General features: G+C 45.2%; 52 protein-coding genes and 1 pseudogene. 15 read left to right on the plus strand and 38 right to left on the minus strand.

Translation table 11 applies throughout. The features are described 5' to 3' along the window. Positions 1-353 precede the first annotated feature (353 nt). Entirely contained in the window at positions 354-1,040 is a 687-nt protein-coding gene (locus ACRRS1_RS06485) for a hypothetical protein (RefSeq protein WP_432468133.1), read from the plus strand. A 258-nt stretch (positions 1,041-1,298) separates the two neighbouring features. Here ACRRS1_RS06485 and ACRRS1_RS06490 read toward each other — a convergent pair whose 3' ends face one another. The 4 genes from ACRRS1_RS06490 to ACRRS1_RS06505 form a co-directional block, all read right to left on the minus strand. Further along, on the minus strand, positions 1,299-1,616 hold the full coding sequence (locus ACRRS1_RS06490; RefSeq protein ID WP_432468131.1) for a hypothetical protein: 318 nt from the start codon (positions 1,614-1,616) through the stop codon (positions 1,299-1,301). Positions 1,617-1,754: 138 nt separating this feature from the next. Then, a complete protein-coding gene (locus tag ACRRS1_RS06495; protein ID WP_432468130.1) occupies positions 1,755-2,312 on the minus strand; it encodes a hypothetical protein in 558 nt (185 codons plus the stop codon). Positions 2,313-2,422: 110 nt separating this feature from the next. Next, the gene (locus ACRRS1_RS06500) at positions 2,423-2,926 is read right to left on the minus strand and encodes a hypothetical protein (RefSeq protein ID WP_432468129.1); all 504 of its coding nucleotides are present in this window, start codon (positions 2,924-2,926) and stop codon (positions 2,423-2,425) included. 979 nt (positions 2,927-3,905) lie between these two features. Then, positions 3,906-4,394 carry a hypothetical protein gene (locus tag ACRRS1_RS06505; RefSeq protein WP_432468128.1) on the minus strand — a complete coding sequence of 163 codons (489 nt, stop codon included), beginning with the start codon at positions 4,392-4,394 and terminating at the stop codon, positions 3,906-3,908. 149 nt (positions 4,395-4,543) lie between these two features. Between ACRRS1_RS06505 and ACRRS1_RS06510 the strand changes: the two are divergent. The 3 genes and pseudogenes from ACRRS1_RS06510 to ACRRS1_RS06520 form a co-directional block, all read left to right on the plus strand. Beyond that, positions 4,544-4,780, plus strand: a pseudogene (locus ACRRS1_RS06510) (IS4 family transposase); the annotation flags it as partial. A gap of 407 nt (positions 4,781-5,187) precedes the next feature. Further along, positions 5,188-6,288: an ISAs1 family transposase gene (locus ACRRS1_RS06515; protein WP_432468127.1), complete on the plus strand. Its 1,101-nt coding sequence runs from the start codon at positions 5,188-5,190 to the stop codon at positions 6,286-6,288. Between the two features lie 442 nt (positions 6,289-6,730). Then, positions 6,731-7,815, plus strand: a protein-coding gene (locus ACRRS1_RS06520; protein WP_432462919.1) for an IS3 family transposase whose coding sequence is annotated in 2 segments (ribosomal slippage) — positions 6,731-6,980 and positions 6,980-7,815 — 1,086 coding nt in all. Because the reading frame shifts where the segments join, the coding sequence is not laid out codon by codon here. A gap of 224 nt (positions 7,816-8,039) precedes the next feature. On the opposite strand, the gene ACRRS1_RS06525 is transcribed toward ACRRS1_RS06520, so the two are convergent. From ACRRS1_RS06525 to ACRRS1_RS06570, 10 genes are all read right to left on the minus strand, one after another. After that, positions 8,040-9,743, minus strand: a complete 1,704-nt coding sequence (locus tag ACRRS1_RS06525) for a flotillin family protein (protein WP_432468985.1) — start codon at positions 9,741-9,743, stop codon at positions 8,040-8,042. Positions 9,744-9,779: 36 nt separating this feature from the next. Next, the gene (locus ACRRS1_RS06530) at positions 9,780-10,436 is read right to left on the minus strand and encodes an OB-fold-containig protein (RefSeq protein ID WP_432468126.1); all 657 of its coding nucleotides are present in this window, start codon (positions 10,434-10,436) and stop codon (positions 9,780-9,782) included. Between the two features lie 522 nt (positions 10,437-10,958). Continuing rightward, complete coding sequence (locus ACRRS1_RS06535) at positions 10,959-11,393, minus strand: DUF2809 domain-containing protein (RefSeq protein WP_432468125.1); 435 nt, start codon at positions 11,391-11,393, stop codon at positions 10,959-10,961. Next, positions 11,374-12,723: a cell envelope integrity protein CreD gene (gene creD, locus ACRRS1_RS06540; protein WP_432468124.1), complete on the minus strand. Its 1,350-nt coding sequence runs from the start codon at positions 12,721-12,723 to the stop codon at positions 11,374-11,376. Before creD ends, ACRRS1_RS06535 begins: the two co-directional genes overlap by 20 nt. Before the next feature lie 74 nt (positions 12,724-12,797). Continuing rightward, positions 12,798-14,162: a two-component system sensor histidine kinase CreC gene (gene creC / locus ACRRS1_RS06545; RefSeq protein ID WP_439036006.1), complete on the minus strand. Its 1,365-nt coding sequence runs from the start codon at positions 14,160-14,162 to the stop codon at positions 12,798-12,800. Positions 14,163-14,236: 74 nt separating this feature from the next. Beyond that, a complete protein-coding gene (locus ACRRS1_RS06550; RefSeq protein WP_432468122.1) occupies positions 14,237-14,932 on the minus strand; it encodes a response regulator in 696 nt (231 codons plus the stop codon). Positions 14,933-15,183: 251 nt separating this feature from the next. Beyond that, positions 15,184-15,570: a nuclear transport factor 2 family protein gene (locus ACRRS1_RS06555; protein ID WP_432468121.1), complete on the minus strand. Its 387-nt coding sequence runs from the start codon at positions 15,568-15,570 to the stop codon at positions 15,184-15,186. Positions 15,571-15,900: 330 nt separating this feature from the next. Beyond that, positions 15,901-16,494 carry a malonic semialdehyde reductase gene (locus ACRRS1_RS06560; protein ID WP_432468120.1) on the minus strand — a complete coding sequence of 198 codons (594 nt, stop codon included), beginning with the start codon at positions 16,492-16,494 and terminating at the stop codon, positions 15,901-15,903. A gap of 738 nt (positions 16,495-17,232) precedes the next feature. Next, on the minus strand, positions 17,233-17,499 hold the full coding sequence (locus ACRRS1_RS06565) for a hypothetical protein (protein WP_432453958.1): 267 nt from the start codon (positions 17,497-17,499) through the stop codon (positions 17,233-17,235). A 185-nt stretch (positions 17,500-17,684) separates the two neighbouring features. Beyond that, entirely contained in the window at positions 17,685-18,011 is a 327-nt protein-coding gene (locus ACRRS1_RS06570) for a GFA family protein (RefSeq protein ID WP_432453957.1), read from the minus strand. Between the two features lie 807 nt (positions 18,012-18,818). Here ACRRS1_RS06570 and rhaB point away from each other — a divergent pair. From rhaB to ACRRS1_RS06605, 7 genes are all read left to right on the plus strand, one after another. Continuing rightward, complete coding sequence (gene rhaB / locus ACRRS1_RS06575) at positions 18,819-20,261, plus strand: rhamnulokinase (protein WP_432468119.1); 1,443 nt, start codon at positions 18,819-18,821, stop codon at positions 20,259-20,261. Positions 20,262-20,269: 8 nt separating this feature from the next. Continuing rightward, positions 20,270-21,529, plus strand: coding sequence for an L-rhamnose isomerase (locus ACRRS1_RS06580; protein ID WP_432468117.1), 1,260 nt, complete (start codon positions 20,270-20,272; stop codon positions 21,527-21,529). 88 nt (positions 21,530-21,617) lie between these two features. Continuing rightward, positions 21,618-22,646 carry an L-rhamnose/proton symporter RhaT gene (locus ACRRS1_RS06585; RefSeq protein WP_432453954.1) on the plus strand — a complete coding sequence of 343 codons (1,029 nt, stop codon included), beginning with the start codon at positions 21,618-21,620 and terminating at the stop codon, positions 22,644-22,646. Positions 22,647-22,657: 11 nt separating this feature from the next. After that, positions 22,658-22,972: an L-rhamnose mutarotase gene (gene rhaM / locus ACRRS1_RS06590; RefSeq protein ID WP_432458959.1), complete on the plus strand. Its 315-nt coding sequence runs from the start codon at positions 22,658-22,660 to the stop codon at positions 22,970-22,972. Further along, positions 22,969-23,766 carry a rhamnulose-1-phosphate aldolase gene (gene rhaD / locus ACRRS1_RS06595; RefSeq protein WP_432453952.1) on the plus strand — a complete coding sequence of 266 codons (798 nt, stop codon included), beginning with the start codon at positions 22,969-22,971 and terminating at the stop codon, positions 23,764-23,766. The genes rhaM and rhaD overlap by 4 nt, the downstream gene beginning before the upstream one ends. 4 nt (positions 23,767-23,770) lie before the next feature. Next, positions 23,771-24,916: an iron-containing alcohol dehydrogenase gene (locus tag ACRRS1_RS06600; protein ID WP_432453951.1), complete on the plus strand. Its 1,146-nt coding sequence runs from the start codon at positions 23,771-23,773 to the stop codon at positions 24,914-24,916. Positions 24,917-24,993: 77 nt separating this feature from the next. Then, positions 24,994-25,797, plus strand: coding sequence for a helix-turn-helix domain-containing protein (locus tag ACRRS1_RS06605; RefSeq protein ID WP_432453950.1), 804 nt, complete (start codon positions 24,994-24,996; stop codon positions 25,795-25,797). A 43-nt stretch (positions 25,798-25,840) separates the two neighbouring features. Here ACRRS1_RS06605 and ACRRS1_RS06610 read toward each other — a convergent pair whose 3' ends face one another. The 18 genes from ACRRS1_RS06610 to ACRRS1_RS06695 all read right to left on the minus strand — a co-directional run bounded on the left by ACRRS1_RS06610 (position 25,841) and on the right by ACRRS1_RS06695 (position 41,789). Continuing rightward, positions 25,841-26,593, minus strand: a complete 753-nt coding sequence (locus ACRRS1_RS06610) for a helix-turn-helix domain-containing protein (protein WP_432453949.1) — start codon at positions 26,591-26,593, stop codon at positions 25,841-25,843. A 40-nt stretch (positions 26,594-26,633) separates the two neighbouring features. After that, positions 26,634-27,095, minus strand: coding sequence for a carboxymuconolactone decarboxylase family protein (locus tag ACRRS1_RS06615; protein WP_432468116.1), 462 nt, complete (start codon positions 27,093-27,095; stop codon positions 26,634-26,636). Between the two features lie 330 nt (positions 27,096-27,425). Next, positions 27,426-28,181 (minus strand): phosphonate metabolism protein PhnP, encoded by a 756-nt coding sequence (gene phnP, locus ACRRS1_RS06620; protein WP_432468115.1) that lies wholly within the window; start codon positions 28,179-28,181, stop codon positions 27,426-27,428. Further along, positions 28,178-28,789 carry a ribose 1,5-bisphosphokinase gene (gene phnN, locus ACRRS1_RS06625; RefSeq protein WP_432453946.1) on the minus strand — a complete coding sequence of 204 codons (612 nt, stop codon included), beginning with the start codon at positions 28,787-28,789 and terminating at the stop codon, positions 28,178-28,180. Before phnN ends, phnP begins: the two co-directional genes overlap by 4 nt. Then, complete coding sequence (gene phnM, locus ACRRS1_RS06630; protein WP_432458962.1) at positions 28,786-29,922, minus strand: alpha-D-ribose 1-methylphosphonate 5-triphosphate diphosphatase; 1,137 nt, start codon at positions 29,920-29,922, stop codon at positions 28,786-28,788. Before phnM ends, phnN begins: the two co-directional genes overlap by 4 nt. Positions 29,923-29,926: 4 nt before the next feature. Then, positions 29,927-30,628, minus strand: a complete 702-nt coding sequence (gene phnL / locus ACRRS1_RS06635; RefSeq protein WP_432458963.1) for a phosphonate C-P lyase system protein PhnL — start codon at positions 30,626-30,628, stop codon at positions 29,927-29,929. A gap of 22 nt (positions 30,629-30,650) precedes the next feature. Continuing rightward, on the minus strand, positions 30,651-31,505 hold the full coding sequence (phnK, locus tag ACRRS1_RS06640) for a phosphonate C-P lyase system protein PhnK (protein ID WP_432468114.1): 855 nt from the start codon (positions 31,503-31,505) through the stop codon (positions 30,651-30,653). Continuing rightward, positions 31,498-32,388 carry an alpha-D-ribose 1-methylphosphonate 5-phosphate C-P-lyase PhnJ gene (locus ACRRS1_RS06645; RefSeq protein ID WP_432453942.1) on the minus strand — a complete coding sequence of 297 codons (891 nt, stop codon included), beginning with the start codon at positions 32,386-32,388 and terminating at the stop codon, positions 31,498-31,500. The genes phnK and ACRRS1_RS06645 overlap by 8 nt, the downstream gene beginning before the upstream one ends. Then, positions 32,375-33,511, minus strand: a complete 1,137-nt coding sequence (locus tag ACRRS1_RS06650) for a carbon-phosphorus lyase complex subunit PhnI (RefSeq protein WP_432458965.1) — start codon at positions 33,509-33,511, stop codon at positions 32,375-32,377. The genes ACRRS1_RS06645 and ACRRS1_RS06650 overlap by 14 nt, the downstream gene beginning before the upstream one ends. Beyond that, complete coding sequence (phnH, locus tag ACRRS1_RS06655) at positions 33,511-34,104, minus strand: phosphonate C-P lyase system protein PhnH (RefSeq protein ID WP_432453940.1); 594 nt, start codon at positions 34,102-34,104, stop codon at positions 33,511-33,513. The genes ACRRS1_RS06650 and phnH overlap by 1 nt, the downstream gene beginning before the upstream one ends. Beyond that, positions 34,104-34,568, minus strand: a complete 465-nt coding sequence (gene phnG / locus ACRRS1_RS06660; protein WP_432453939.1) for a phosphonate C-P lyase system protein PhnG — start codon at positions 34,566-34,568, stop codon at positions 34,104-34,106. The genes phnH and phnG overlap by 1 nt, the downstream gene beginning before the upstream one ends. Continuing rightward, on the minus strand, positions 34,565-35,263 hold the full coding sequence (gene phnF / locus ACRRS1_RS06665; RefSeq protein WP_432458968.1) for a phosphonate metabolism transcriptional regulator PhnF: 699 nt from the start codon (positions 35,261-35,263) through the stop codon (positions 34,565-34,567). The genes phnG and phnF overlap by 4 nt, the downstream gene beginning before the upstream one ends. Positions 35,264-35,275: 12 nt before the next feature. Continuing rightward, the gene (gene phnE, locus ACRRS1_RS06670; protein WP_432453937.1) at positions 35,276-36,064 is read right to left on the minus strand and encodes a phosphonate ABC transporter, permease protein PhnE; all 789 of its coding nucleotides are present in this window, start codon (positions 36,062-36,064) and stop codon (positions 35,276-35,278) included. A 68-nt stretch (positions 36,065-36,132) separates the two neighbouring features. Beyond that, complete coding sequence (gene phnD / locus ACRRS1_RS06675; protein ID WP_432468113.1) at positions 36,133-37,140, minus strand: phosphonate ABC transporter substrate-binding protein; 1,008 nt, start codon at positions 37,138-37,140, stop codon at positions 36,133-36,135. 25 nt (positions 37,141-37,165) lie between these two features. Beyond that, positions 37,166-37,990: a phosphonate ABC transporter ATP-binding protein gene (gene phnC / locus ACRRS1_RS06680; RefSeq protein WP_432458971.1), complete on the minus strand. Its 825-nt coding sequence runs from the start codon at positions 37,988-37,990 to the stop codon at positions 37,166-37,168. A gap of 523 nt (positions 37,991-38,513) precedes the next feature. Next, positions 38,514-39,380: a PhzF family phenazine biosynthesis protein gene (locus ACRRS1_RS06685; protein WP_432458972.1), complete on the minus strand. Its 867-nt coding sequence runs from the start codon at positions 39,378-39,380 to the stop codon at positions 38,514-38,516. A 720-nt stretch (positions 39,381-40,100) separates the two neighbouring features. Continuing rightward, positions 40,101-40,925 (minus strand): sugar-phosphatase, encoded by an 825-nt coding sequence (gene yidA, locus ACRRS1_RS06690; protein ID WP_432453933.1) that lies wholly within the window; start codon positions 40,923-40,925, stop codon positions 40,101-40,103. 252 nt (positions 40,926-41,177) lie between these two features. Further along, positions 41,178-41,789 carry a cysteine hydrolase family protein gene (locus ACRRS1_RS06695; protein WP_432464655.1) on the minus strand — a complete coding sequence of 204 codons (612 nt, stop codon included), beginning with the start codon at positions 41,787-41,789 and terminating at the stop codon, positions 41,178-41,180. A gap of 354 nt (positions 41,790-42,143) precedes the next feature. Here ACRRS1_RS06695 and ACRRS1_RS06700 point away from each other — a divergent pair, with 354 nt between their 5' ends. The 3 genes from ACRRS1_RS06700 to elbB all read left to right on the plus strand — a co-directional run bounded on the left by ACRRS1_RS06700 (position 42,144) and on the right by elbB (position 44,579). Further along, positions 42,144-43,001: a LysR family transcriptional regulator gene (locus ACRRS1_RS06700; protein WP_432468112.1), complete on the plus strand. Its 858-nt coding sequence runs from the start codon at positions 42,144-42,146 to the stop codon at positions 42,999-43,001. 82 nt (positions 43,002-43,083) lie between these two features. Further along, on the plus strand, positions 43,084-43,719 hold the full coding sequence (gene leuE, locus ACRRS1_RS06705; RefSeq protein ID WP_432453930.1) for a leucine efflux protein LeuE: 636 nt from the start codon (positions 43,084-43,086) through the stop codon (positions 43,717-43,719). Positions 43,720-43,928: 209 nt separating this feature from the next. Continuing rightward, the gene (gene elbB / locus ACRRS1_RS06710; protein ID WP_432464657.1) at positions 43,929-44,579 is read left to right on the plus strand and encodes an isoprenoid biosynthesis glyoxalase ElbB; all 651 of its coding nucleotides are present in this window, start codon (positions 43,929-43,931) and stop codon (positions 44,577-44,579) included. Positions 44,580-44,834: 255 nt separating this feature from the next. On the opposite strand, the gene amt is transcribed toward elbB, so the two are convergent. The 6 genes from amt to ACRRS1_RS06740 form a co-directional block, all read right to left on the minus strand. Continuing rightward, a complete protein-coding gene (gene amt / locus ACRRS1_RS06715; protein ID WP_432468111.1) occupies positions 44,835-47,918 on the minus strand; it encodes an ammonium transporter in 3,084 nt (1,027 codons plus the stop codon). 490 nt (positions 47,919-48,408) lie between these two features. Further along, positions 48,409-49,431 (minus strand): YcjF family protein, encoded by a 1,023-nt coding sequence (locus tag ACRRS1_RS06720; RefSeq protein WP_432468110.1) that lies wholly within the window; start codon positions 49,429-49,431, stop codon positions 48,409-48,411. Continuing rightward, positions 49,428-50,843: a YcjX family protein gene (locus ACRRS1_RS06725; protein ID WP_432453926.1), complete on the minus strand. Its 1,416-nt coding sequence runs from the start codon at positions 50,841-50,843 to the stop codon at positions 49,428-49,430. The genes ACRRS1_RS06720 and ACRRS1_RS06725 overlap by 4 nt, the downstream gene beginning before the upstream one ends. Positions 50,844-51,193: 350 nt before the next feature. Continuing rightward, positions 51,194-52,354 carry a 3-phenylpropionate MFS transporter gene (locus ACRRS1_RS06730; RefSeq protein WP_432468109.1) on the minus strand — a complete coding sequence of 387 codons (1,161 nt, stop codon included), beginning with the start codon at positions 52,352-52,354 and terminating at the stop codon, positions 51,194-51,196. Between the two features lie 547 nt (positions 52,355-52,901). Next, complete coding sequence (locus tag ACRRS1_RS06735; protein ID WP_432468108.1) at positions 52,902-54,098, minus strand: NnrS family protein; 1,197 nt, start codon at positions 54,096-54,098, stop codon at positions 52,902-52,904. Positions 54,099-54,147: 49 nt separating this feature from the next. Continuing rightward, positions 54,148-54,597: an RrF2 family transcriptional regulator gene (locus tag ACRRS1_RS06740; RefSeq protein WP_432453923.1), complete on the minus strand. Its 450-nt coding sequence runs from the start codon at positions 54,595-54,597 to the stop codon at positions 54,148-54,150. A gap of 250 nt (positions 54,598-54,847) precedes the next feature. Here ACRRS1_RS06740 and ACRRS1_RS06745 point away from each other — a divergent pair, with 250 nt between their 5' ends. After that, positions 54,848-56,917 (plus strand): bifunctional 2',3'-cyclic-nucleotide 2'-phosphodiesterase/3'-nucleotidase, encoded by a 2,070-nt coding sequence (locus tag ACRRS1_RS06745; RefSeq protein ID WP_432468107.1) that lies wholly within the window; start codon positions 54,848-54,850, stop codon positions 56,915-56,917. Positions 56,918-57,671 lie beyond the last annotated feature (754 nt).

Raw genomic sequence — 57,671 nt, forward strand, 5'->3', positions numbered from 1 at the left:
TAAATGATAAAAACGAGACTAACAGCTCCCCAAAAAAATAAGCTAACTCATTTTGGGGCAAAATATTGTTAGCCTATCGATTGGTGTAACACGCCTCTGGACAAAAACGTGCCAGTAATTTTGCTAATTTAGAATAACATTAATTATCTCAAGTATGGCAATCCACTATTTTGCTGACCAAACTCATATTTTCACTACACTTTCATCCTTACAGTTAATGGCTTAGGGTGCTCATCTTTTTCTATCGGTTGCATAATTTGATAATCTGAAAGTTAAATTCACAACAGATCGGCAAAGCGGTACGCGTACATACAGCAACCCCCATTGACGATAAAATCTTATGAGGTTATGGAATGGTTGGCATAATCAAGTTCTTTAGAGATAAAGATAAACTCGATCAGTTGGTTGATGGGTTATTTTATTGCAATACCCCTGAGTTCTATCGCTTGTCAGACGCTTCTGGAGTATCTGATCACCATGAGTCGTGTGCTAATTCATTTAGAAAAGGTCGAGATAGTGAAAGCATTAAGCTTTATATTAATGGTTTCGAATTGCCTCATATTGAGAAAGTAACATTGCATACAAATGAGCACAAAGATCGATGGATGCATTGCTGGTTTGCATTAACAATACCTCAAACTGATATAGAGCTTAGAGCATTGACAGATGATATAAATCGAATGCGTGACGAATTCGGCTGCAACTATGTGTTTGTCGAAGAGAAGAATATTCCAATTTTAGTGGGGCGTTTATATACCACTACGAGTTTAAAAATCGCTCATGGTCTTGTCAAATACTCGCCAAATCAGTTTGATTGGAGCGCTATTTGTAAGTCTGACCAGTACACATACCAACGGGAGTATCGCTTTCTTGTAGGTGAGTGCAGTCATAGTCACGTAGAACCAATTAAACCCAAATATGATTCAGGGTTTTCAGATTTAATGTACGTAAATAAGAAATTAGAGTTAAGCTCTGAAAATCAGTGTTTATTCTATATGGATCCTAATGGGTGCTATATTACCCCACATCAATACGGGTAAAAGTGATTTTCTGTGTTCGCATGGAATTGGAACATAACACCTGAACTATCCACCACAAAAAAGGTATGTGATTGGCAGACCTTTTGTTGCGCTTCGCCCAAGGTTATGTAAAAAATAGGTGACTGTCAGATCAGGTCTGAGCTACTACAACTAATCGATATTACCAGACTCTGAATGAGCTTGAGCACTAATAGATAATGGTTTTTTCTGAGGTAGAAGCGCGAGCCGTTAGTGCTAATGAGTCATGTCTAATAAGAGTTACTTAACTATGATTTTTCTTGGCATGACGTCTGGTTCTATTTCACCTCTACAACGATAAATAGCCATAGTAATGCCCCAACCATTTGTTATGGTGGAATCATTTTCATAACCTTTTCCATATGCAGCGCAGTGAGAAGCTACTTGTGCGAGCATGTGAGGGTAGTTGACCACCGATGAATCATAGTTTACTTGAACTAGATCTTTATCAGCAAAGTCAATGTTATAAGACCCCCCCAAACTGCCACACAACCTGTTATTAGCGAACTTAACGCTATTGTCGAGAATATTGCTAATTTCTTCATACTTCGAACCCATGTAAATTAGTAATCCATCCTACATAATAACTGCGATTTTACACAACCTCTTTTTATTGATTTCATTAAAAAAACAATACTGTAGTGGTCAACTCTAAGTGGCTTTGGGTAAGAATAACTAAGAGAATCTCAATCATACTTACAAGTGGTATAACTCCCGACGATAGCGCTCTAGAAGTTCATCATCAATATAGGTGATGAATGGGTCAACTGACCCCTGCACCTTGTACATACAGATCATTTTATAGATCGTTCTTCCGACTAGTTTTATGAAACTATTATCGAAAACATCTCTAGCCGTTCTCTCGTATAGATATCGATCATTAAAGAAAACGTCCCGATAAGTTTCGATTATTTCTGTGTCTCGCTCACTAAATAGATGTGCTTTGATGTTTAGTGGCACATTATCTAACAATGACACTAAATCGTGGTTTTCTATGGGCTTATTGCTTCGCTTATATGCATACTTGGTAATGTACTCACTTTGAACTTCGGTTTCTACTGAGTTGAAGCTCTTGAGTATGATTTCTAAAGCTAGACCAGATACTACCGAATGAACGCAATACAAATGATTTCTGCGTGAATCTGTGCACATAGTATGAAAGTCGAATGCAATCTCTAGCATTTGTTCTCTTGGCTCAAGTTTTTCTAATTCTGCCTGCGCACTATGTGAATTGTTTAGGTCAGTAACTGCCATTTTAGATACCTCTAGCTGTTGTCATAGAGAGAGTCAAATCTTATGCAACGTGGTGAATTGTTCTGGTTAAATGCCTTCGGATAACTTTTAATATAAGGCACGTTCAGTTTCTAGCTGCCTATGTACATTTTCCTCATATTCTCTGGCCATTTACTTGTGTCTTTACCAAAGATAGATACCAATTCACCATACTCTTTACTTTTCTCGTTTTTTTCTCCAATGGCAAGAAGCCTCTCATATTCGTCATAATGAAAGGTGCTTAATGAATGGAAGGAAAGCTTATCTTGCTCATTTTTCTCCCGTTTAGCACATAGCTCAAGCTTGGAGTAAAGCCTGTGTAATCCTAAGTTCTCAAATGCTTGTTGGATTTCTTGGCACTTATGAGCAAAGCAAGTCTTGTTATAGAAGGAGATTTTAGGGATCAGCATTTCTGTACAATACTCATTTAGCTCATCGTATCGTCCAGCTTTCTGAAAGTAGGGGACAGCCTTTAGCAGCGCCGCTTCATCAGGCTCGCATTGTGTGTATACCTCATTCAATACCTCAATAGCTTTGTTAAAATCCTTGTCCCTTGCAAATGCGCTTGATCTTTTAACTAATGTGTATGTATCCATACAGTCCTCTAGTACGAAGTTGGTCTGAACCCTATTTTTAGATCGCCGAATAGTTTGAAAATTAATCAACTAAACACATAATGAAACATTAGCTAAATTGGGTCAAACAGGGATAACTCAAGATGTTGCGAGCAACAACTCTAAGAAGAAAAGGGGCAATATATTGTTAGCCTATTTATTGGTGTAACACGCCTCAGGACAAAAATGAGTTACGCTGATTGTTTGTTCAAAGGTATGCTGGATTAGATTAAGTATGGCTGAGACAGAGATAACGCCGAAAACAGCGGCGCGCGTTAGCGCATCCAGCCCGTAGGGCGATGCTGCCTATGTTTGTGTACGGCCAAACTAATGAGGTGAAAGTCCTCTGTAGGAAGGTCACCGTTTAATAACATTCTGATGATTAAACGCTAAGGACTAGCGAATGGCAAGGGCATTACCGCGAGGGAATGTCTGAAGGAAGCCGGACGCCTTTTTATCTAAAGAGAGGGCGAGCTGATGAACAAGAACATCATATGAGGCGTAGGCTGGAGGCGAGTTGGCACAAGACAACGAAGCCATGTGATCTAACGGCCACCGCAAATGATGCAGCAGTGCAGAGAAAAGAGAAAGTGCATGTTCTACTTCTTATAAACAAAAAGTGGGGGAGCTCTGCTTAGCAAGCGATCGTTTAACTCACGCTATGGCGATTTAAGCAGACGGCTTTTTTTAGATAAAAAGTCCCAATGCCGTTCTATTGTGTAATGGTTGGGACATGGTGAAGGCCTGAACCTGAAAATCAATGAGGAGCCTGTGCAGCTCATTGTCTCCGTATCCGACCGGACTGAGGAGTCATGGCGCAAAAACAGAAGCCATCATTGGAATGCAAAGGAGCGAATCGGCCGTTGTATTTTAACCGTTTTCAGGAAACGCCCTGTGCGGAGCCGCATGCAGGGTGTTGTGGGGGCTGGAGGTTAGATACCTCCGGCTACCCGATTATATTTTATTCTTCCCACACTTGAAGGTTACCAGTACGCCAAGATTCACCATCAAACGATAAGACGTCGTCTAACTCTTTACACATAGAGTGTTGTCTGTAACGTGGAGTCGAATCTTTCTTAAACCATTTACTTATTAAAGTGATCGGCTTTGGTGTTGATATTTTCTTTTTTTCATTAAGCTCTGGTTGCCAAAAATATATGATTATAGATTCAGCCATTTCAAGGAAATGTCTTGATGCATCATTCGGGTAATTAATTTCACCGATCCAAAATTCTTGTTCGCGATTAATCTCATGCACTTTATGATGGTTTTTAAATCTTCCATGAAAACTGCCCTCGGTGATACCACAATATTGAATTGTTGCTTCTCTTTCATATTTTAACTTACCAGTGGCAAGATATAAGCCATTACCCCAATCAGAGTTTTCTTCTATTTCTTGATATGAAAATGGACCTCGCCAGTCAACAATCACAGTTGTGTGAGAACTCAATGCGTACTCCTTTAAAATATAACGCCGCATTTTAGCGAATCCCCTCATAATCTCTTGAGAATTCATATAAGTAGACGCGCACCCCGTTGTTTGAGCTAATTAATTTCGCCAAAAACCTTTCCTATCAAACCTGCACGGAGGCAGTCGGGATACGCGAAACTCAAATTCTACACCAAATGCTTATTGATCGGCGCCTCAATATTCACAATAAACGCCTTAACTCTCTGATGGTTGCAACAACATCGCTATTAGATGGCGATAAATTGTCTCTCACCGAGCTAGGGCGTAATATCACCAGCCGTACCTCACCTAAACACTGCATTAAACGCATGGACCGTTTGCTCGGCAATCACCATTTAAATAGTGAACGTTTAGCCATATACCAATAAAATAAACTAGACACCCATTCTAAAAACAAAATAAAATAAACTAGACACCCATTCTAAAAACAAAAAACTTTCACACTCTCGATAGCCAAGATTACGCTTTTAAATCCCATCATCTTCGCCGAGTAGCGCAAATGAACAAGGGAGCAAAGTTGAAGTCTGTTTGAGCGTAGTGTTTACTTCAACGCCCTTGAGAATGAGCAACACAGGGTTTAAGAAGATGCAGGGCGAGCTTTCTTTTTGCTTCGCTAAGCTTTGCTCGTTGAAGCTTAATGACGTCGACGTAGGCGAAAGCTTTTCCCCCGTTGCTAACACAGAATGACAGAATGGGGCAAAACTCAGGGCGGGATCGCACTTTGTTAACAGATATGATCTAATACCTCTAAACCCTAAGCTACATAGTTATTTTGAACATAATTGAACATTTATCAGTCGTCGAGGATACTCGATCTGACATCAATCAAAAGCATGACCTTATTGACGTGATTTTCCTTGTTATCAGTGCTATCGCATCAGGATGTGAAGGCTGGCAAGACATTGAATATTATGGAGAAGAGAAGTTGGGCTGGCTGAGGAAATATAGACCATTTGAACACGGGATCCCAAGACGACACACGATTGCACGCATTTTGCGTTCTGTTGTCGCGGAGTCTTTGCTTGAGGCATTAGCTCTGTGGATTAACGAGCAGCGAACGAGTCAAAACAGAGCCATCATCGCATTTGACGGAAAAGTACTGCGTGGCTCGTACCGAAATAACAAGAAAACAGCATTACAATTGGTTACAGCCTATGATACTGAACGAGGTCTCGTTCTGAGTCAGAAACCGACAGCGAACAAGAACGGCGAGATTAGCGTTGTGCGCCAAATGCTTGATGTTATTAACGTAAAAGGCAGTGTTGTCACCGTTGATGCTCTACATTGTCAGCGCGATACACTAGAGAAAATCGCAGAAAAGAAGGCTCATGTTGTCGTTCAAGTAAAAAACAACCAACCAAAGTTGAGAGCGGCTGTTGTTGAGCAGTTTCAAGCCGTCTTTGATGCTGGTAAAGAGAAGGTCGTCACTGAAATTAAAGAAAAACACCATGGTCGTAGCGAAGAGCGATACGTCTTTCAACTAAAGGCCAAGTTGCCCGAAGAGTTAGCAAAGAAATGGCCAACGGTAAGAAGCATCATAGCAGTGGAACGCCACCGCGTGATAAATGGGAAAGGCACTGTAGATACCTCGTATTACATAAGCTCAATGTCACCGAATCACAAATTGTTAGGCCACTATATTCGTCAGCATTGGCGAATTGAAAACAGCCAGCATTACGTATTAGATGTTGTTTTTAAAGAGGATAACTCTCGCATTACTTTAGACGGAGCGGTGGAAAACATAGCTCTATTTAGACGTTTTGTGATGAACATGCTCAAACAATGCGATTGTGGAGCGCCAAGTCACAAAGTGAAGTTGAAGAAAGCGGGATGGAACGACGATTATCGGGCACGAGTCTTCTTTGGGTTATAAATCCATCAAAGTATGCTCCCGCCCTGGGGCAAAACTGAGTTAGAAAGGATTTTGTATGAGCTATTTTTGATCGTAAAAAATGACGCTCAAAAAAATAAACTAGAATAAACTAAATAAACTAGACACCCATTCTAAAAACAAAAACCTTTCACACTCTCGATAGCCAAGATTACGCTTTTAAATCCCATCATCTTCGCCGAGTAGCGCAAATGAACAAGGGAGCAAAGTTGAAGTCTGTTTGAGCGTAGTGTTTACTTCAACGCCCTTGTGAGTGAGCAACGGAGGATCTAAGAAGATGCAGGGTGGCCTTTCTTTTGTATACTTTTCTTTGGCCAGCAAAGAAAAATGATGTCGCCGTAGGCGAAAGCTTTGGTAATCCCCCCGAAAATTAATCCCATGCAAAAGTAGAATTTTCTCGTATAGTAAATACAGGAGATTCAACATGAAAAAGTCACGTTACACGGACAGTCAGATCTTATCTATTCTCAAGCAGGCTGAGGCTGGTACACCTGTTCCTGAGCTCTGTCGTGAGCATGGAATGAGCAACGCAACCTTTTACAAGTGGCGTTCGAAATACGGTGGTATGGACGCATCCCTTATGGCGCGGATGAAAGAACTCGAAGATGAAAATCGACGGCTTAAAAAGATGTATGCGGAAGAACGCCTTAAAGCAGAGGTGATCTCAGAGGCGATGGCAAAAAAGTGGTGAAGCCCTGTGAGCGTCGATTGATGGCTCAGCGTTCGGTGGCGAACTATCACATCAGCATTAAAAGTGCATGCTATTGGTTTGGGATCAGCGAGACCTGCTATCGCTATAAATCGAAGCTTCAACCTGAGAATGAGTTGATAGCTCAAGAGTTAGTAACGCTGTGCAACAGTGAAGACTGCTCTGACTGGGGCTTTGGCCTGTGTTTTCACCATTTGCGGAACGTTAAAGGGTATACATGGAACCATAAGCGGGTTTATCGGATCTACTGCGAATTGGCTCTAAACTTACGTATTAGGCCAAAACGACGCCTGAATCGCCATACGCCAGAGCCTCTTAAAGAGCCGATTAAAACAAACCAAGTTTGGTCCGTGGACTTTATGCATGATCAGCTATCTGATGGCCGGAAGTACCGTTTATTCAATGTGATAGATGATTACAAACGTGAAGGTCTGGCGTCAGAACCTGATTTTTCAATGCCCACAGTACGAGTCACTCGGATCTTAGAGCAGCTCATCGAACAACGAACCAAACCTGTTGCGATCCGCTGCGACAATGGTCCTGAGTTCATTAGCCATGCGTTTATTAAATGGGCCAACAACCACGACATTCGAATCGATTATATTCAGCCAGGGAACCCACAACAAAACGCGTATATAGAAAGGTTCAACCGTACTATGAGGTTTGGCTTAGTGAGTAAGTATTTGTTTGACACACTTGAAGAGGTTCAAGATCGGGCGACCCAATGGTTATGGTTCTACAATCATCAACGACCACACCTTGCAAATGGAGGGTTCCCACCACTAAAAACGGCAGCATGAATTCTACGAATAAATGCGGTTAATAATGGGAGGATTACCCTTTTACCCCGTTGCTAACAAAGAACGGGGCAAAAGCGCGTTAGATACGCACACTCTCAACTGTCAGCTTAGATTGCGAGCTGTATTAAGATGTGTCTGGTCCCATATGAACGATACAGCTAAGTCAAACTAAAGGGGCTGCTTAAGCCCCTTTCTAAGATTTTCTAGTTGGTTGGTTCAACTTGTTATGAGTTAGCTGCAGATTCAGCTTGCTTGGTAACTGCTAAAGCATCTTCAATGAGACTTGACTGGCCGGTGAGCAAATCTTCCAAACAGCCATTGTTTTTATCCACCAAGCCAACCTCTTTTAACATGGCATCAACTAAGGGGGCATTTGCGCGATATCCTAGGGCCGCTTCTGTGACTTGTTCCGCAAGACCGCCTTGATGACTGTTGGATTCTCCATTTAGCGAGCTGCCATGACCCGCGCCATAGCCTTGGAGAATTTTGATGCCTTCAATGTTCTCTAAAGGCTTCACGGCGCTGGCAACCAACTCAGGTAATATTTTTAGGATCGCCAATGATTTTTGCAGCTCGACCTGTTCATCGCGCAAGGTGTTTTCAGCTTCGTACATTGCTTGTTTACCGGCGGCTTCTACGGCATATACCTTCTCATCGGCTTCGGCTTGGAGTTTTTTGGCATCGGCTTCGGCTTTCGCTTCAATCAAAATGGCAGATGCTTTATCTTGCGCCACTTTCTTTTCGGCATCGGCTTGCACGGTGATACCAACCGCATCACGTTCGGCTTCTTTTAGCGCATCAATCACCTCAATCTCTTTACGACGATTCGCTTCGGCAATTTGGCGCGCGGTAATCACCGCTTCACTTTTCTCAACTTTGACTTTTTCTGCTTCAGCGGCTTTTGCTTGAGCCGCCGATTCTTCTTCTGATTTTTGGGCAATCGCGATTTGTTTATCTTGTCCGGCAACTTCTAAATCACGTTGGCGTTGAATACTGGCTTGTTCTAAGGTTTTACTTTTTTCAATTTCACGAGTTTCAATATCACGAGATTTTTCTATTTCAGCCGCTTCTAAGGCGCGCTCTTTGGCAATTTCGGCTTCCCGCTCTTCTTGCTCTTTCATTTCACGGTTTTTTGAAATTTCGGCTTTTTGTTCGGCTCGTTTAAACGCCAGCACTTGTTCTTGGGTGAGTTTGGCTTCTTGTTCTTGCTTACTCACTTCAAGCGATTGTTTTTCTGCTTCTAGGTTGCGCTGTTCGATTTTAATACGGTTTTCTTGCTGAATGTCGTTGGTTTCTTTACGTTTTTCTTCAATGATTTTAGTTAATCGAGCACGACCTTCGGCATCAAATGCATTGTTTTCATTAAAAAATTGTAAGTCAGTTTGGTCAAAGCCAGTTAACGAAACAGACTCGAGTTCTAAGCCGTTTTTCTCTAAATCGTTCATCACGTTTTGTTGCACTTTTTGTACAAAGTCTGAACGTTGTTCGTGCATTTCGGTCATCGACATTTCTGCGGCCACCGAACGTAGCACATCGACAAATTTGGACTCCATCAGCTTTTTCAACTCTTCGACACGCATGGTGCGAGTTCCCAAGGTTTGGGCGGCCATCGAAATACCTTCGCTATTCGGTGCCACTCGCAAGTAAAAGTCGGCCTTAACATCAACCCGCATCCGGTCTTTGGTAATCAATGCGTCTTTTTGGGTTTTCTCGACTTCGATACGCAGGGTATTCATATTTACCGGAATGGTTTCATGCACCACTGGCAAGACCATCGCACCGCCATCTTTTACCACCTTCTCTCCGCCTAAACCGGTTCTGACAAAGGCTGTTTCTTTGGTGGCTCGGATATACAGCTTGGCTAAAATTAAACCAATGGTGAATAGGGCAATAAACCCAATACCGACCCAAATTAAGTAAAAAGCAATGCTGTTACTGTTAACTAATAAATCCACTATTTATCCTTAATGTTCGTTTAATAATTGGTCGAGTTTGCTGGCAGTCCAGTATTTCCGGTGCCGTTCAAGCAATACAATAATTGTTCCCGTTGGGAACGAGTCTTGGTTTTCTAAAGGTTGCACCATTAAGTAATGTTTTTGCCCGTATTGGTCGGTGCATACCGCTTCCGCTGGGCTGCCTACGGTTGCGGTGCCTACCGTTATTCTGGCCTGTAAACCCTTAAATTCATGCTTAGAAATGGCGCTCGATTGGCTTTTGGGAAATACTCTGGCGATCGTTCTTCCTAAAAAGCGTGCGCTTAAAATGGCAAACAATAATGCTCCCAAGTGAGTCATAGCCGAGGGGAGTAAACCATTGCCACTGGAAAGGCTTAAGTAATTGAGGCTGAGCCCAGCAAGACCAAAGCTGCTTAAAAATAGAATGATCCAAACCAGCAACGGTAATTGATTTAAATATAACCAACCGAGCAGCCCAGAAAGCGCGCCACTATCTACATTGGCGTCCATATCCACGTTAAGATCTATGGGGAGAATGTCATCGAGCATGTTGAGTAGACTCACACCCACTAATAAGCCTAATATTTCTATAAGAGCCAGCCCAAGCACAAAGGCTAAGGCCAAGCTAAAGCTGGTATTCACATCTGCGAGTAAAAATTGGTACATTCAGCATCCTTTTTACAATAAAAAATTGAAACGAGTCTTCGCTTCATTTCAACAGCATACCTTAAACATTAATCGCTAGTTTGGCGCAAGTTTTCGTTAAAGCCATAACCAATATGGAGCATTCTCGCGACAATTACATTGCCATCATCAAAGTGTTGAGCTTTCTCTGCCTTACTCGCTTGTCGGCATAAACTAGCCCGCACACTTATCAAAGCTATTATTTAAATAAACATTAATCTAAGTGGTTGATATTACGCTTTGATTTTTCCACTCTCAAGTGGAAACACTCCGTTTTGCGAATTGTTTTAAGGGAGAATGACTGGATGTCAAATAACAGGATGTATTTTGTGAACTTACAGGGTTTTATGAAGAGACTGCCAATCATGTGAATTCATGGTGTTGATTTAGATATTTATGAGTCAACTCAATATTGCAAGGTACGCGAAAGGCATCGCTTGATAAGCAACCATGATTTGCTCTACATATCGATCCTGTCGCGATTTTTACGGAAGCGCAGATCTTTTAACTTTGCTCGATGTCGATCAATAAGCACAACATACCGCCGATAAGATAAGCCAGCAAATCCATTCCGTCGAAGGTCGATCCTAAAATAATATGTAATACCGATGAAGGGGCAATGTTCAGCCATTGGTTGACTTGCAGGTACTGTCCCATCTCTATTAAATATGCGATAAGGACTGCTGCCGCAGCCGTTATTTTAGAAGAAACATTCACAATACTGGCAAGCAAATAGTGCAGCCACACCACCACTAATACATCTCCCAAGGTCGGTCGAATAAAATCATCTCGCACATAGCAAGCAATCACTATCAACACGACTAGCCACAATAGGCTCTTTAATGCATGGGTCAACGAAAAGCGCAGCCGTGACCTTGAACCAAAGCCGCCATCACGGCTGTTGCTTTTATTTGCTTGTTTAAGCTTCTGCGGGGTCACGATTAATCTCGGTTGTGAGCTCAGGTACTGGCTTGCTGCGTTGGTACCAATCTACCTTGCGGGTTAATAACATCACGAAACTCAAAACGACGAAGCACAACAAGGTCCCCATGAGTAATGCGTAATTTTCTGCCTGAAGTAAGCCAAATAGAATGCCATAGAGAATTAATAGGCTCATCCCAAACACCATGCCATGTTTGGTGCTATTTAAGATGCCGCCAACATAGATACTCAATAAACTGGTTGATGCAACCGCAGACAATATATACGCCCAGTTAAAGCCCATATGTTCGCTCATTGAAATTAATAGTAGATAAAATATTGCAAGTGCCAAACCAACAAAGCCATATTGCACGGGATGGATAGGTCGCGCTTGAAACAGTTCCAATAAAAAGAAGCTGACAAATACCAGGGTAATAACCAAAAGCGAATAGTTTACCGCGCGATGTGATTTCAGATAGTGGTCTACAGGATCAATAAGGCTTACTCCCATTTGCCGTTGTTCTAAGTCGGCGCAGGAGTCCACGCTCGACAAACAACTTTCAAACCATTGAGCGATATTGGTTGAGAAGTTATTGCTGGACCACTGGGCTTTAAAGCCGGATTCGGAGATGCTGGACGAGACTGGTAAATAGTCACCAATAAAGCTCGGATGTGGCCACGCAGAAGAGAGTTCGACAGTGGTGCGGGCGCCGATTGGTGCAACTTGTAATGTGCCTGTGCCTTGCAGCAGAAAATTTAGGTCGAAAGCCAAAGGTTTAGTTAAATCGATTTGTTGGAGTTCTAAATTGCTATGAAACCCTTGGGGAAACTGGCTTAGTCCTGTCCCGGGAAAAACTTCAAAGGTCTTTCCCGCTAGGGCCATCTCATCAAGTCTGATTAAGCCCCGGCTATCTCGAACCCCTACAACCATACTTATTTGGGTTATCTCGTATTGACGTAGTGCATCTAACGCTGCAAGTTCAAAAGTTCCTCTTAATGTGGTCTGTGCTTTGTATAGTCGAGCACGATAAATACCCCGATATTTTTCAAAGCTGTCCAGTTGAGCGCTCATGTCAAAAGTTTTGGGTAAGATAAATTTTCGGTTCGCCAATCGGTAAGTTTTGCCATTGCGAAGGTCTGGAACCGTGTAGTTCACCATGATAAAAGGACCGATAATATGTTGCTCGCTGCTACTGCTGCGAGCGATGTCGTTGATGACTTGTTCCTGGTTAACTGAACGCTCAGAGATTAGTCCACTGAGCATAGAAACGGGAATTTGAAGCAATATAAGTAAAAACAGCACGAATCCGAATTTCATGCCGAGTTGATGATTGAGGATTTGTTTCATTTTTCATTCTCCTTAACTGATGTTTTCAATTTAAAACAATAGTTTGGAGAATCGATGGAGCTTGTGTAGAGTTTTTATGTAGTTGCTAGGTTTAACGTTACTTTTACGCCCAAGCTTACATTTTTAATCTGAAGGCTACCTTTGTGCAGTTTCATGACCTGGTCTACAAAGTTGAGTCCCAGCCCGCTACTTTTCACTCCGTTTTCGCGTGGCAGAGAATAAAATCGCTCGGTCAATCGCGGCATCGCATAGTCGGGGATATGCGGACCTGAATTATAAATAGATAGATTGACCGCTTCCTTAGAGACAGCAAGCTGCCATTCAATCAAGCCATCTTGCTCTACAAAATCTAAAGCATTATCCATCAAATTATACAGTGCTTGTTTGAGTAAGAAAGACTCGCCAAGCACCACGCTATTTCGGTCGCATTTTATATTGCAAGTCGCTGCTTTGGCACTTAAGCGAGCATCTGCCGCCAGCACAACATCATCCAGTGCTGCTGCGATTGATATTTTCTCTAAGGTTTCTAACTGAGGTCGTTGTTCAAGGCGCGTTAGTTCGAGTAGATTATTTATCAGGGACAGCATTCGGTCACTTTCTCGTTCGATGTTATTTGCGAAACGAGCTATTTTTTCTTCAGGCAAAGGCATTTGTAAAATTTCGCTGGCACCTTTGATGGCTGAAAGTGGGCTTTTTAACTCATGGGTGAGAGTCTGCACATACTTTTCCACGTATTGCTTGCCATCAAGTTTATTGCGCATTTTCTGCAAGGCATCTCCGAGGGCTTGGTACTCATAGGAAATGCGAAAAACTGGTTTGGTGACTTTCTCTCCTTGCCCCAATTTTTTTGCGTAATCTTCGAGTCTGTTGAGTGCCGAATGAATACGCCAGGCGAACAACGCCCCAGCAATAAGCACCAAGCCACTCATCCAAATCATCCAAAACAAAACATTGCGTTTGGAGCGGTCAATAAAGGGTTGAACGGAGCGATTGGATTTGGCAACCGTTAAGCTGCCGATGATTTCTCCGTGGTGGTAAATTGGCGCAGCAATATGCATGACCGTTGATAGTGGATCGTTGGGATCCTCGGTGGAACTGCGCGCACCGTATTGGCCGCGTAGTGTGAGGAATACATCATTCCATTGTGAGTAATCTTTGCCTACATCTTGTTGCCAGGAATCGGCAATGACGATGCCTTGTTGATCGGTAATATAGATGCGGTGATTACTTGCTTTTTCGCCGACGCCCCAGATGTGAGATAGTGGATCTCGCTGGCCATAAGCGCTTAATAATTTCGCAAATCGACTCTCTGACATGTTGCCATTGGCGACATCTTGCTCCGCCAATACGGCAAGCAAGTTTGCCATATCGACCAGTGTTTCTTCCGTGGTTTGGCGTACGGTAGGCTTGAGCTCCAAAATTACGGTTTTGCTTACCATGTAGGCAGTTATTCCAAGCAGGATAAAATAGAGCAAGAACAGTCTAAATCCTAAGGGTATCTTCGGCCAGCGACTCATGACTGCCCCTTTAGATTATAAAAATAACCAAAACCTCGTTTGGTACGAATGCGTTGATGCATGGCAAACGGCTTCAGCTTGTTACGGATAGCTTTAATGTGGGTATCAACATTACGCTCGTAAGCAGCTTCTGGCGCCATATCGGCAGCTATCATCAATTGTTCGCGGCTCAATACATTGGAGGATACCGAAATCAGTTTGTTGAGGATCTTAAACTCTACTGCGGTGAGACCGAGTTTCTGATCGTTGACACAATAGTCAAAATTATCAGCGATTAATTGTTTGGTTGGTATTGGCTGAACTGCTGCAAGCGCTGGCGTCATTGTTCGAGATTTAATGCGCAGCTTGATTCTTGCTAACATTTCTCTGGGGCTAAACGGTTTGGTTACGTAGTCATCTGCGCCTATTTCCAAACCAACCACTCGATCTATCTCTTCGTTTCTCGCGGTCAGAAAGATGATTGGCAGATCAGAAAACTCGCGAATGGTTTTGCACAGTTCAAAACCATTCCCATCGGGTAAGCCGACATCCAACACTAACAAAGCAACGGCGTTCTCTTTCAAAAACGCTAAGCCTTCACCTGCCGTTGCAACCCACTGAGGGCAATAGCCATCCATTGCTAATACATGAATGAGATTTTCAGCAATTGCTGGTTCATCTTCAATGATGAGTACCGTTAATTTTTCATTCAATGTTCGAACTCCACAAAACGACTTACTGGCTATTTATTGCGATGTAAAAGCCAACCCTGTGGTTAGCTCTCAGGTTTTGAATCACAGGCTATCGAATTAGTTTTATCATGGCAAAAAATAAAACAGAGAAGCTAGTCCCGTTTAAATACTCAGCGAATGAAGAGGGATTAAAGTGCCTGGCAAGAGCTGTTCAGATTTGGCTGGACAACAATCATGAGTTGGAGTCGAGATTGAGGGCTCTCAATGTTGGCTTACATGACGTCGCAAACGGTTTTACTATCAACAAATTGTTCGAAACTTACTATCTTACTATCTCTTAGTGTCCATAAGTGGGCAACTCTGGCTTTGAAATGTTTGCCGGTTGTCTTATAGGTTCCACTATAAGTACCATAAGCAAAAACCTTGTCACCTGACGCAACATAGTCTTCAACTGCAAAATTATAGCCATCCCATTCGCTGGCTAAACGCGCAAAAACATTTTTTTCAATTTCGTCAAATCCTTGGTACGTTCCCGCATAAGGAAAGCCAGCCGCTTCGGTCCATTGAGTGTCAACGCTTAGGTAACGTTTGAGGTTTTTGCCGTTTTCTTCCGAGGTTTTACCTTCATAGGTACTTTTTACAATATCAAGATTAGTCATCGAGTTAGTCTCCTAATTAAAAATCTCTTGATGGTCATAGTCATAGGACCGTGTTTAGATAGGCCTTAAGCATAACGAACACAAGGCGCTTCGAATAGCCTTAAATGAAGCTAAAATTTAGCTTAAGAGATGGCCTGTGAAGACTTCATCGCGGGTTCAGTGTTGAAGGTATTTTGGACTGCATGGGGAAATGAGCTGGTTTGGCCTGCGTATAAGATCATCGCGATTGTTAAACACGACGACATCGCCATGCTGTGTTTTGCTAGCAGAGCAGCCAAACACGCGATTGCCTTGCTTGCTAAAAGGCGAATAGCGGCTTGGCGCAAATCACTAAAGTATTTTAACGACGTCTTCAAATGCGAGACGAGGTCCTCTTGGATAGTTTTGTGCTGCATCCCCATAGCCAAAATTGATGATGAAGTTAGATTTATAACGCCCCTCAGGGAAGAAGCTGTCATCGACCAGTTTGTTATCAAAGCCACTCATTGGGCCGCAATCTAAACCCAGGCTGCGAGCAGCCATGATGAAATAGGCGCCCTGCAAACTTGAATTTCTAAAAGCGGTTGCATCGCGGAAACTTGCATCATTCGCAAACATGTCTTTGGCTGTTGGATAAGCAGGGAATTGCTCTGGTAGATGATTATAAAACTGCTGGTCAGAGGCAATGATGACCGAGGCCGGTGCCGCGAGGCTTTTTTGCTGATTCCCAGGCGCTAAGGCTTTATTTAACTTTTCTTTTGCGTCGGCACTTTTAACGACCACATAATAACCGGGTTGACAGTTCATGGATGTTGGCGCCCATTTCATTAATTCATAAAGTTCTTTAATCAATTCATCGGGTACCGCTTTATCTAAGAAAGCATTAAATGTTCGGGCTTCCGTAAACAGCTGGTTTAGAGCCTGTGCATCTAGTTTGGTAGTCATATTACTCTCCGGTTCATGTGGGTAAGTATTTTGTTATTCACGAATGAAGTTTCAATTTATAGTTTGGTTTGCGTTGTATGCTTTTATATTAGCTAACCCTTGCTCAAGCTAAGCGTAATAACTATTGTGGTCGAATTTAGTGAATGCGCCATTAAAATAGTTAAATGCACTCTAAAATCCCCTAAATTTTTTAAGTCACTCCGATAGTTGTGATTTTCGCCAGCAAGAGCGAGCACATGTTGAGCGATGGGCCATATATGGATGGTTATATGCGGATGCTTATATGCGGATGGTTATATACGATTGCAATTGTAAGCGATTAGGTGAGGTATAAAGTGGCCTTAGCTGGATGATAACCCGTGAGATTAATACCAATCTAACTCATTATCTGTTGATTCTCTCTGTTGATTCTTGCAACCTAAATCAGCGCTAACTGGGTTATGTGTTTTGTCATTAGAGCCACTGGTGACTGCACATCATGCTTGGTTATCGGCAGATTTATGCTGCGCAATCAGTTGAGCATATAATGAATCAGCTTGCTATAATATGACGTTTTAGGCTAGCCAAGCGTGCCAGCGATGATGCTGACACCTGCTCGATAAACCTAAGTGAGCGCTTAACCCGAAGTTTATACAAATTAGCTTAGCTATTGGAAGTTAGTGCTGTTTGTATCGAGCGAGTCGCAGGGAAATTACACTGCTGCTGGCTCTAAGCATGTTGAAGCGGTGGGTCACTTTCTCACAGGTCTAGATTTCGAGTTAAAACTTCTGCGGATGTAATAATTCGTTTTGTCCGATAAAGCTCTGGATGTTTTTCATCGTCGGCGTAGCCAACGGGCTCTCCAGCACCAGTATTAACAAACCAAGAGTTTTCTGGTTTACGATCACCCAGCAGTTTTTTAAATTCGGTTGGCTTAACACCAATGGCTTTAGCTGCCGCATTGTAGGTGCAGCGAGTCTTAATATTGTTCAGGTAATCTCGGATGATGATTATTTTATCCAGCATTAAAAAGTAATTCCTCGAAAGTTAACGCCAAGCTCAGGCTTGTTGCCCGCTTGGCTTATTTCACCTATCAAGATAGGCCATTTTGTTGTATCACATGAAGCGCTAGGTTATGGCATCTTCGGGTACATTTTCTTGATATTGCGGAACACCATCTGCGATAGTTTTCCAGTTTGCTTTAGAGCCCACTAAATATGTCTTCCCAGTTCAATGTGAGGATCTTCGTTAATACAAGCTAAAGTTACCCCGTGGACTCTACCATTATAGAGGCCACAATGTGTTGAACCGCATTGACTACAAAATTGCAGGCCAAATCCATGTTTACCCACATAAGAAGTCAGTAAGGTTTCACCAGACACCCATTTGAATTTATTTGCATCAACTAAAGCATAAGCCGAGGCTTGCAAACTGAATGCCTTGCGGCATTGGGAACAATGACAGGAACGAGCATCTCGTAATACGCCATTAATACAATATTTGATTTCCCCACAGAAACACTCACCAGTGATAGGCATCCACTTCCCTTGATAGATTAACCTGTATAAATCTAGCACGATTTGCTTGGTTTATGCATTTCAAAGAGAAAAGTGATGCAGTTTAGGGTGTTGATATCTGCAAAGATGCGCCCATTTTACACGACATAGCCGTGATCAACATCCGTTCGATCAACAAACCTAGCAAAAAAACATCAAAGTCTGGTTAAGCATCTTGGCATCGTTGATGGCTTAAGGGGCTGGCGGTTGCCGGTAGTTGCCGATGCTTGCCAAAGTTCTCGCTATTGGTTCTCTGAGCATATGGGATGCGAAGTGAGTGCTTGGCCTACTTTGTTAAGCCTTGCTTGGATTAGATGTTCTCCCTGCTAGCAAAGCGGTTCGACGCGCTTAGAACGTTAATGATGGATAGTGATATTCGCCGAGTCGTTGTTCAGGTCTCACTTCTGTGAGTGTTTGAGCGATTTTTTAGTCCTTCGTTCGCAATATGAGCAAAGGCTGGTGATTTGCTCTTTAGTCATGGCTGTGACGTCGTTTGCTCGCCTTTCTTTCGCTTATCCGCTTGAAGCAGCATATTGCTTTCACAAGCTCAATATTTTCGGTGTCGCTATCTTGCCACGGTTGTAAAAAACATTGAGTTGTCATTATGAGTGATTTTTCCTGTGGAAACTCTGTTCAATACAGGCCCCCTCATAAACTTTTGTAAATTTGAATCTGAGCAGCTTTATCTTTAAAAAAATACACGATTAATTTCTATTCCTTACAAAACGTGAAGTTATTGTGTGTCGATAATCGTTTTAATAGCCCCATCAAGAAAGGGGAATTAAAACAATGAAGTCAGTGATTGCGGTTGACCTCGGTGCGTCTAGTGGACGTGTCATGGTTGGATATTTAAGCGAAGGAAAGCTTACTTTAGAAGAACTCCATCGTTTTAAAAATCATCAAGTTAAAGTGAACCAGCAGCTTTGCTGGGACCTTTATTCGATTTTAGAAGAAATCAAAATTGGCATTAATAAGGTATTGGATAAAAACATTCATGTTGCCTCGCTCGCGATTGATACTTGGGGCGTTGATTTTGTATTACTCGACCAATTTGGTCGTCATCTGGGGGAGTTTGTCAGCTATCGAGATCAGCGTACTCAAGGGATCCAAGAAAAATTAATTCGTGAGAGTGGCATTAGCCGACAGGATATCTACGGGATAACCGGCATTCAATTTTTGCCGTTTAATAGCATTAATCAGTTAAAAGCGATTACCGATAGCCAGCCAGAGTGGTTAGAGCAAGTGGATAGCTTGCTGTTTATACCAGATTACCTTAATTACAAGCTTTGCGGAGTGAAGCATTGTGAATACACCAATGCGTCTACCAGCCAGTTATTGGCTTGTGATGATCAGTCGTGGTCGCCTGCTTTAGTCGAAGCCTGTGGGGCAAAGCTCGACTGGTTTTTACCGCCAAGCCTGCCAAATCGTATGATTGGCCAATATCATTTGGGAAACATCAGCATCCCAGTTTGTTCCGTTGCTAGCCATGATACAGCCTCTGCGGTCGCGGCCACGCCTATTTTTGACCAGCATTGCGCTTATTTAAGTTCTGGTACCTGGTCCTTGTTGGGCATTGAAAGTGAGCAAGCTTATACCTGTAATAAAGCTTTCGCTTATAACTTAACCAATGAAGGTGGGGTGAATGGGCGTTACCGGGTTCTGAAGAACATTATGGGTTTGTGGCTGATCCAGCAGATTAAAGCGGAGAATCCATCTTTAGCTTTTAGTGATATTGCGGCGCTGGCAAAGATGGCCAAGCCTTTCGAATTTATCATCAACCCCAATGACGATGCCTTTTTAAACCCCGCGTCGATGACCGACGCGATTAAAGCGTGGTTTAAGCAGCGCTCACAACCCTCTCCCGAAACGCTTGCTCAAGTGGTGCGCTGCATTTATGACAGCTTAGCCTTGGCCTACGCCAGCGTGTTGGGTCAGTTAGCTGAAGTTTCGGGTCGAAACCTGCAGGAGCTGCGTATTGTTGGCGGAGGAACGCAAGATCAATTCTTGAATCAACTGTGTGCCGATGTTTGTGAGATCAAGGTTTCGACCGAACCGACCGAAGCCTCGGCACTTGGCAACGTGGTGAATCAATTTATCGCTCTGGGTGTCCTAGCCAATCTTGAACAGGCGCGCCAGCTGGTGCACCACTCTTCTGAAGTGAAAATCTTTGAACCACAGCCTATCGCTTCACTTCAAGCAATTAAAAATCAATATAAACAAATCATTAAGTAGGTACTGAAATGAGTAAAGAACAAGTTATTAGCGCTTATCACTATGCCAAAGAAGTATTTGAAAAACATGGGGTCGATACCGAGCATGCTTTGCAAGCTCTGAATGAAACTGCGATCTCCATCCACTGTTGGCAGGGGGATGATGTGCGCGGTTTTGAATCGCCTGATGTTGCGCTTAGTGGCGGGATACAGGCGACCGGAAACTATCCGGGTGCCGCAAAAACGCCCGCCGAGCTGCGCGCCGATATGGAGCAAGCATTTTCTCTCATTCCGGGTAAAAAACGGGTGAACTTACATGCGATTTATTTAGATACCGACCAGAAGGTAGAGCGAGATCAACTTAAACCTGAACATTTTGCGACTTGGGTTGAGTGGGCAAAACAGCAACATTTAGGCTTGGATTTTAATCCTACTCTGTTCTCTCATCCAAAGGCGGATGATGGCTTTACTTTGTCGCACCCAGATAAGGCGGTACGGGATTTTTGGATTGACCATGTGAAGGCTTGTCGCAAAATTTCTGAATACTTTGGCCGGGAGTTAGGCAGTCCTTCGGTGATGAATATTTGGATCCCCGATGGCATGAAAGATCAACCGATTGATCGTTTATCGCCTCGTCAGCGCTTGGCTGAATCCTTAGATTTAGCTTTGGTTGAAAAAATTGATGCGCAATATCATAAGGATGCGGTAGAAAGTAAGCTGTTTGGCATCGGTGCCGAGGCTTACACCGTGGGCAGTAATGAGTTCTATCTTGGCTATGCCGCTACCCGTAATATTGCACTTTGCCTTGATGCCGGCCATTTCCATCCCACTGAATGTATTAGTGATAAGATCAGTGCCTGCTCCATCTATATCCGCGATTTGTTACTGCATGTGACCCGTCCGATCCGTTGGGATTCGGATCACGTGGTGTCATTTGACGATGAAACTCAAGCCATTATGCGCGAAATCGTACGTAACAATTTAAATGACCGAGTCTCAATCGGCCTTGATTTCTTTGATGCTTCGATTAACCGCATTGCTGCCTGGGTCATTGGAACCCGTAACGCGCAAAAAGCCTTGCTCAAAGCGCTACTAGAGCCGGTCTCAAAATTAAAAGCGGCTGAGCAGAGTTACGATTACACCTCTCGCTTCGGTCTTATCGAAGAGGCGCATTCACTGCCTTGGCAAGCGGTATGGGATTACCACTGCTTACAGAGTGGTGTGCCAGTCGGCTTTGATTGGATCCACCAAGTAAAAGATTACGAAGCGACCGCTTTATTGGCGAGATAGCTTCACAGTAAAGGCTTGCCGAAACTGTGATAATCGCGGCGAGCCAACAAACTCTTACTCTACAAAATAATTTAAAAGGAATAAAAATATGTCTGTAGTAGCAGGTATTGGCTGGCACTTGGTTGGAGCGGCATCCGCGGCGGCCTTTTACGCGCCCTATAAAAAAGTGAAGGGCTGGTCGTGGGAATTGATGTGGTCGATTGGCGGGCTATTTTCTTGGGTATTAATGCCGTGGTTAGTGACGTCGATGTTGGTGCCTAACTTCAGCGAATTTTACTCGCAGATCCCGATGTCGACCTTCGTGATGATGATGTTTTGTGGCGCGATGTGGGGGATCGGTAACATCACCTATGGTTTAACTATGCGCTATCTTGGTCTCTCCATGGGGATTGGTATTGCGATTGGTTTGAACCTTGCGGTTGGAACACTTCTCCCACCGATTATTCGCGGCGAACTGATGACTTTGGTCCACTCCGATGGGGGCAGTCTAACTTTTGTTGGTATTTTCATTGCGTTAATTGGTATTGCCATTGTCGCTTATGCCGGAAATGAGAAAGAGAAGGCGCTGGGCGAGAAAGCGGAAGAATTTAACCTCAAGAAAGGGGTGACCTTAGCGATTATTTGCGGCATTTTTTCTGCCGGATTTGCCTTCGGTTTAGAAGCGGCTGCACCGATTAAAGCTCAGTCAGCGGCTTTAGGGATTAATTACTTGTATGTGGCGATGCCCGCTTTCGGCTTCATCATGGGCGGTGGCGCGATCGTTAATTTCGGCTTTTGTTTGTATCACATCATTACCAATAAAGACATTTCAGTACGAGCCGACATGTCGCTAGGGAAAGGTTTGATGCTCCGCAACCTATTGTTTACCGCGATGGGCGGGATCATGTGGTACCTGCAGTTCTTTTTCTATGGGTGGGGCGAAGCTTCAGTGCCAGAGCACCTTAGCTACATCAATTGGATGTTACACATGTCGGGCTATGTTCTGTTTGGCGGTGTGATTGGTTTAGTGATGGCCGAATGGAAAGGCGTTGGTACTCGTCCAGTACGGATCTTAATCCTTGGTTTATTGGTCATTACTGCCGCAGCGAACGTGGTTGGTTTAGGTATGGCGGCTTAAGGAGTTAAATCATGAAAAGAAAAACATTTGTGATGTACGTTAACCCAGCTTGCCACGACGAATATCAAAAACGGCATGATGAAATTTGGCCAGAGATGAAAACGCTGCTCAGTTCTCATGGGGTACACAATTATTCTATCCATTTACTGGCCGAGCAAAATTTATTGTTTGCTTATGCCGAAGTGGAGAGTGATGCGCAGTGGGATGCGATTGCTGATACCGAGATATGTAAAAAATGGTGGGTTTATATGAAGGATGTAATGCCTTCAAATCCAAACAACTCACCGGTTTCAAAATCACTCAAAGAGGTTTTTTATCTACAATGATTTCATTAAATGATGCTGTTAAAACTGAGATTGCCAAGGTAACGGAAGTATCGCAATACCTTTGGCAGCGCGAGTGGGCAGAGCGCAATGGCGGTAATATTTCCGTTGATCTAAGTGAGTTGATGGATGACGTGGTGTGTGATGCACCGATTAAACCGTTACCGGTTCAACTCCCTTTAGCCAGCGCCAATCGTATTTATTATGTAAAGGGGACAGGCCAACGAATTCGAGAATTACGCGACGCGGCATACGCTGGCTGCATATTGCGGATTAATGCCGACGCTAATGCTTACCAAATTCTTTGGGGGGGGAAGGCGAGCGAAGATTTTGCGCCCACTTCTGAGTTTATTAGCCACATTAAAATTTTGCTGGCTCAGCGAAACGCCAAGGTGCCACATCGAGCCGTTGTACATACCCATCCTTTGGAGTTGATTGCTTTGTCTCATCATCCCAAAATTGCTCAAAGCAGTGAATTATTCACTCACACCTGTTGGAAAATGTTACCCGAAGTGCGCGCCTTTGTGCCACGGGGGATTGGTGTAGTGCCTTATTGCCTGCCATCGTCTGAGGAAATGGCCGATAAAACCTCCGATGTATTAATGACGCACGATGTCGCGATTTGGGAAAAACACGGCGCAACCGCCTCGGGCGGGGATGTATTACAGGCTTTTGATTCTATCGATGTCGCGAATAAGGGAGCCAAGCTGTATCTGATGTGTCTTGCCTCTGGTTATGAGCCGGATGGCGTCAGCCAAGAAAACATGGATATTTTAAAACGAGAATTTAATTTGTGAGGTCATGATGTCTGTATTTAAACTCGCGTTTCCTAAGATTAACTTTTCTGGCGTTGGTGCCATTGAAGCATTAATTGAACGTTTATTGCTTGAGCACCAAGGCGACGCAGGCCTGTTAATTTGCGACCCGGCAATGGTCAAGCTCGGTTTTAGCAATAAGCTATTACTTAGTGAACTCAACTTGACGTTGTTCTCAGCGGTGCGGCCGAATCCCGACACCAATACGGTGAATAGCGCTTTTGATCTGTTCGTTAGCAGCGGTGCCAAATACTTAATTGGTTTTGGGGGCGGTAGTGCTATCGACACCGCCAAAGCGGTAAGAATTTTGTCGGCTAACCCTGGGCCTATTGCTAAATATAATGGGGTCGAACAAGTAGCTCAGTTAGGTGTGCCACTATATGCCATAAATACCACTGCAGGCACCGCCGCTGAAGTGACCAGTAATGCGGTGATTACCGACACCGAGACACATGTGAAGCATGTTCTTATCTCGGATAAAATCATTCCTGATGTTTCGGTGAATGATCCCTCGGTGATGTTAGGGATCCCTAGCGCCATTACTGCTGCAACGGGGATCGATGCCTTGACCCATGCCATTGAATCTTATGTGTCGCAGGGGGCGCATAAGCTAACCGACTACATTTCACTAGAAGCGATTAAAACCATTGCTGAATATCTGCCACAAGCAGTCGATGATGGCAGTCGTATAGAAGCCCGAGAAATGATGGCCTATGGGCAGTTTATTGCAGGTTTATCTTTTAATAGTGCGGGATTGGGGATGGTGCATGCTATGGCTCACCCTGCAGGTGCGCAGAAAGATCTCCCCCATGGTGTTTGTAACGCCATATTGTTGCCAATTGTTAGCGAATTCAACCGCCCGTATCGGGTTGAAAAATTCGCAAAAATAGCTCAAGCCTTAGGGTTGGATACTTCTGAACTCAGCCCCGAACAAGCCAGTTTTGCTGCAATTCAAGGGCTTAAAGACTTGAATCGCAGAGTTGGGATCCCGAGTGGATTTGCTGAACTGGGAGTGAGTGCGCAAGATACCCTCGCATGGGTTGACGATGCACTGGCAGATCCTTGTGCGGGCGGGAATCCACAGCCGATGACTCGGGAGCAAGTGGTGGCCTTATATCAACAATCCTTATAGATAGTTGGGCTGAGAGCCTGCTCTCAGCTTTTTAATGGGGATTGTCTGATAATCATTCAAAATTACGGGGGAAGCGAATGTTACATCTAAAATCAGAAGAATTTGTTGGAACAAAATCTAGTATTAAGGTGTTGAATCGAGACCCTCAATTTGATTACCCAGAACACTGTCACGACTTTTCTGAGCTTATTTTAGTCAGTGCTGGTAGTGGTGTGCATATTGTAAATGGCTTACAGAAAGTGGTGTTGCCAAATACTTTGGCTTGCGTCAGCGACAATGATTACCATCAGTACGTGGATAATCGTGATGTCACCTTGGTTAATATTCTCTATAACAAACATCAGCTCAATCTAAGTCCTAAAGCGGTGAATGTGATTAAACATTTAGAGGATGGTGCGACCAATCTATTAATCACCGAAGACTCATTTGAGCCTATTTTGGCAATAGCGGATAATATGCGTATTGAGCAGCAACGCGAGTATAAACATTCTGAGGTGATGGTGTCGTTAATGTTTGAGCAGTTGTTGTTGACGATAGATCGTTTGAACATGACTCAGATTGATAATTCCCCCTTAATGAATGCCATTGTTTTTCTGATTAATAATTATAGAGAGCAGGATCTTTCGGTGCAGCAGATCTGTGATTCTTTTCAGGTCAGCTCACGAGCCTTAAGCAATAAGATATCGCAGCTTACAGGCTCTTCGACCAATAAGTTTTTGAACCAATTACGAATTAGAAAAGCGATGACTTTAATCGAAACGGGTCTTTCAATTACCGATGTTGCTTATCGGGTGGGTTATAACGATAGTAATTACTTCAGTACCAAGTTTAAATGCATTACTGGTCAAAGCCCTAGCGCCTATAAAAGCCATACACTTTAACCACTTAGAGAACGGACAATATTTTACTCCTCGCTGTTAAACATCATTTGCTTGCGATCCGTTTACAGTAACGTTTGGGTGTGATTTTAGCGATTTGTGCAAATTCTCTGGTCATATGAGATTGATCTGAAAATCCATAATCCAATGCCAATGTGACTAAGTTGCTATTAGGTTTGTGTTTGAGATGTTCGATGGTTTTTTTGACCCGCAATATTCTTTGGCATTGTTTGGGGCTTATACCTACCCATTTTTGAAATTGACGCTCGATTTGACGCTGACTCAGTGGCATACCACTCTTCGAGAGCTGGTTATTGTTGGCGTTCTGAATCACCTGCAAACAGCGCAATACTGAGGCTGGAATGCATTGGCAAATATCAACGGTATTATTCAACCATTTATAGAGTGCTGTAATTCGAGCTTGGTGATGAGGCGTATACTGCAGGCGGTTTGCCATTCGCTGCAACCAGCGTTGCTGTTTATTATCTTGCTGTGCTACCGATTGCTCGAATTGAGTGCGTAATATATCGACACTAATACCAGGCTGAAAACGAACTCCCGCGACTTGAGTCCCCGAAGAGAGCATTATGGTGTGTGCTTGTTTGCTTATCGGTAGCAGCAGCGCCTTTGCCGAATATGGAATGCCATCAAATTCAACACTTCCAGCTAAAATAAACATGATGCCGCTACAAGCATCAGCTTGTAGCCACTTTGTCATGTTCTTCCCTGGAGTGGCCGGAACCGAGGCTGACCAGATCCCTTGAACATAGTGCGCTAAGCTCCCTTTTGGTTGAAACAACCTGAAATCAAAGGGAGACTCAGCAGATCGGAGCGCTTGATTAGTTTGGTTGATAATTCCCTACCTCGGGTTTAAAGGTTTTGGAGATCCGATTCCAACTATTAATCGCATTCACCGCGATTGTCAAATCAACCAAACTTTGTTCGCCAAACATTGCTAGAGCCTGTTTATAGGCGGCTTCTGTGACGGATCGATTTGATGTGATCAATTCCGCCCATTGTAATGCCGCACGTTCAAGTTCGGAATATAAGGGCGTATCCATCCAGGCACTCAAGCCATATATCCGCTCTGGGCGTTCTCCCAATTTAAGGGCGTCTTTGCTATGCATATCAATACAGAAGGCACATTGGTTGATTTGTGAAACCCTTAGTTTCAGCAATTCCCAAGTGGTGATATTCACCGAATGGGAGTGACTAAATTGCTGGCGAAGATAGTTTTCTTGTTCGAGCAATATCTGCATTGCCTGAGGTGAGCTTGAAAAATAGTTTAATCGCTTAGTCATCGTTTTTTCTCCATGTTGAGTGTTGAAAATAACCGATAGCTTTCAATGTTTATTGAATATTTGCGACATGTTGCTATTGATCTGCAGATCTCTGGATCTGCAAGCAGGCTGATGTGGCATTGGTAGGGGAGTGGCAAGCGTGAGCATTTGGTCTGCTTCGCAGTATGCGTGAAACAGCAGATGCTTCGTAAACACTTGGTCGAACATATACGCTTAACGATTTGCCTCAAGCATTTCTATCACAGTTATTAGCGCTTTCAGCAATATGGGAGAAGGCGCTGAAGCGATCACTTGGAGCAAGATGCCCCTCGAGGTTAATCGATAAGCCGCTTACTCCAGTGTTAGCTGCATATCGTCGTGACCCACTTGTACATTGCTGGGCAACTCGCCGTTGTATTGGTGTAGAAAACTGTCTAATTCGTGTCCGATATGACTAAGCACCCACTGAGTTTCGGGCATGGCGTGGGCGAACTCAAATACATCGTAGAGATTATTGTGGTTGGGGGAGTGTTGCAGTGGTGAATAGCTACAATCGATCACGACATAATCGGGCTGATGTCGCAGCAGTTGTTGCCAGCTTGGATCGGGGATCCCTGCGGTATCGGTTAGATAGGCAATCTGTCCTTGAGCACTGCTAAACAAATAGCCCAGGGTTGGTTTTGAATGGTTAAGGCTGAGCGGCATAATCTCGATGTCAGCCAACTGAAATCGAGAATAAGCTTTATTCGCTTGCTGAAAATCGAGGATGCCTGGGTGTTTGAATAAATCATCGCAACCATTGGGGTCGTTCGGTTGATAAATTGGGATGGGGTCGGCAATTCCCCAGCGTAAATCAAACAGCGCTTGCACATGATCCATATGATAGTGGGTCAGGAGAATGGCATCGATAGAGTTAGCGGGAAAACGGCTTTGTAGTTGTGGATGATTGGCATCGATGAGTAAACACTTACCATTGACTTCTAATACCGCTGAACTGAGTTGACGGCTTAAGCTGGGATTTTTTTGAGCGCGCTTACAGGCGATACAATCACAGCCGTAAAGTGGAGCCGCTTGGACGTTGCCAGTGCCTAATAAGGTGAGTTTCATGTGATATATAACTCGCTAGTTTGGGTATCGATATACTTGAGTAATTTCTTCACGGTGACGGCTAAACTGCGGTTGTTATCTAGTCGCCAGAATTCTTGTTGTAGATTGGTTTGATATTGCTGGTTACGCCGCAGCCGAGCAGTAATTGAATGTTCTTGTTCTCGGCCCCGTTTGCGTAAACGTTCGGCTAATACATCTTGTTCTACCTCTAGGACAATCACTCTTAAACGTTCTCCGAATAAGTCTCTGGCGAGGTCTATTTGTTGACGTGAGCCATTGAATAATACCGAAAACCCCATACTGAGCCAGGTGTTTACTTCGTTTCCCACGGCGTAATGGCAGCCATTGGCTTGCCAGTCCATGGCAAATAAGCCGCTACGTTTGCGGTGGGTATATTCCGGTAAACTTAAGGCGATGTGGTTTTCACCGCCGCTATCTGCTGCTCGGGTGATGTAGCGGTGAGCAATCAGTAAGTTACTATCGGCTTTTAATTGCTCCCGCAAACCATCTATGATGCTGTCTTTACCTGAACCAGAGGGGCCAACTAAATAAAACAACTTGGCTTCGCCGACGATGACTTCATTACTTAATGAGCTATTAGATATCAAAATACTCGCTCTCCTTCACGCCATACTTGTAGGACGCGTAAGCGGTCTTGGCTGGGCTTGGCTAAGACCAGATCTGCACGTTTATTTTCATGAATACTGCCTCGGTCATCCATACCGAGGGTTTGTGCAGGCTTAAGGCTCACCATTTGAATGGCTTCACATAGGTTATAGTGGTTGTTGTCCATCTTCGCAACCTGATAGGCTGCATCCAACATACTGGCAGGGTAGTAGTCCGAGGATAGGATATTTAATACGCCTTCACTGGCTAATTCGGCCGCCGCCACATTACCGGAGTGTGAACCGCCTCGCACGATATTCGGCGCGCCCATCATCACTTGTAAACCCGCTTGACGTGAGGCCTGCGCTGCGGCAACGGTGGTTGGAAATTCGGCGATTGCACAGCCTAAGGCGGCTGATTCCAGCACATGCTCTACGGTGGCATCGTCATGGCTGGCTAAAGTAATACCGCGCTCGCGTGCTGCGGCTGCGATGTGTTTGCGGTTGGCATCGGACCAGCGCAATGAGGCTTCGGTTTGCTCTGCTTCAAAGCGCGCCATGGCTGGTTCGTTTAAGCCATATTTCCCCATGTAATAGGTACGATATTTTTCGCTATCGATAAATTGGCGTTGTCCGGGCGTATGATCCATCAACGAGACCATGGCGACCGGCCCTTGCTCAACCAAGGTTTCGAAAATGTTGGCGGTATCGGCATTGGGGAGTTCACAGCGCAAATGCAGAAAATGTTCGGCTCGATTTTCACCGCGTTGTTGAGAATCGACAATGGTATGCAGCATGCGCTCTAGATTCGCTAAGCGGGTGCCGTGGTCGTTAATATAGCCCAATGCAATCGCGTCTAGTACTGTGGTGATACCACTGGAAACCATCAGGGCATCGTGACTTGCCATGGCTGAACCTGCAGGCCAATTCACCTTCGGTCGCGGCGTAAAAAATTTTTCCAGATTGTCGGTATGTAATTCGATTAAACCCGGCAAAAGATAGGCGCCGTCGCCGTCAATCGCACTGCAGTGTTGGCTTCGCGTGTCACTGAGTGCGATGATCCGGCCATCTTTTACTTCTAGCGAGCCCTTCACGACTTCATGTTCCAAAATCATATTTACGTTGGTAATGATCATTTTATTATCCTGCTAACGAAGGGCTGGTTTGCATTGGGTGTAGGCGGTCGGCGACGAGGTCGCGAACCCAGTTGTCGTGAAAGATACCAACGATGGCTGCCCCACGTTGTTTGGCGGCTAAGATCAATGTCACCACTTGTTGGGCATTCACTTTATCTAGCGAGGCGGTGGGTTCATCGAGTAATAAAATTGGATAGTCGAGGGCAAAGCCGCGGGCAATATTGACCCGCTGCTGTTCACCGCCAGAGAACGTTGCTGGGGCTAAGTGCCATAGTCGTTCGGGGACATTCAATTGGCTTAATAGGGTTTGTGCCTTGGAGCGGGCCAATGATTCACTGATGCCATTCTCGAGCATGGGCTGCATGACGATATTCAGAGCCGAGAGGCGAGGGATCACCCGTAAAAATTGACTGACCCAGCCAATGGTATGGCGGCGCAATTCGATGATTTGGCGCGGTTGGGCTTGCGCCATATCTAACCAGTGTTCACCCTGGCGGATCAGTAATTGGCCTTGGTCAACCTGATAGTTGCCGTATAGCGAACGCAGCAGACTGGATTTTCCTGAGCCAGAGCTACCGTTAAGAACTAAACATTCACCGCCATATATTTCCAGATTTTGCTGGCATAGTACCGGTAGGCGAGCCGCACCTTGGTTATGTAACACAAAGGTTTTATCGATGTTTTTGGCTATCATAAGCGCTTGCATGGTGACTCCTCAATGGCGCGTATTATTGTTGAAGAACCGAAGACACTAACAATTGGGTATATGGATGGCGTGGATCATCCAGTACTCGATCGCTTAAGCCACTTTCCACCACCTGACCTTGCTTCATCACCATGATCCGATGGGCTAATAAGCGGGCCACTGCTAAATCATGGGTGACAATCACCACCGCTAGCTGCAGTTCGGTGACTAAGTTGCGAATTAAATCGAGCAAACGGGCTTGCACCGAAACATCTAAGCCGCCGGTGGGTTCATCCATAAACACTAATTTAGGATGGGTCACTAAGTTACGGGCTATTTGCAGCCGTTGCTGCATGCCGCCAGAAAACGTTAGCGGTTGGTCGTCAATACGGCTGGGATCGATCTCTACTGCTTTGAGCCAGCAAATGGCTTGCTCGCGGATCTGTGCATAGTTACGCCAGCCGACCTCCATTAGACGCTCACCAATGTTTCCGCCTGCGGAGACTTGTGGCCGCAAGCCATCCATAGGGTGTTGGTGCACAATGCCAAAATTGGCGCGGATTAAACGCCGGCGTTCGGCTTCGCTAATATGATATAAGCTGGCCCACTGTTGGGTATTGTTGCGATAATTGACCTGACCACTTTGGGGCGTTAAACGACCCGACAGGCTCTTGAGTAGGGTCGTTTTACCGGAGCCTGATTCGCCGACAATCGCTAATACTTCGCCCGGATACAGTTCTAAATCGAGCGCCTCAAAGCCCTTCGCTGGGGCGTAGAGCATGCTTAAGTTATGAGCGGTGAGTAATGGGCTGACTTCGCTCTGAAGCGAGTTTTGTGGGGCTGTTGGTGCCGATTGAGGCTGCCAATGTTGCTCCAACTGGCTGGCTAATTTATTCATCTTGGGCTCCTTCGCTAGCCGCTTGTTGTTTTTGGCAGAAGTCGGTGTCGGAGCAAATAAATACTCGCTGGCCTTGGTCATCAACCAATACTTCGTCTAGAAAGGTATTGCTATTCCCACAGATGCTGCAGGGTTGCTCCCAATGTTGAATGGAAAAGGGATGATCTTCGAAGTCGAGGCTACGCACTTTGGTGTAGGGTGGAATGCAGTAAATACGTTTTTCTCGCCCGGCACCAAAAATCATTAAGGCTGGCGACAGATTGAGTTTTGGGTTATCAAACTTAGGGATCGGTGAGGGATCCATTAAGTAGCGGTCATGGACCATGACCGGGTAAGCGTAGCTGGTGGCTATGTAGCCATAGTTCACAATATCTTCGTAGAGCTTGACTTGCATTGACCCGTATTCTTCGAGAGCGTGCATTTTTTTGGTTTCGGTTTCGCGCGGTTCGATAAACCGCAAGGGTTCGGGGATCGGCACCTGAAACACCAAAATTTGTGCATTACTGAGGGTTTGTTCGGGAATGCGATGCCGGGTTTGGATTACGCTGGCTTGCTCGGTTTGTTCGGTGGTGGTTATGCCACACACCTTGGCAAAAAACTGCCGGATTGAAACCGCGTTAGTGGTGTCATCGGCGCCTTGGTCAATCACCTTGAGCACATCTGTCTGGCCCAAAATTGATGCACTAAGCATGATTCCTCCGGTTCCCCAACCATAGGGCATCGGCATTTCTCGGCCACCAAAAGGTACTTGATAACCGGGGATAGCAACTCCTTTGAGGATGGCTCGGCGGATCATCCGTTTGGTTTGTTCGTCTAAATAGGCAAAGTTATATTGCTGGTCATCGTCAGTGATAGCCGCGGTGTGTTGACTAAAGCGGGTCATACTGGCTCTCCTGTTGCTGGCGCATTTTACGTAACAATTCTAATTCAGACTGAAAATCGACGTAGTGAGGTAGTTTTAAATGAGAGACAAAGCCTGCCGCTTCCACGTTGTCGGCGTGGGCCAGTACAAACTCTTCATCTTGCGCCGGACTGGTCACTGGTTCGTCATAGCGTTGTGCTTGCAGGGCGCGGTCAAGTAAGGCGACAGCCATGGCTTTGCGTTCACTAAAACCAAAAGCTAAGCCGTAACCGCGAGTGAAATGAGGACCTTGCGCCTGCTCAGCCACAAAGCCATTGATCATCTCGCATTCGGTCAGGACGATACTGCCAATATCAATGTTAAACCCTAGCTCTTCTGGACAGATCTGCAGATTTACCTCACCGCTGCGAATTTCTCCGGCAAACGGGTGGTTACGGCCGTATCCTCGTTGGGTCGAGTAGGCCAGTGATAATAAGAAGCCCTCATCACCGCGGCTCAATTGTTGTAGGCGCGCAGCACGAGAACAGGGATAGCTTATCGCTTGTTGGCTGAGGTCGGCGGGCTCTTCTCCGCGGTCGACTTCTGGTATTGCCAGACCTTGTTGTTCCAGTAAGGCAAATACTCGGCTAAAGTTTTGAGCTTCTGCTGGGGGGGAGTCTTGCTGTAAATTCTGCTGCTCAGCAGTTTTTGGTGCGGGCTTATCGGTGCCTGACTCGGGGGGGCTCGGCGGGTGTCCTTCGGCGAGCAGACTAAAGTCGAGTAGGCGATGACTATAGTCATAGCTTGGTCCGAGTTGCTGCCCGCCGGGCAGATCTTTATAGCTGGCTGAGATCCGCCGCTGAACCCGCATTTGGTCAGTATCTAAGGGCTCACATATCGCTAATGAGGGAAGGGTGGTTCGGTAGGCGCGTAGCAGGAAGATGGCTTCAATTTGATCGCCGCTGGCTTGCTTAATCGCCAGCGCGGCCAGCTCTGGATCAAACACCCCTCCTTCGGTCATGACTCGCTCGACCGCTAGACTCAATTGTTGGCTGATTTGGGCGACGCTTAGCTCGGCAACGTCCGTATGACCTCGGCGACGTTGCGCTTGTAGCCGATGTGCTGCGGCAATGGCTTTTTCGCCTCCTTTTACTGCGACATACATTAGATACGCTCCAATTGGGTAGTGCGACTGATAGCCAGCAAGGATTGTTGATGACAGAAGACAAACTCCAAGCCGAGTGGGTAGTGGTGGCTAGGTTTGGAGAGGTAGTCAAGCAGGCTTGCTCCAAGCTCGCCAAACTGTCGGATGATGGGGTGCTGAATGCCCGGTCCACTTAAGCGAAAGCGTGGACCGCTGTCTAAATCTTCAGTTTGTACCAGCAGCATTGCACTGTGCTCCGGACTCATGTCACTGCCGGCTTTGCACTGCATCAGATCAATGGTTTGGGTGCTGTTGATGACCACAAAATCGGCTTGCTGGAGAGTCGTTCTTTGAACACCGTTATGAAACGCCAAGTTTGCCACCGCGTGTGCTAAGTCAGTCGGTTTGGCTAATTCGGGACTGAGGTATAGGCCAGTATGTTGATCACACAGGCTCATGATGACTTGGCTGGCGGCAGGATTTAGTGGCGCAAAACCGCGGTGTTTATCAAGCGAGACCCGGCTACCCGGTTCACTGAAAGCTTTAAGGATTTGCCGAAAACAGTGTTGAGCATGGTGGACGGGTTGCGCAAAACCAGTTTCTATTTGCAGCATTAGTCTTCTCCCCGAACGACAGTGAAAAAATCGACCTTCGATTGAGCCGCTTGTTCGGCGACTTGTTGCCTCGCCAACTGTTGTAGCTCTGCGAGAGGTTGAATAATCGCTTCTTGTAATACCGGTGCGGTGGATGCTTGCTGTAACAGTGCATCGATTAGCGCCGATAGCAGCGCATGTTGTTTCGCGCGTCCCCGTAAGTAGCTATAACCGGTGGTGCCATCGACTAAACGCACCGCTGCCCGAGTCATGGTGGTCTCTGCCAAATTGAAACGCTCGCCATTGCCTCCCACTCGACCTTGAATCTTTGCCAAGCCAATTTCGGGTTGTCGGATCACTTCACAGGGCGGGTCTAGTTTGAGTTTTCTCCAGCGTTGTTCTAGCTCGGAAAAGGGGGCGTTAGCGAGTATTGCCATCCAGTGTTGGCGAGCAGTTTGTTGTGGGGAAGGCGTGGTGTGACTCATGATGCATGCTCCAAGCTGAGTTCAACTAACTCGGCTCTAATGTGGGAAATTGAAAACTCGAAGGGTTGCTGTTGTTGGTCGATATTGACGGTTTGTAAGCGGAGTAGCGGTTTACTGGGATCAATTTGTAGGCAGGCGCAGTCTTCATTATTAGGAAGTTGCGCGCCAATCACCGTGTGTTTACGGCGTAAATTGATGGCGCAGTGCTGGGCCAAAAAGTGATGTAATGAACCCTGTTGGTAGCGGCCGAGTTGGCTTTCGTGTTCACCCAAACGCAGGTGATGAAATACGATACTGATTGGGATCTGGTCGATAAAGCGCAAGGTTTTGAGTTGAATTATCGGGCTGGCTAGCGCAATCTCTAAATTATTTGCCACCTGTTGGTTAGCGTTACTACGGATGCAACTAAGCAGCCGACTATTGGGCTTTGCTCCGGCATTGAGCAGGTTATCGGTGAATTTTGCCCCCGAATGCAGCGGATAACGCACTGGCTGACTGAGTACCAGCACGCCTTTGCCCTGTTGGCGCAGCAACCAACCTTTTAGCACCAATTGGTCAATGGCGCGGCGCAGTGTATGCCGATTGACTTGATAGCGTTCCGCTAAGCGTTGCTCGGGGGGAAGGTATTGGCCTGCCTGATAAGCACTGCTAATTTCTTTTTCGAGGCTGAGAGCAATTTCTTGATAGCGCGGCATGAGCAGACTCGACTAAATAAACAGTTTACGGATCCGTTGGGAAACAAAATCCAACAGGCTTACTGTGACCACGATGATCAGCATTACCGCGCAGGTTTGAGGAAACATAAAGCCACGAATGCTCTCCCATAAGATCACACCGATGCCGCCCGCACCCACCATGCCCACGACTGTGGCCGATCGCACATTAGACTCGAAGCGATACAAGGAGAAGGAGATCCATAGTGGGAGCACTTGTGGGATCACGCCATAAACAATTTCTTCGAGTTTATTGGCACCAGTGGCGCGCACCCCTTCTACTTGGCCTGGATCAATCGCTTCAACGGCTTCCGAGAACAGCTTGGCTAACACGCCGGTGGTGTGAATGAATAATGCCATTACGCCAGCAAAGGGGCCCAAGCCCACAGTCACCACAAACAACATGGCAAAAACCATTTCGTTAATCGCTCGGGCGGCATCCATTAGCCGACGCATGGCTAGACAAACCGATGTTGGGACCATGTTTTCGGCGCACATTAAACCGAAGGGCACTGCTAAAATGATTGAGAACAGGGTGCCCCAAATGGCGATATGTAGGGTAATCAGCATTTCTTCGAGGTAGTAGCTGAGGTCACTAAAATCGGGCGGAAAGAAGTCACTGGCTAGCTCGGCCATATTGCCCGCGTCGTTATATAGCTTCATTGGTGCAATTTCAGCACCTTGCCAGCTCCAGCTGAGGCCTGCCAGCACTAGGGCCCAAATTGACAAGGTAAGCCAAGACGGGCGCGCGGATTGATCGGTGAGCATCGCATCGAGTTTCATAAGCTTTCTCAAGATGTCTAGATAAGTTGCTGAAAGAGAAGCTGAGCCGAAGCTCAGCTTACAAGAGCCTATTGCGCCATTGCGATAATCGCGTTTTGCTGGCGACTTAAATCGGCGAGTTGGGCGTCGATCACCGATAGTTCGGCGGCTTTTTCAGCTTTTGACAATTTGCTGTCATGCTCAAGCTTGAGGCGGTTTTTGAACAACACCAATTGGCGGATGGGTAATAGTTGCAAGTCGCTAGAGGCTTTGAAAGGAGCCCACTGTAATGATCTGAGTACCGCGAGTTGTTTAGCATCACCCGATTTGCCGTAGTTCATGAAGAAGCTGTAAACTTTATCTTTAACGCTTTCGGGAAGGTTTTTTCGCCAAACGATGGGGTCTGATGGGATCAGTGGTGATTTCCAAATCACTTTTAATTGGGCAAACTTGTCGGGAGCGGTGACCTTCAAGCGGTCCATGTTTTCGGTATTTCCGGTGGCAACGTCAACTTGTTTTGCGGCGGCAGCTAAAGCGTTGGCTTCGTGGCCCGAATTCATGCTGCGTTTAAAATCTGCGACCGAAATGTTGTGTTCGGCAAAGACGTAGTAGGAGGGGACTAAGAAGCCAGAGGTGGAATTGGGATCGCCGTTGCCGAAGGTGAGTTCACTACGATGAGCAATCACATCTTCTAAGTTATTCAAGGGGCTGTCTTTATGAGTGACTAAGACACTCCAGTAACCAGGGTTGCCGGTCACGTCGACGGTTTGCGCAAAAATTTCACCACCGGCACGGTCTACCGCTTCCATGGCTGATTTATTGCCGAACCAGGCTACGTCGACTTTATCAAACCGCATACCTTGAATGATACCAGCGTAATCAGGCGCAAAAAATGCCTTTATTTTATAGCCAGTTTGTTGCTCCATGGCCTCTAGAAACGGGGTCCATGTAGTTTTTAAATTTTGCTGAGATTCGGTAGAAATGATCCCAAAATTGATAGTGTCCTGCGCTTTGTCAGCCGCTGACACGAGGGGGGAACCGAACGTTGCTGCGAGCATTGCGCTTGCAAAGGCGGTCTGCTTAATAAACTGTAACATGCCATCTATCTCCTTCATTTATGGATTAGGCCATCTGTGGCCATGGTTGTGGTACTGCGAGATCTTGTGCTTCGGTATTGCTGGGATCCAAGCTTGAGCCATACAAGGCTGCCAAGCTGGCTTCTGTTAAATTTTGGCTTGGGCCGTCGTAAAAAATTTCGCCACGTTTTAAGGCGACAACTCTCGGGCAATAGCGTTTGGCGTAGTCAACCTGGTGTAAGGTCACCACCACCGCGATGCCTTCCTGTTGGTTAATATCGGTGAGGATTTCCATCACGATTCGTGATGATTCTGGGTCTAATGAGGCGATGGGCTCATCGGCCAAAATAATCTTGGCTTGCTGCATCAAGGCGCGGGCAATTGCCACTCGCTGTTGCTGACCACCAGAAAGCGTCGAAACACGTTGTTGGGCAAACTGCTCCAGACCGACACGTTTTAGCGCGACTAAAGCCTGTTGCTTTTGTGACGTGGTAAAACGCCCGCTGAGGCTGCGCCAAAGTGGGGTCGCACTAAGCGCTCCAATTAATACGTTGTGTAATACACTTAGGCGAGAGACCAGATTAAACTGCTGAAAGATGTAACCAGTTTGGCTACGGCTTTGCCGTACGGTTTTACAAAATTTACCATTCCGTTGCACTGGGGTGCCTAGAACTTCGATGTAACCCTGACTATTTTTATCGCTGGTGATTAAGCCATTGAGGTGACGTAGTAATGTCGATTTCCCTGAGCCAGAGGGACCAAGCAGGGCGACCATTTCACCTTGCTCAACACTCAGGTTAATATTTTGCAAAGCATGATTCGTCGCAAAGTGCTTATGGAGCTGTTTTACGGCGATGACTTGTTTGCTCATGACACAATCTCGTAGTTGGTTTGAGCATAATTTAATCAACAAATGTGACAGTTAGCTTATCTAGACATGTCACTTGGGTGACGTATTTATGGCAATTGAGTGACTAAAAAAACATCAATGCGTTGCGAAGGTGGCGATAGCCGTCTTGTAAAGAGTAGGGGGACATGCTTTGTAAACAAAGTGTGGCGGGAATGGCGGAAATCTAAAACCGATCCCATCAATGGATGCCTGAGATGTCAATGATTGCGCGGTGTTTGCCGCGAGCTGAAGGCCAATGCCAGAGCGGTCATCAAGCTGAATCCCCGCTTTCGTTCAGCAACCAATATCCTCATTCTAATGTGTGACATCGCTTTGCTGGGGGGAGGCCGCGGCTTTTCAAACTAAGCCCTTGCACCGCAAGCCCAAAATGAAATCAAACCGAAAATACTAAGCCTGGGCCTATCGCTTTGCTGGCCCCTATTGACGCTACTGAGTTGCAACAGAGTATTGTGGAGGCGGAGGCTAAATACCTTCGGTTACTCGATTATACGGAGATTTGCTGTTGTCCAATCTGTTGCGCAAAACCACCCACCATCACTTTAGAGATATCTAATTGCTGGCGCTCGATTGAAGCCGTAATGATTGAAACACAGTTCATGACTCTACCTTGTTCAAAAGTAAAGTGATCGCTATGTTCATCGCGAAGATGTTTGGTTAAGTAACAGGCTAATGCACCACTAGCACTGCCCGTGGCGGATTCTTCTGGTATCCCAAATAAAGGCGCAAAATTACGACAACTCGCCGTTAGTTTGCTTGCTTTTTCGCACAGTTCAAAAGCATGCAGACCAACGAGATCATATTTTTTACAGAACTCACTGAGTAAATGTTGATTGACCTGAATTCTATCTAGATATCCCAATGGCACAGGAACGATAAGATCGTGTAAGCCGGTTGAAACGACCTCGATGGGTAGTTGAGTTGTTTCTAGAATGTTTACGTCAATTCCAATCAACTCTGAGACCTCCTGATAAGCAAATTCCTCGCGATATTCAGGTAGCTTCTGCTCCATCACTATATGACCATTCGATTCTATTGTCACCGTGAGTAAGCCTGCTTTTGTCCTCTGAACATATTGCCCCTCAGTGATGACTCCTTTTTGATGCATGATTGAGAATGCAGCTAAAGTTGCGTGTCCACAGAAATCAACTTCACCCGTTATAGTGAAAAAAGACAATTCAAAGTCGACTTCGTCATCTTGAGAAACAAAGGCCGTTTCTGAATAGCCAACGGCTTGCGCTATTTCTAGCTTTTCTTGATTCGACAGTTTATCGGCGTGCAATACTACGCCGGCAGGATTTCCTCCGCGTCCATTGGCCGTAAAGGCGTTAACCAAAAAAGCTTCAACATTCATAACTATTTGTGTCTCCGTATAAGATCTTACCCGTCATCTGTTTTTTTTGCGCAGTGCTGTTTTGCAGTCAAGTGGCAAAACGCAGCGCAGCAAAAAGGGATCGATTGATAAACTATTGTACGCCCGGTATGGCATGAAGAAATGAGCGGAAAGTCCTTTTTAGGACGTTCACCGCTTGCTCTCAGTTTGAGAATTAAACGCTAAGGAGTCTTGAATGGCAAGGGCATTCTCTTCATCTGTGGATATTTCGGCGGGCGGCATTTCTTATAAATATCGAGCCCAAATGCTGCGCTATTGCGTCAGGTTTGAGATTAAAACGCATTAAAAATTGAAACAAATTCTTTAATTATTATTTTCATGCTTAAGGAGTACTTTGAATCGCGCGAATAACTGCCTGATGAGGCTATTCCCGTATTACAACTAGGCTGTTTTTCAGCTCTTCGTTGCTGAATACCTTCACTCTGCATTGTAGGTGTCTCAGCAAGATAGCCCCTAAATTGATTGCTAAGTACTATGAAGGTGGATGAATCGTGGCCACAAGGCATTGCAATCATATTGCATCTCATGGTTGGCGAGCCGCTTTGGTGTTTTTCTTTATTGGTGAAAACCTCGTAAAGATAGTGAATCATGATACAAGCTTTCAACGCTCTAACAAACCTTGGGCAGGTATGCACTAGTGGCTACCTGCCCAGCTCATTTTGAATACAGCTAATCGCGGTCTTAGGCGCTTAGACTCTGCGCGGTGAGTACATGTTGCTCGATGGCCACCGCAACACCATCGTTTAAATTGCTGGGCGCGATGTAGTCGGCAATGGCTTTGATATCGTCATCGGCATTGCCCATGGCAACGGCTAATCCGGCAAATTGCAGCATGTGACGATCGTTATCAGCGTCTCCGGCGCACATGACTTGCTTCGCATCTAGATCGAGTAGTGTTGCGAGATGAGCCACCCCGACCCCTTTGTTACTGTCTCGGTGTAAAAACTCAAGAAAATGTGGGGCGCTACGAACCACAGTGTATTGCTGACGTAATTCGGAAGGCAAATTTGCAATGGCTTGGTCTAGAACCGTTTGCTCTGCCACAAACATGATCTTGGTTAAGGCTTCGTCATCGATTAAGTCTGCAAAGTCGACCTGGTTCACTTCGATACCATTAATTGACGATTCAAGATTGGTCCATGGGTTGTGCTGTGGGGTGATTAATCCTTGGCGAGTAGAGAAAGCATGCATAAATACACCGAGTTTTTGAGCAATCGCGGTGAGCGCTTTTGCATCACTCCCTGTTAATGATGTGGTGTGCAGAACCTCACCATTGCCTACTCTCTGAACTAAAGAACCGTTGTATGAAATCACAAAGTCTTCGTTGCTGGTTAAGCCAAGTTGCTCTAAGTAGGGCTGGATCCCTGCTAGAGGACGTCCAGAGGCTAAAACAACTTTAGCGCCTGCTTGTTTGGCAGCTTGAATCGCCTGATAAGTACGTGGGGTGATTTTTTTCTCGTCATTGAGAAGCGTGCCATCCATATCTAGGGCGATAAGTTTAATCATATTTCGGCAGACCTTTAGTGAGTGTAATCGACAGACAGCTTGCATAGCTAAGGGCTAATACTGTCTAGGAGGGGGCAATTCTACACAAAATGGTGGATGATGTCTTAGTTTGTATTGCCTTTAGATGAGGGAGCGGTGGCTGTAGTCAAATGTTTATATTCAAATGATATTTAGTTAAATAGCCGCCCGTGCGAGGACTTGAACTCAGGGTTTTAAGTCCTCGCGTAGGCAGAGCTCGACCAAGTGATGACTTTATTCCGCAGCCTGCATCAGCAGCTGTAAGCTTTGTATTTTGGCATAACGGTCGCCTAGGGCTGCCATCGCCACTTGGTGGACCGTGTTTGCGGGTAAGCTTTGTCCATCTGCAGCACTCAAGGCTCGGGTGGCACAGGCATCGGCACAAATAAAGTTACTGTAGCCGAGTTCTAGCGCGGCAATGGTTGTAGCCGTGACGCACATATGGCTCATCAAGCCCGCGATAATCAGTTGGTTACGTCCGCTTTGCTTTAGCTGTGCTTGTAGTTCTGTGTGATAAAAACTATTGGGTAGACTTTTGATGATCACGGTTTCGCCCGCGAGCGGACGCAGCGAGTGGATCACCGCCGCTTGTTCACTTAGGGGGTTAAAGACAGCTGCATTGACGGTGGCGTGATGCAGTACATGAAAGATCGGCATTGCCTGTTGCCGCGCATAATTGAGTAACTTGGTCGCTTGAGAAATCGCCGCTTGTCCAGCACTGCCTAGCGCTAACTTACCGGTGATATATTCCTGTTGAAAATCGATGAGCAGCAACGCGCTTTGTGAACGATCAAATGGCGTGGGTGTCGCACCTGCGATGGAGAGTAGAGTGGTCGGTTTTGGCATGCGAATCTCTTTAGTGATGGGTGAGTAGGGCTTTAGCTTAAGCTAAGTAGGTTGAGAGGTAAGCGAGCAATTCTGCTCAAGGCCTATGCAAAATTAATCGTTGACTTGAAGCAGGGTCTAGCATGAGCGTATTTATCGAATGTTAAGTGGAGGGGAGTCAGGTTGCGCAAGCAAGATAGGCTTTAAAGCATTTCTAGTGGGCGGTGGGCTTGCAATTGCGCTTGATTGCTTTGTACACTTGGCTTGAACCTCAAAAGGGTATGGCGTAAGCATACTTGCAGCCCTTAATTTTGTAGGCTTTCCAAGTTGATGAACTCGAGTACCGCATACTCAAGTCGTGGCGGTAGAATAAATATGAATGGAATGAACTGGGACGATTTACGATTCTTCACGGCTTTGGTTGAATGTGGCACCGCGACGGCGGCTGCGAAGCGTTTGCAGGTGAATTATGCGACGGTGTCGCGGCGTATTGAACGCCTTGAAGATGCCTTGCAGCAGCGTCTGTTTGAGCGTCGTCAAGAGGGATTTATTGCAACCGTAGAAGGCCAATTACTTTATCAAAAAAGCTGCCAGATCCGTGACGACATCGACAGCCTAGCGCCGCACTTTGGTGTGGCAGCCCAGCAGCAAAAGAGCATTGTTTTATCGATGGTGCCCGCTCTAGCCGAATACCTTGTTCTGCCTCACTTAAGCCAGTTACAGGGTCAATTTCCAGATTTAAAACTGGAAATTGAGTTATCCAATCGTAATGTGAGCATTCCTAAAAAAGAGGCTGACATTGCGCTGCGTTTAAGCCTTCCTGAGAGTGGCGATTATCTCTGTAAGAAGATTGGAATGCTGAATTATTGTTTATGCGGTAACGCTCAATGGTTGAATAAACTGAAACAAGCCGAACCGGTGAATGTTATTAGTTATGGCCCAAGTTTAAGCCATTTACCTGAGGCGGAATATTTGTTGAGACGCTTTGGTGTCGCGGCGATCAGATTGCAGACTAATTCGCTTACCAGCCAGCGTATCGCGGCCGAACATGGTTATGGTATTGCTTTATTACCCAGCTGTTGTCTAGTTGGCAGCAATTTATTGCAGCTTCCTTTGTCTGAGCCCTTGCAGCGTGAGGTATGGATGCTTACTTCTCGGCAAAGCAGCCAAATGAGAGCGACTCGCAGGATCATCCGTGAATTAGAAAGCATGTTTGGCTCGTTTCCCTCGTGAGACGTCCTTGGATTTATTTTAAACCTTAGACGAGATGAGAATCTTGTCGTATCAAGTTATTCTGTGATGGCAAGGAGCTAGTATGTTTGAAAGTTACGGTGTGATTAATATATGGACTTATGTTGCAGGGCTGGTGTTTATTATTTTGGCTCCAGGTCCAAATTCTTTGTACGTGTTAAAAACCGGAGCGAGTTACGGGATTGCCTGTGGATATAGAGCCGCTGCAGGAGTCTTGCTGGGCGATGCAATTCTAATCCTACTCTCCTATCTTGGGGTTGCTTCTTTGGTGCAAACCTCTCCGGTTTTGTTTACTGCGATCCGTTATTTAGGGGCTGCATACTTGCTGTATCTTGGCGTAACGTTGATCTACAGTAATTGGTTCGCGCCTAAAGAACGGCTCTCTTCAGCTAAACCCAAAACAGAAAAAGTTTTTCGGAAATCGCTCAGCTTGAGTTTAACCAACCCCAAAGCGTTACTGTTTTATGTGTCGTTTTTTATCCAGTTTATTGACTATAGCTACCATAGCACTTGGATTTCCTATTCCATATTAGCAAGCATTTTGGAGTTGTGTAGTTTAACTTATTTGAGTTTGTTGATTGTATTAGGCTGTCGCTTGACTCAGTATTTTCGCAATAATCAAGGCTTAGCTAAAATGGGGAATAGCGTGTTAGGGCTATTTTTCATGGGATTTGCGGCGAGGTTAGCTAGCTTACATTAAAGCGGGCTGGTTTAAGGAGCACTGCGTCGAAGTATTCATACGATATGTCTGTTTGACTGGCGACGGGCAAATGACCAAGCAGCATATGATGGATATTCATTTAGCATCGCGCTGAGAAATCACGTGACGAGCTTTTGCATTGCCGCGAGCAGTGATAGAGATAAGGTATATACTCAGGCTGAATTGCATGGAATACAAGGACTTATATTATGAAAAAAGTGGCGGTGATACTCTCGGGCTGTGGAGTTTTTGATGGCGCAGAGTTGGGTGAATCGATACTAACGTTGTTACACATTACCAAGGCGGGAGCCCGTTATCAGTGCTTCGCACCGGATGTGATGCAACGACATACTATTAATCACCTCACGGGTGAAGAGCAACAGCAAACTCGCAATGTATTGCTTGAATCGGCGAGAGTGGCTCGCGGTGATGTGAAGGCGGTTACTGAGTTAGTGGCCGAAGACTTTGACGCACTTATTATCCCTGGTGGTTTTGGGGCGGCCAAAAATTTATCTGACTTTGCTGTAAATGGTGTTGAGGCAAGTGTACAAGGAGATGTGCTTAAGGCTTGTAAAGCCTTTGCCGAAGCCAATAAACCTGCTGCTTATATGTGTATTGCTCCAGTGATGATCCCATTGGTCTATGGTCCGGGGGCTCAATTTACCATCGGCAATGACACCGATACAATTGCAGTTATTAGCGCGCTTGGTGGCGAGCATATTGAATGTGCGGTGGCTGATATAGTGGTTGATCACTCGCGCAAGTTGGTGAGTACACCGGCCTATATGTTGGCTCAAAATCTTGTCGAAGCCGAGCTTGGGATTGCCAAACTGGTGAATCAAGTATTAGCGATGAGCTAAATCGACCTTGGTGCTTGGTGGCTATGCTTGGCCTACGAGAGAGTACAGGCAGAGGGATCACGCCTTGTGACATAGCTTGAGTGTGCAAGCGTTGTTTTTGTCTTATCAGCCAAAGCCAACAATGACTAATTTGCTGCGCGCTAGGTGTTGAGTCACCGAGCCCAAGTGATGCTTGTTTCGAAAAACCAAAGAACCTGGATGATTACAACTGCTTGGCCTAAAGCTGAAGGATGTTTAGCGTTCTTTTTTGCTGAGCTAGACCAAGTGAGCTGGTTTTTTGCTTGAGGAATTGTTGCTTGCGCCATTCTTTTCTAGTAAGTTGTCGAGTTCCTCGCCAGGCATCGGGTGATAAAAATAAAAGCCTTGGTACACATCGCAGCCATGACTGTGTAAGAACGTCAGTTGTGATTCGGTTTCCACGCCTTCTGCCACGGTACTTAAGTCTAGGTTGTTGGCTAAGTTGATAATGGTCGAGCAGATTTGTCCATCTTCAACGGTGCTGGCGCATTCGTCGACAAAGGAACGATCAATTTTGAGTACATCAATGGGCAGTCGTTTCAGGTAGTTGAGCGAAGAATAACCAGTGCCAAAATCGTCGACAGAAATTTGAATGTTCAGTTTTTTCAAAGCCGACATTACTTCGATACAACGTTCTATATCGGTGAGAAGTACCCCCTCGGTGATTTCAAATTCTAAGGCAGAACCATCGAGGCCATGTTGTTGAAGGGCATGGCTGGCATACGCTTCTAAGCGGCCAGAGACCAAATGTCTACCTGATATATTCACCGATACCGGCACCGTTGCGAAGCCAGCTGTGCGCCAAGCTTGTAGTTGCTGGCATACCTTGGCGATGGCAAATTCACCGAGGGTGATCACGAGCTCTGAATCCTCAGCCAATGGGATAAATTCGCTAGGTGAGATTTGACCTTCTTGCGGATGAGACCAGCGCATTAGTGCCTCTAAGCCCACGATTTGCTTATCAGCGGTGACCTTTGGTTGATAAACGATGCGAAATTGTTCTCCAGCCTTCAGACCTTTTTTCATCTCTTGTTCATAATCGAAATTACGGGCGGTTTTACTCGCCATCTCGGCCTCAAAGACTTGGTAGTTGTCGCGGCCTCGTTGTTTGGCGTAGTACATGGCGATGTCGGCATGTTGGATGAGTTGTTCTGCGCTGGTGGTTGTTAAATTGGCCTGTGCGATACCAATGCTGGTGGCAATGTTAATCACCCGTCCATCTAACTTCACTGGTTGACGCATTAAGCTAAGAATGGCGTTGGCTTTAGTGTGTGCCAATTCCATGGTGACGGAATCGGTGAATAAGACCACAAATTCATCTCCCCCCCAGCGGGCAATGACATCAGAGGTGCGGGTGACATCAATCAGACGTTTTGCAACTTCACAGAGTAATTGGTCGCCAGCTTTGTGGCCGAGGGTATCGTTAATTTTTTTAAAGCGGTCCAGATCCATGAAAAATAGTACCACCTGGCTTGGCTGGTGCTCGTGGCGCTGAGCGGCTTGAATCAGTGACTCCATTAAATAGGTCCGATTATATAAGCCGGTGAGAGGATCGCTATAGGCCAGTTGACGTAGCTTGTCTTGCAACTTGAGTTGCCGAGTGACATCGCGAATATGTAGCGTAAATTCATTCTCGGTATTGCTATTAAAGTTGGCTCCAGTGATGGATATTTCTGCTGGAAACTCATGATCTGAGTTGCGGGTTAAAGTAAGCGAATTTCGACGATGGCGTAGTAAGCCCTGTGAGCTTGAGAAGCGATGGGCTAAGCTTTTTCTTACTTCGTCTTGATTCTTTGGTAGCACGAATAAATTGATGAAGTTTTTATGCACGACTTGTGGTTTTAAAAAGCCAAAGGTCCTTTCGGCTGCGGGATTAAACTCGATGATTTTGCCACTTAGATCAACCGTTACGATACTGTCCATAGAGGAGTCGAGGATGGCGCTCTTGCGTTTTTCACTGGCTTTAAAACTGTTAATGGCGTCATCACGCTTGTTGATTTCGGCGCTGACTCGCTCAATCACTCGATTGTATTGATTGGCAATTTGCCCCACCTCGGTAAACGGTTCAACGGGGACTGGCGTGGAAAACATACCTTGCTGCTGCTGTCGTTCCATAGAATTGAGTAGGTCGATTAGCTCGGTAGAGGCGCGGTGTTCGGAGACGTTCATGCCTTGCAATTCATCTTTAGCCGAAACTCGTAGTGGTAGAAAACGATTGACTAACAGCAGTAGTATAAAACTAAGTCCTAAGCTGTAGACTCCAATGCTGATCACGCCAACGAGTTGCGCGAACAGTTGCTGTGAGCGGCTGAGTTCAGTGCCTATCAGTTGTAAGTCCCCGAATAGCGCGACTGCTAAGGTTCCCCAAATACCGGCAAATAAATGCGCGGGAACAACCCCTAGCGCATCGTCGATTTTCAGTTTTTCTAGCCAAATTGTGCCGAAATATAAAATCAAGCCAGCAACAATCCCGATCAACATCGCCGACTTGCTAGACATCACATGACAACCGGCTGTAATCGATACTAAGCCAGCAATTACGCCATTCATAATAAAGCCTACATCGAAGAAGCGTTGAGCGCGATAATGGCATAGCGAACTGACTAAGCCGCCGCCTACGGCAGCTAAACAGGTATTTAGAATGATTTTGGGGACATGTTCGTTCATTATCAAAGTGCTACCGCCATTGAAACCAAACCAGCCAAGCCACAGTAGTAAGGTGCCCAGAACCGACATCGGCAGGTTATTTCCAACAGGCATTGTTTGATTAGAATCGAAGCGGCCGAGGCGTGGGCCAATGATAATAATGGCAGCAAGTGCAACGTAGCCGCCTACTGAATGCACCACCGTGGAGCCTGCAAAGTCGACAAATCCAATTTGTTCTAGCCAACCTTGGTTTCCGGCTATATAGGCCGAAGACCAAGCCCAATGTCCGGCGATGGGATAGATCACCGCGCTGAGTACTACCGAAATAGATAAGTAGCCAATAAAAGACATTCGTTCGGCCACCGCACCGGAGAGTAGCGTTGCGGCGGTACCACAGAACATGGTTTGAAAAAGAAAGAAACTGATTTGGTAGGGGCTTTGGGTGTCGCCAAAGAAAAACTCACTACTGCCGAGTAGGCCATAGCTAGTGTCGCCAAACATCAGTGCAAAGCCGAAGATCCAGTAAATTAGGGAGGCGATGATGAAATCAGCAATGTTTTTGGCGGCGACGTTAATGCTGTTTTTACTGCGGATTTTTCCTGTCTCTAAACATAAAAAACCAGCTTGCATGATAAAGACTAAGAACGAGGCGATTAATAACCAAGAATATTCCATTGTTTCTCCCTGTTACTCCTTGGCCAGCACAATTCCTTTTTGAAGATAGAGTGACCTTTAAGTCAAACTGCTGCAGAGTATGTCAACTACTTACAAGTGATCACTTGATTAATATCCTAATCTCTCAATAAAATTATTGAGACGCTTAGACTGATTTAATGCATGATTCGCAGCGTGTTATCCTTGGCTCTCTCACGCCGTTTTGTGGCGAGCTGATAACACAACCAACAAGCCGAAAACTATATTAGTCATGTCTAAACATGAAGCAATGAGTATCATAGTTCGTCTTCTTAAGGCAAGAGTAATCTCGGTTTAACTTGCTTAACTATCTGTAATTTATAGCTGTTTATCTTTGATTTCTGACGAATATTGTAGCAGATCAAATGCTGGGGAATTTGATTTGTATCAGCAGTTTCAGCGTGCTTGTAGCAATAAGTATGTTTTTATCTTGAACCCGAATCGACGGTAAAACAATTGCTTATCTAGGGGTTTAGATTGACAGTTTGTTGCGTAATTTGCTGAGCAGTAGGTTTTTGAGTTGTTTGGTTTTAGGTTTATTGTTCAGCGTCCATGGCACCGGCCGACATTGTTCCATGGTTTTAAAACCCAGACGAGCCGTGAGTAGCCCGGCGCCAATGCCTTGAGCGGCTTTGCTGGATAACTTGGCGGTGAGTTCTGCACCCAATAGGTCGCTACCGAGGTCGGTGATGACTTCACTGGTTGCCGCGTAAATCATGTTTACAAATACCGATTTGATGAGTTTGATGCGGCTAAAATAGCCAAGTTCTACACCGTAAATTTTTGCGACAGCTTCAATCATTTTGATGTTTCGCCAAAAAATAATCAACATGTCGACTATTGCCAGTGGGCTAATGGCCACCAATACCGCGGCTTCACCAGACCATTGGCTAATCGCTTGTTTAGCGCGGTCATCGAGTGGTTTTAATACCGTTTCACTGTATAGGCTGACAACCTCGGCATCACTGTGGTTTTCATTTAGCCAGTTTTGCCAAGTGAGGTACTCTTGGCTGTCGTTTAAGCCCTGTAGTTTTGCCAGTTTTTCACAGTAAAGCTGGGCGTTGCCACGGCCTTGCCCCTGCAGTAGCAGTTCCCCTTGTTGGTGTTGTTTTTGGTATTTTTTAAGTCGTCTTAAATTTGCCAGTTCTTTGATGAACATTGATAGCAGTGCAAGCACAATGGTGCCGCTGATTGCTGAATAGATCCCTGCTCGGATCGGAGAGCTTTGCCACAGTTCGAATAAACTTAATGTTAGTTCGCCGATGCCCATTGCCAAGGCGGCACCCACCCCATATTTTAGCCAACCATTGCTCTTTTTACTCTGTAGTTCCAATTTTATGGGCTCCAGATCTGGGGCTTCCTGCCATTGTTGTTGGTCGTCGATAACTTGTTTTGCTGCCAGTTGCTCATTACTGTCTTGCTTGGCTAAAGGGTCTAGTATTTTGGCCTGGGACTCGGCATCGAGCACCTGTCGGGGTTTGATTGACGGATTCATCGAAACTTGTCTCCTAATAGAAATTCAATGGCTTGGTCGAGTCGAATATGTGGCAGTGCCGTGTAAGGTGAACAGGCCGGAGGTTGAAAGGGACTAAACTCAAATCCTTGGTTTTGCCAAAACTGTTGTTTCGGTAAACGGTTGGGGACTTCACCGGGAAATAGCATGGTAGTCTTTTGAGTCGCTTGATCGCTTTGTAAGATCCCTTTAATTGCCGCAATGTTGACACCATTGAGCTTGGCAGTACCAGCCTGAGTCGCTTTAATTGAGGCTAAGGCCATCGTTTCGGTGTCGATCCCCTCAAATTTAACATGGCGTTTCCCGTCGGCAACTACTTCGCTAAGCAAGCTCACTAAACGAGTATGTTGCTCTGGTGTGACATGGTCTGCCTTGCTGGCAGCAAACAACAGTTTGTCGATCTTCGGTGAAAATAGGCGGCGTAACAGGCTTGATTGCCCGTAATTAAAACTGTGCAGTATTTGATTAATGGCTAACTGCATGTCGCAGAAGCTATCGTGACCGTTGTTAAGTGGGCTGAGACAATCCACCAATACAATTTGCCGATCAAACTTAATAAAATGCTGTTGGTAAAACCGTTTCACCACATGTTCTTTGTAGTACTCAAAGCGTTCCGTTAGTAAAGCCAAGTTGCTGTTTTTAACTTGCACCTTTGTACTCGCTAAATCAGGTTGAATGGGGAAAAAAGCTAAGACTGGCGCGCCCGCGAGCTCGGCGGGCAATACGAAACGGCCGGGTTGAATGTGGTGCATCCCCAATTGGCTTTTGCAGTCATGTAAATATTGGGTATAGGCCGCAGCGATATCTGCGACTTGTGTTTCGTTAGCTGTGGCGTTTACATCTAAGTGGGCCGCCTGTTGTTGCCAGTGCTCGGCGAGCTTAGCCTTACGTGAGTCTTGTAAGCCTGTATTTATATGTTCGCACCACTGCTGATAGTTCATATTGAGCAGTGGTAAATCAAGTAGCCACTCGCCGGGATAGTCGACAATGTCTAGTGTTAGATTGGCGGTGTGACTCAATTTTCGCCAAATGACGGATTGCGGTTTATAGCGTAATTTTAGACGAATTTCACTCACCCCGTGAGTTGGTTTGGGCCAGCTCGGGGGTTGGCTTTGCAGCGCAGCTAAGCCACCTTGATAGTCGAAACTTGCTAAGTGGAGATGTGGCTGAGGGCTGCGTTTCGCCCCTAAAAAACCATGTTCACGAGCCAGTTTCCATAGTGGCAGTTGATGATTTTCTGCCCCTAATAATAATTGGTTTACCAAAGAAGTAATAAATGCTGTTTTACCGGCACCACTGAGGCCCGTGACGGCAAGTCGTAAGTGCTTATCCATGCTGAGCTTGGCTAAGTCGTCGGCTTTAGTTTTAATGTTCGATAATCGAGAATGATTCATAAATTTAGTGGCAACCGTTCATGGGCGAATATTCGGCTTAGCTTATTTGTCAGGGTTTATGCCTAAGGCGTTTACTTGAACAATAGCAGTGAAGCTTAATCCACTAAGCCAATACATCCCAAGTGCTTTTGTTCACCAAAGTACGAGAGATTGTTTTTTAGTCAAGGGAGCACGCAAAACACACTCAACTTATTCAATATATCGGGGCTTATGCGGCTTTTTCAAGTTGTCGCTTGGCGCCCCGCCCATTGGCTAAACCATGTGACTGCGATTCAATCTAGCAAAAGTTGGTGCAGAGGTGGATTAAATTTTGTTCATGTTGTGGCGGATAAGCGCCACATTTTGCAAGCTTAGTGTGCTGATGCGCTGGCTTTGACTTTGACCAACAGGATGGGGATCGCCAGTGCGGTTAAACTCGCCATAATCAAGAATATGCCACTTCCTAAGGGAGCGTATAAGGCGCTGCATAAGAAAATTAGCAACGCGGTCCCCATATTTAAGGCTATCGCCGAATATAGTGCCTGTAAGGGGATCGCTTGTTCTTTGGGGGCTTCACTCCCGATGTATTTAATTGCTGCTAGTTGGGTTAAGGCAAAGGTTAATGCATGCATCGTTTGCGATAACATCATCATCGGTAGTAATTCTGCGCTGCCCAATAAGCCCCAACGGATAACGCCGCCTATTGCTGCAAATAACAACATGCTTCTTGCATCCCAACGGCGAAACCAGCGGCTACCAAAGATGAGAATGCTCATTTCAAAAATGACACCAATCGACCAGAGGTAACCGATGGTTGATTCGGAATAATCAATGCTTTTCCAATATAGCGTACCATAGGCATAGTAGGCGGCATGGGAGCTTTGAATCAAGGTGGTCACAGCGATAAATCGTAAGGCATGTTTTTGTTTCAATACGGGCCATAAACGCCCTGCATGGGGGTTGCTACTGGCTGCTGGTTCTAACAGTTTTTCGGCAGGTGATAATAGTGAGATCCCCCACAGCACCAACAGTGAGCCAGCGGTGGCATATAAGATTAAGGAATGAGAAAAATAACCAAGTGCATTGCCGATGATGGTGGACGAGATAACAAAAGCAATGGAACCGAATACGCGAACCCGACCATAGTCAAGCTTGAGCTGATTGACCCATTTGGTTGCGGCTGCATCTCCAAGCGGGATTAAGGTAGCAATGAAAAAGTTAGCGGCCAAGGTGAGTATTGTGAGCCAAATATAGCCCTTTAAATAAAACAGGCAAGTGACCACTAAAATGCTGGCAAAGCTGATCCAACGGATCCCTGGTAGTAGGTGATTAGCCGATTTTATGCGTGGCATCAGTACCACGTTGCCAACAAAGCGGGCGACCATGCTAAATCCAATCAACAGCCCAATTTCACTAGGGTTTAAGCCTTCACCTTCTAACCATAAGGCCCAGAATGGTAAAAAGATCCCCCATACGAAAAATAAACCTGAAAAATATAAACTTATCCAAGTTGCTGCTTTTGGATTTCTCACTTTTACCAAACCTTATACTGCTTAATGGCAGCATTATAGCGCCAATTTTTGAATAACATAGCCGCTTGTTCAATGGGAATCAGCGAGTGAATATATGGTTGTTTCCAAATCCTGATACCTTTAGATTTTTCATCTATAATTTATTAAATTACATTGCTTTGTAACTGATATTTTGTTGAAGGGTGATTTATTTATCTGGCTTGTGCTTGAAATATAGTTTTGAAATTTTTAATTTGAAGATTTAAATCGCATCCATCAGCAAATAATTTGTATTTGGAATAGCGATGAATGCGCGCTTGTGAGCCCTGTACTCAACAGGTCAATTTGAGAGCAATTTTGTTGGTAACATATCCCTGCGAACCGTTACTTACAGACTGGTATGGTGATCCTCTGACACCGCCTGTGATAAATCTCCGCCGACTCTCATTGTGAAATTTTGGGATGGCTATTAATACAGCACTGGGGATATTTACGTTTATCATGAGCCTGAAGTTGTATCATAATAGTCGCTTAATTCAATCCTTATGGCCGCTGTTTTCGTCGAGACTTACGCCTGCCGAGGTTTGCTTAAAATAGGGAAGTAAAGTGTGACGAAACAACCATAGCCAATCACCCAAAAGCCAACCGCGATGGAAATGACATACCGATAATCACTTAAAAAGTACCCCAAAAAGACGCGAGTCACAAAGCATAGAATGATTGCGATCAATCCGAACGTCATGATTCTTCCAACCTCAATTTTTCTACCCGTATGGCCTAAAGAAACACGTGAAATCATGGATAGGATCATGGTGGCCATCGCGCCAACGGTTAAGGTGTGGATCGCTTGGGAATGATTTACCATGGTAGACACTTCTGATAAACCGTAGATGAATAAGCCGAGCGCAATGCACCAGTAACTGATGTGTAAACTCCAAACTAATGGCGTTTTGATGGTTACCCATATTTTCCAGCGAAATACCCGCACTGCATGTGCAGCGCTGGCGATAAAAAATATTGCAGCGCTCAATGTCGAAGGGAGTTTGATAAATGGTAGGCTGCTGATTAAGGCTAACAAGGTGCTGCCAATAACCACTTTTTCTAAGTAAGCAATTGGCTCCACGCGCGCTGTTTGGGTGCCGTTTGCAGTGAACATAGGGAATACGCGTCCGCCCATAATGCTCATCACTAAGGTGACTAATAACACCATCAGCGTGCTGGAATTATCGATGAATGGCTCAAGTGGTGTGACGACTTTGCTATGCATGCTGATATTGGCAATGCTCATCAGCAATAATATGGGGATAAATATCAAATTACGCCACAATCTAGCTTTTATAATTGGGTAAGCCAGTGCAGCTGTGGCTAACGGCAAAAAAGCAATATCAAGCAGTGCAATCAGCCAATGTGGTACACTATTTGGCAGCAAAAATAACCCCCTGGCAATCATCCAAACCGCAACTAAAAGTAGCAATCCAGTGCTATTTAAACTGCGTATTTTGGTCCAGGTTTGAACCGCCGTTAATAAAAAACCAATAATAATTGCAGCCACAAAACCGAATAGCATTTCATGCATATGCCACCATAAGGGACCGCCATAAACATGTAATGTCACGTCGCCAGTGAAGAATCCGTTCCATAGCAGTAAACTGAGGATACTGAACAGGGAGGCGAGGAGGAAAAATGGACGAAACGCAAGTTCTAAAAACGCCCCTGTTTGTGCTTGCCTTGGCTTGTTATTTTTGGGATCTGAAATCATGATCATCGTTAGGCTCTCAATTGAAGATCGATTGGGTATATGATTAGTGAAAGATTTAACTGGTTCTAGAATCTCGATTTAAAAGCGTCGTCAGTTGATATTGGTTATTGACGCCAAGTAAATCAGCTAAGGTATATGCATCCAAGGTTTTGAAAAAATTCTCTTGAGCTTCGGCAAAAATATTCTTCAATTGGCAACTCGGAGTAATGACACAACGATTATTTTCGCCAAAACATTCGACCAGCTTGCTGTTATCTTCCATTTCCCGAACTAGGCTACCGATGCCAATTTGATTCGTTTGACGATTTAATTTAAGACCGCCATTTTTTCCGCGGACGGCCAATAAGTGACCTTTAGCATTCAGTTGCTGAACAATCTTCATCAGATGGTTCTTGGAAATGTCGTAGCTTTGGGCGATTTCTTGGATGGTACAGAGTCGATCTTTATTGACCGCTAAGTAAATGAGTAGGCGAAGGGAGTAGTCGGTATAGCGAGTGATTTGCATGCTACGCACCCAAAATTTGAGATATATAAAGATGTATTTAAAATACATCTTTTAGTGGGTGTTTGGTAGTTTTTATTCGGAGAGTTAAGCGCCGCTTGGCGTTAGTGGCAACGAGTGCTGGTAAATCGAATTGAGTTTGGGATCTTATACTCTGATATTTTTAATGTTTTGACTTTTAATTTATATACTTACCTTGTTGATGCTCTTAGTATTAGTGGTACTCATGAGTCAAAGATTTAAAGGACTAAATGTGCTGAATAATAAACGAATAATTGTTGCGATAGCAGTTTCTCTTGGCTTATGCGGATGTAGCTCCAGCGACGACAGTCACACCTCTGCGGTTAATGTGGACTTGAGAATTATAGAAACCACAGATTTACATACCAATATTATGGATTTTAATTACTACACTCATAAACAGGATCCAAGCATTGGTTTAGCGCGTGCGGCGAGTTTAATTAGTGCGGCACGCCAAGAAGTAAGCAATGCGGTGTTGGTCGATAATGGGGATTTATTGCAAGGTAGTCCAATGGGGGATTACATTGCCAGCGTTGGTTTAAGCGATACACATCCCGCATATAAGGCGATGAATACATTAAATTATGTGGTGGGCAATATTGGTAATCACGAGTTCAACTATGGTTTATCATTTTTAGAGAAAGCCATCGCGGGTGCCAATTTTCCTTATATTAACGCAAACGTTATTTGTGCGAATAAAAATGGCTGTTGGGGAAATGTTGAATTTGGCGAAAATCTGTTTAATCCCTATCTCATTCAGCAGACTTCGGTACGCGATACCCAAGGTAATCTGCACACTGTGAATATTGGTTATATTGGCTTTGTACCACCACAAATTCTGCAATGGGACAAAACCAATTTAAGTGGCGAAATAGCAGTACTTGGTATTACTCAAGCGGCTAAACAGTTTGTGCCAGCAATGCAAGCGGCGGGTGCAGACTTAATTATTGCAATCCCTCATTCCGGTATCGGTTCTAGCGAAAACCCTGGTGATCCACAGGCTGAAAATGCAACCTTTGCCTTAACCTCAGTGGCAGGGATTGACGCGATTATGTTTGGACACAGTCATTCGGTATTTCCAGCCGAACGCTATCGTGACCTGCCAAATACCGATATTGAGAGAGGTTTATTGAACGGTATTCCGGCAGTTATGCCGGGGCGCTGGGGCGATAACATTGGGATTGTCGATTTAAAGCTCACCAAGCAAAATGGTAAGTGGCTGATTCATCATTCTGAATCGCAAGCTGAGGCTCGTCCCGTTTATGATAATGCCAATAAGGTTGCGTTAGTTCGTGGTGAACAGAGTATTCGGGACGCGGTGGCGGTAGAGCACCAAGCCACAATCGATTTTGTGAGCCAGCCGATTGGTGTGGCGGCTTCAAATATGTTTAGCTTTTTAAGCTTGGTGCAAGACGACCCATCGGTGCAGATTGTGTCGTTAGCGCAAATTGCGGGTGTAAAAGCCAAGTTGCCTGATGAGCTTAGAGGGCTGCCTATGTTGTCTGCCGCTGCACCATTTAAAGCTGGTGGTCGCTACCAAGAAGGGGATGCGAGTCAGTTTGTTATGGTCCCTAAAGGGCCACTTTCTTATAGTAATGCGGCTGACTTGTATGTATATCCCAATACCATGGTGGTGCTTAAAGCCACAGGGGCAGAGTTAAAAGACTGGCTGGAGTGCAGTGCCAATCAATTTAATCAAATCGACCCAACTATTAGCACACCGCAAAACCTGATTAATCGTGAGGGCCACCCGACTTATAATTTCGATGTTATTGATGGCTTAAGATATAAAATTGATGTCACGCAACCGAGCAAGTTTGACAGTCACTGTGCACTGGTCAATGCGACGGCCAGCCGGATTGTCGAGTTAAGCTATACCGATGAAAAAGGTGTGGTGATTACTGGTCAAGCACTTGCCAACAAAGAATTTTTAGTTGCATCTAATAACTATCGAGCGTTTGCTGGCGTTTTTGCGGGAACCGGTTCTGAACATGTCGTATTAGAGTTACCAGATACTAATCGTGAAGTATTAGCCGCTTATATTTCTGAGCAGTCACAGCCTAATGCCTCCGGTACTTACAACGGCATGGTTGATCCAACAGCGGATTACAATTGGGATTTTAAAACCATTACGACGGATGTCACCTTAGATGTGCGTTTTGAGACTCAAGATAGTGAACTCGCTGACCAATTTGTGGCCGAAAATCAGCAACGTAAGATGGAAAAACTTAGCGCTGTTGATGCGATGGCAGGTTTTGCGATTTATCGAATTGACTTAAACTCTGAACCTGTTCGCCCTTAACTCGGGGAAATCCTTTGCTCATGTTATTTGCATCGTCACGTGGGTTTCTGGATTTGTAGGATTGGCCCTAGAGCTGCAGCGGTTAGCCGTTTGATATGGCTATTTATGCACTAGGGCTTGATTGAGGAGGCTTCGATAAGGGCTAAATTTTAGCGCTATTAATGTCTCGATAATCGCTCTGCCTTACATCTAACAAGCATTAATGGAGGCTGTTATGTACTCACACTTTTCAGTGAAGGTGCGAACGAAGTCGTGGTTTGAGAACAACTCTGGTAGAAAAATTAGCGGCTAGATACTTGATATGTAGCAGATACCGTTGAAGCTCCCCCGTTGAAAAAATAAATCATATCGTTTTGATATATTGAGGGGGCCTTGAATCAATTGATGCAAGCTGAGTAGGCCTATTGTGAATCCGCCATCGTATCAAATTTTTCTGCAGCAAAGCTTTCCCAATAGTCATACGCTATGTACCAGATATTTCATTGGTGTATCAGCGATCGTACTGCTACCTTGTGAAAAAGGTTGCGCGAGTAAACACCGCTTGTGTCGCGGATTCAGTCTCGGTCCATGATTGTCGCATTTCCTGATGTATTTTCGCCGCGCAATGGTCAACCGCTCTTTGGTTGACCTTAATTTAACTCATCAATCGAAATATTATGTGTATTCATTTTCATATAAGTGAAGCTATGGCTCGCTTATTTAAGACCTGTTAATTGTGGTGGATATCGCCTCAACTGGCCGTTAATGGTTTAGG

It is taken from the genome of Agarivorans sp. Z349TD_8 (assembly GCF_050870825.2).
Classification (GTDB): domain Bacteria; phylum Pseudomonadota; class Gammaproteobacteria; order Enterobacterales; family Celerinatantimonadaceae; genus Agarivorans.

Coding starts and splice junctions, on each gene's coding strand:
- ACRRS1_RS06485 (WP_432468133.1), top strand. CDS start 354: ATGGTTGGCATAATCAAGTTCTTTAGAGATAAAGATAAACTCGATCAG.
- ACRRS1_RS06490 (WP_432468131.1), bottom strand. CDS start 1,616: ATGGGTTCGAAGTATGAAGAAATTAGCAATATTCTCGACAATAGCGTT.
- ACRRS1_RS06495 (WP_432468130.1), bottom strand. CDS start 2,312: ATGGCAGTTACTGACCTAAACAATTCACATAGTGCGCAGGCAGAATTA.
- ACRRS1_RS06500 (WP_432468129.1), bottom strand. CDS start 2,926: ATGGATACATACACATTAGTTAAAAGATCAAGCGCATTTGCAAGGGAC.
- ACRRS1_RS06530 (WP_432468126.1), bottom strand. CDS start 10,436: ATGTACCAATTTTTACTCGCAGATGTGAATACCAGCTTTAGCTTGGCC.
- creD (WP_432468124.1), bottom strand. CDS start 12,723: ATGAAACAAATCCTCAATCATCAACTCGGCATGAAATTCGGATTCGTG.
- creC (WP_439036006.1), bottom strand. CDS start 14,162: ATGGTAAGCAAAACCGTAATTTTGGAGCTCAAGCCTACCGTACGCCAA.
- ACRRS1_RS06555 (WP_432468121.1), bottom strand. CDS start 15,570: ATGACTAATCTTGATATTGTAAAAAGTACCTATGAAGGTAAAACCTCG.
- ACRRS1_RS06560 (WP_432468120.1), bottom strand. CDS start 16,494: ATGACTACCAAACTAGATGCACAGGCTCTAAACCAGCTGTTTACGGAA.
- ACRRS1_RS06565 (WP_432453958.1), bottom strand. CDS start 17,499: ATGCTGGATAAAATAATCATCATCCGAGATTACCTGAACAATATTAAG.
- ACRRS1_RS06570 (WP_432453957.1), bottom strand. CDS start 18,011: ATGCCTATCACTGGTGAGTGTTTCTGTGGGGAAATCAAATATTGTATT.
- rhaB (WP_432468119.1), top strand. CDS start 18,819: ATGAAGTCAGTGATTGCGGTTGACCTCGGTGCGTCTAGTGGACGTGTC.
- ACRRS1_RS06580 (WP_432468117.1), top strand. CDS start 20,270: ATGAGTAAAGAACAAGTTATTAGCGCTTATCACTATGCCAAAGAAGTA.
- ACRRS1_RS06585 (WP_432453954.1), top strand. CDS start 21,618: ATGTCTGTAGTAGCAGGTATTGGCTGGCACTTGGTTGGAGCGGCATCC.
- rhaM (WP_432458959.1), top strand. CDS start 22,658: ATGAAAAGAAAAACATTTGTGATGTACGTTAACCCAGCTTGCCACGAC.
- rhaD (WP_432453952.1), top strand. CDS start 22,969: ATGATTTCATTAAATGATGCTGTTAAAACTGAGATTGCCAAGGTAACG.
- ACRRS1_RS06600 (WP_432453951.1), top strand. CDS start 23,771: ATGATGTCTGTATTTAAACTCGCGTTTCCTAAGATTAACTTTTCTGGC.
- ACRRS1_RS06605 (WP_432453950.1), top strand. CDS start 24,994: ATGTTACATCTAAAATCAGAAGAATTTGTTGGAACAAAATCTAGTATT.
- ACRRS1_RS06615 (WP_432468116.1), bottom strand. CDS start 27,095: ATGACTAAGCGATTAAACTATTTTTCAAGCTCACCTCAGGCAATGCAG.
- phnP (WP_432468115.1), bottom strand. CDS start 28,181: ATGAAACTCACCTTATTAGGCACTGGCAACGTCCAAGCGGCTCCACTT.
- phnM (WP_432458962.1), bottom strand. CDS start 29,922: ATGATCATTACCAACGTAAATATGATTTTGGAACATGAAGTCGTGAAG.
- phnL (WP_432458963.1), bottom strand. CDS start 30,628: ATGCAAGCGCTTATGATAGCCAAAAACATCGATAAAACCTTTGTGTTA.
- phnK (WP_432468114.1), bottom strand. CDS start 31,505: ATGAATAAATTAGCCAGCCAGTTGGAGCAACATTGGCAGCCTCAATCG.
- ACRRS1_RS06645 (WP_432453942.1), bottom strand. CDS start 32,388: ATGACCCGCTTTAGTCAACACACCGCGGCTATCACTGACGATGACCAG.
- ACRRS1_RS06650 (WP_432458965.1), bottom strand. CDS start 33,511: ATGTATGTCGCAGTAAAAGGAGGCGAAAAAGCCATTGCCGCAGCACAT.
- phnH (WP_432453940.1), bottom strand. CDS start 34,104: ATGCTGCAAATAGAAACTGGTTTTGCGCAACCCGTCCACCATGCTCAA.
- phnG (WP_432453939.1), bottom strand. CDS start 34,568: ATGAGTCACACCACGCCTTCCCCACAACAAACTGCTCGCCAACACTGG.
- phnF (WP_432458968.1), bottom strand. CDS start 35,263: ATGCCGCGCTATCAAGAAATTGCTCTCAGCCTCGAAAAAGAAATTAGC.
- phnE (WP_432453937.1), bottom strand. CDS start 36,064: ATGAAACTCGATGCGATGCTCACCGATCAATCCGCGCGCCCGTCTTGG.
- phnD (WP_432468113.1), bottom strand. CDS start 37,140: ATGTTACAGTTTATTAAGCAGACCGCCTTTGCAAGCGCAATGCTCGCA.
- phnC (WP_432458971.1), bottom strand. CDS start 37,990: ATGAGCAAACAAGTCATCGCCGTAAAACAGCTCCATAAGCACTTTGCG.
- ACRRS1_RS06685 (WP_432458972.1), bottom strand. CDS start 39,380: ATGAATGTTGAAGCTTTTTTGGTTAACGCCTTTACGGCCAATGGACGC.
- yidA (WP_432453933.1), bottom strand. CDS start 40,925: ATGATTAAACTTATCGCCCTAGATATGGATGGCACGCTTCTCAATGAC.
- ACRRS1_RS06695 (WP_432464655.1), bottom strand. CDS start 41,789: ATGCCAAAACCGACCACTCTACTCTCCATCGCAGGTGCGACACCCACG.
- ACRRS1_RS06700 (WP_432468112.1), top strand. CDS start 42,144: ATGAATGGAATGAACTGGGACGATTTACGATTCTTCACGGCTTTGGTT.
- leuE (WP_432453930.1), top strand. CDS start 43,084: ATGTTTGAAAGTTACGGTGTGATTAATATATGGACTTATGTTGCAGGG.
- elbB (WP_432464657.1), top strand. CDS start 43,929: ATGAAAAAAGTGGCGGTGATACTCTCGGGCTGTGGAGTTTTTGATGGC.
- amt (WP_432468111.1), bottom strand. CDS start 47,918: ATGGAATATTCTTGGTTATTAATCGCCTCGTTCTTAGTCTTTATCATG.
- ACRRS1_RS06720 (WP_432468110.1), bottom strand. CDS start 49,431: ATGAATCCGTCAATCAAACCCCGACAGGTGCTCGATGCCGAGTCCCAG.
- ACRRS1_RS06725 (WP_432453926.1), bottom strand. CDS start 50,843: ATGAATCATTCTCGATTATCGAACATTAAAACTAAAGCCGACGACTTA.
- ACRRS1_RS06735 (WP_432468108.1), bottom strand. CDS start 54,098: ATGATCATGATTTCAGATCCCAAAAATAACAAGCCAAGGCAAGCACAA.
- ACRRS1_RS06740 (WP_432453923.1), bottom strand. CDS start 54,597: ATGCAAATCACTCGCTATACCGACTACTCCCTTCGCCTACTCATTTAC.